Here is a 56,123-nt window from a genome sequence, read left to right on the forward strand (position 1 = left end):
AGATTTGAAAGTGAACAGGAAAGTCAATGAAATCAACGATCTACCAACACCACCTCCGCGCCAGTGCTAGCTTTTCGTACCGTCACTTATTGCACTGAAAACGAGGAGACCCCGGGGAGCTCCGCTCGATCTTGCGGGAGTCGCTGCGTGGCGGATTCACCCGCGCGACCAGGCGAGGATTGCCGATGCATGCCGGGGGATCCTGCAGGGTGGGGATCCGCATTTCGTGTATGAAGCACTGGCCATGCTGGCCCTGCAGCTGGGACGAGCGAGCGGGCGTGCAGCGGCCAGCGATCCGGCGGGCGCCGTCGCCCACGATGCACGCTTTCTGATCTGCGCCGTGGCCGAGGCGATCGGGTACCTCGGTTCAGGCAGGGTGCCGACGCGGCCGAACCCCTCGGAGCCGATTGCTTCGAACCTGCTCCGGGCATTCGGACGCGAGAGCTCGCCGGAGCGAGTCCACGCCATGAACGCGGCGCTCGTGCTGCTCGCCGACCATGAATTGCCGCCGGGCACGCTGGCGGTCCGCGCAGCCGCCTCGGGCGGTGCGAGCCTGTTCGACTGTATCGCGGTGGGCATCTGCGCGAGCGCCGGGACGGAGATTGCCCGTCACTACGAGGTCGTGGACCGGTTCATCACTGCTAGGCCCGCCGCAGCGGCATTGCGCGAGAAGGCCTTGCGCCTCCATGCACACGGGCAGCGCATCCCGGGGTTTACCCATCCCCTCTACCCGCGCGGCGACCCGCGCGCGAGGTGCTTGCTGTCCCTCGCCGCCGAGCTGTCCGGCAACGCGTTCAACATGGATCGGGTGGCCGCCTTCGTGCGATGGGCTCAAGAGGAGCTTGGCGATCACCCGCGGCATGAGTTCGGGGTCGTGTGCCTGGTGCGCGCGCTCGGGCTGCCGGTCTGGTCCGCGGGCGTGATCTTCCTGGTGGCGCGCATGGCCGGGTGGGCGGCGCATGTGCAGGAGCAGCGCGGCGCGACCGGGCTCTGGCGACCGCGCGCCCGGTACGTTCCGACGCCGGAGCGCGGCAGCTAGCCGGGCTCTCCTCAGCCTGCTGCGGGCGAAGCGCGGTCAAGGGCAGGGCCCCGGCGTGCCTGCAGTGGCCCCTACTAGCGGAGCTTCACGTGGACGTTCTTGAGTTGTGTGAACTCCAGCAGCTCTTCCTTGGACTCCTCCCGGCCGACACCGGACTGCTTGTAGCCGCCGAACGGCGCGCCCGGAATGTGGATCGAGCATTCGTTGATCCACAAGTACCCCGCCTGGATGCGCTTGGCCGCACGCAGACCAGTGTTGAGGCTGGTGGTCCAGACCGAGGCCGTCAGCCCCAGCTCGATGGCGTTGACATCTGCGAACAACTGGTCTTCGTCCTCCCAGGAGAACACCGAGAGCACGGGCCCGAAGATCTCCTCCCGAGCGATGCGCATATTGGGACGCACATCGGTGAATATCGTGGGTTCGACGAAGAGGCCGGCCTGCAGATGCGCCTCGCGCGCCGCGCTGCCGCCAGTGAACAGCGTGGCCCCGTCCTCGATGCCCGCCTGTATGTAGTGCAGCGCGCGTTCGTACTGAGCACGGCTGGCCATCGCCCCCATGGTCGTGTCCGAGTGCGTCGCAATGCCCGGCCGATGCTTCTGCGCGAGTTCCCGCGCGACGCTCTGCATGAATTCGTCGTGGATGGACCGGTGCACATACAAGCGGCTGGTGGATCCGCAGGACTGCCCGCACCACGTGAAGTTCATGCCGCGCACGGCGCCCTCTGCCGCGCTGCGCAGATCGGCATCCGGATAGATGACCATCGCGTTCTTGCCGCCGAGTTCAAGAAGCGTGTGCTTCATCGTGTCGGCGGCGGACCTCAGGACCGCTTTGCCCGCGCCGACGCTTCCGATCAACGCAACAGCGGCGACATCCGGATGCGCCGAGAGCGCGGCGCCGGTCTCCCGGCCACCCGTGACGCAGTTCAGCACGCCGGGAGGGAACAGGCCGTCCAGGATCTCCATCAACCGAATGGTCGACAGCGGCGCCTGTTCCGGCGGCTTGATGACGACCGTGTTGCCCGCCGCGAGCGGCGCGGCGATCTTCCCCGCAGCGAACATGAACGGATGGTTGAAGGGAAAGATCCGGGCCACGGGGCCGAGCGGCTCCCTCAGCGTGTAGTTCAGCGCACCGTTCGCGGTCGGGATGGTTTCTCCCTTGATCTCGAGAACCAAGCCCGCGAAATAGTCCAGTTGGGTGGCTGCGATCTCGGCGTCCATCTGCATGGCGCGCACCGGGTTGCCGCAGTTGGCGGCGTCCAGCAGGGCCAGCTCGCGCGCGTGCTGCCGCACGCGGCGTGCAGCTTCCCGCAGCAGCGCGCCGCGCTGGAGCGGGGGCGTGTCGGCCCAGGCCGCAAAGGCGGCCTTCGCCGAGGCGACCGCGGCGCCGACCTCCGCCGCCGCTGCGGCGTTGACCTCGGCCAGGAGCTCGCCCGTCGACGGATTGAAGGTCGGGATGGTCTGCCCCGAGCCCCCTTGCCACTGGCCCGCCCAGAAGAGGCCACTCGACCGGGGCAGGATGCCCTTGACGTAGGGGCTCAGGTCGCCGCTGTCCGGCAGGACGATGGCATCCGTGCTCATACTCCACCTCCTTGCGCATCCTCATGCGACCGTGTCATGCCCGACGCCATGGCGGCGCTGTAGCCCGGCGTCACCCGCACATCGACGACCACGGTCGAGCCTTCTCGCACCGCAGCGACGGCGCGAGCCAGGACCTCGTCGAGCTCGGCGGGGTCAGATGTCGGTCCGAAGCCCTGCAGTCCCAGGCCCTGCGCCAGCTGGGCGAGGTCCGGGTCCGGGTCTCCGATCCGCTGCCCGATCCAGCGGTTCTGCACCGGGCGGTCGCGGTCACGCGCGACGCGCTCCTGGTGCAATTCGTCATTGAAGAACGAGCGGTTGTTGCAGACGATGGTGAGCAGGGGGATGCCGGCGTTCGCTGCCGTCCAGAGCGCCGTCAGACCCATCAGGTAGTCACCATCGCCCGTCATCAGCACGGGCAGGCGATCACTGGCGCGCAGCGCCAGCGCCGCGCCGACCGCCATGCCCGGACCGGATCCGATGCCGGCGCCGCCATCCATGCCCAGGTAGTCCAGCGGATCCCGGAAATGGCCCATCTCTCCGCTCCAGCCCAGCGGCACGCGGATCAGCGTCACGGGCTGACTGCCGGCCGCCCGGCGCAGGGCATCCGCGACCATCGCGATGCTGATGGTGCCGTCCTCCGGCGATGGCGACCTGGTGACCGTGACCGTCACGGCCTCATTGCGGGCCGGTCGGCTCGCGCAAGCGGTACACAGCAGCGGAACAGCGACGTCGGGTTCGACCGGCATGAACACGTCGACCGGCGGCAGGCCCTGGTGGTCCATGCTCCAGCCGCGATGGCTGTAGTGGTCGAGCGAGATCTGGATCACCTTGGCGTCCACGTCCTCGTTGCGCCACGCCTGCTGTAGCGTCCCGCTCAGGTCGTACCAGTCCAGACTCAGGACGACGTCGGCCGCACGCAGCGTGCGGGCCGCGTCCGGCGTCAGGAACACGCCCGGCACCGCCGCGTGCAACGGGTGATCCGTGGGGAACGCAGCGCCGGCCCGCAGATCCGTGAGAACCTGCGCGTTGAGCTTCTCGGCCAGTTCGATGCGTTGACGCCAGGCCTCGCTCGACCTGGAGACCCGACCCATGAGGATGACCGGACGAACCGCAGAGGAAAGGAGGTCCGCTGCCCGTGCCAACGCTTCCTGCGCGGGCGCCGCAGGCGAAGGAACCGGATAGCGGCTGACGTCTGGCAGCGGGGGGATCGCGTCGATCCGCGTTTCCTGGAGGGAGACATCGAAGCACACGTAGGTCGGACCTGCGGGCGCAGTCAGTGCGATCTGTTTGGCCCTTAGCAGCGCTTCGTAAGACGCGCCGACGGAGGCCGGCTGCGCATCCCACTTGCTGAAGTCGCGGATGAGCGCGCCCTGGTCCTGCGCGGTGTGCATCCAGTCGATCCAGGGGCGCCGCTTGGCGGCATCCACCGGGCCGGTGGCGCCCAGGACCACGACCGGCACACGGTCCACCCACGCATTGAAGATCGCCATGGATGCGTGCATCAGACCCACGTTGCTGTGAACGATGGCCGCGAGGGGCTTTCCGGTCACCTTCGCATAGCCATGGGCGATGGCTACCGCATGCTCCTCATGGAGAACCACGAGCATCTGGGGATCGACGTTCCCGAGATGGTTCACCAGGCTGTCGTGCAGTCCCCGGAAGCTAGAACCAGGGTTCAGAAGGACATAGGGGATGTCGAGCGCGCGGATCATCTCCGCGATCGCGTCGCTGGCCCACAAGCTACCGTAGCCATGGCCATGGCTAGGGACAGGCACGTCGCGGCGCAGTGGGGTTGGTCGCCTGGAATTCAATTGAGTGCTCCGTTCATTCGGCTTTGATGCCTGCGCTCTTGATCACGCTCGCCCAGCGCTCGGTGTCCTTCTCGACGAGCTTGGTCATCTCCTGAGGAGTACTGGATCGCGCTTCGATGCCTTGCTCGGCGAGCTTTTCCTTCACCGCGGGTTCCGCCAGGACTCCGATGACATCGGTGCTGATCCGCTTGATGACCGCAGCAGGCGTCCTCGCAGGAGCAGCAAGGCCGAGCCAGATCTCGCTGTCGTAGCGGGGCAGTCCTGCCTCAGCGACAGTGGGCACATCGGGCAGCAGGCTCGCGCGCCGGGCGCCGCCGACGGCCAGCGCGCGCAACTTTCCGCTACGGATGTGCGGCAGCAGCGAGTTGATGGCACCGAACTGCAGATCCACCTGGCCTCCCAGCAGGTCAGTGATCGCCGGCGCCGCGCCTTTGTAGGGGACGTGAATGATGTCGGTGCCCGTCATCGACTTGAAGAGCTCTGCTGACAGGTGCTGCGGGCTGCCCGTGCCCGAAGAAGCATAGGACAGCTTCCCAGGCGCGGACTTTGCAAGGTCGACGAGCTCTTTGACGGTCTTGGCTTTCACGTTGGCGTTCACAACCAGAACAACGGGAACCACGCCGAGCTGAGTGATCTGGGTGAAATCACGCGCGACGGCGTACGGCGTGTTCGGCAGCAGTACCGGATTGATCGACATGGTGTTGTTGTTGGTGATCAGCAGCTTGTAGCCGTCCGCAGTGGCCTTGGCCACATGGTCGGTGCCAATGCTGCCCGCAGCGCCAGCTTTGTTTTCCACGACAACCGGTTGCTGCCAGATCTGGCTGAGCCGCTGACCAATCATTCTGGCAATGACATCGTTGCTGCCCCCCGGCGTGAACGGTACGACCAGGGTGACGGGCTGGCTGGGGTAGTTGTCTTGCGCGATGGCAGGGTGGCCCATGATCGCGGCGAGGATGGACGCAGTCGCGAGGAGTGAGCGACGCGAAGGTATCGATAGTTTCATGGTGTCTCCGGTGGTGGGTAATTCGAGGCTTCCTAAGAAGTCTCGAATCCTAGGAACCACTTTGGATGTCATCAAGCTTGAATGCACTCTCAACCAACGAAAAATGCTGTGGAAAGTGCCTGCATCCACAGGGGCATCAGTGCAATTCCTAGGTTGATTGGAGACTCAATCCGCGTTGTTGAAACCGGCAGCAGCACAGTTACTTGAGCTTTGCCTAGCTGCATCGACGCGGAAGTGTGTATGCGCGGCGCCGGTCCGCAAGGCATACCGAGCAACCCTGGCAGCCTGCTAGCGTTGCGGTACGCGGTACATGGCGTGCTGCGCACCACAACTGCTACCCATGTCTGCATGCGAGAAGCGGCTCTGCATTCATTTCTTCGATACAGAGAATTGATTGCACCGCATTGCCTTGCCTGCAACGGCCCAACAGAATTCACTCGGAACAGGAAGCCACCGTGACAACGAATCGCGGTTACCGGAAACAGCCACAGGAGACAACACTATGAAGATTTCCAAGGTCGCAGCCACTTTTGTCGCGTCGTTTTGTTGCGCCGCCCTACCGGTCCTCGCGCAAGCGCAAGGCCCTCGCGATTTTCCCGATCGACCCATCAGACTGGTCGTGCCTTTCCCTGCCGGAGGTCCCACCGACTTGTTGGCCCGCTTGGTGGGGCAGCGCATGGGTCAGGCGATGCGTCAGACCATCGTTGTGGACAACAAGCCAGGCGCCAACACCATCATCGGCGCGGATGCCGTCGCCAAAGCCCCTGCGGATGGTTATACGCTGCTGATGGCAATCGACAGCACGCTGGTAATGAATCAGTACCTCTATGCGAAGCTGCCCTACGACCCCATCCGAGACTTCGAGCCGATCGGCAAAGTGGCCACCACCCCGTTGGTGATCGTGACCCATCAGACCGGACCGCAGTCGATGCAAGCGCTGGTGGCGCAGGCAAAGGCCGATCCCTCCGCGCTGAGTTATGGTTTTGGCACATTTACCTCGCAGCTCTCTGGAGAGCTGCTTAAACGCACGCTGGGCAAGGAGGTCGTCTCTGTGCCATACAAAGGCAGTGCGGGTACGACGCAGGGTCTGCTGTCCAAGGACGTCACGTTCACCATCGACGGTATCACGGCCGCTATGCCCCATTTTGAAAAGGGCACCTTGCGCCCGTTGGCACGGCTGAGCACCAGGTCCATCCCGTCGCTTCCGAATGTGCCGACATTGGCCGACGTGGGCGTCAAGCTGCCCGATATTGATGTCTGGATGGCATTGCTCGCGCCCAGGGGCACGCCGGCGGACGTGGTGGACAAGCTCAGCCAGGCGTTGTCGCAGGCGCTCGCCGCCAAGGACGTACAGGAAAAGCTCCTGGCCGCGGGCCTGCTGGCCGACGTCAGTTCGCCCCAGGCACTGCGCAGTTTCATTGCCTCAGAGGCCGCGCGCTGGCGTCCCGTCATTGCGGACGCCGGTATCAAGATCGATTGACTTTCTCCACTCCTGAAGGAACCAACCATGAGCACCACTTCTCTTTCTCGCAGCTTTGCTCCGATCGTCCACAGTGCAGCTGAATGGCGCGCGGAGATGGCACGTCTCACCCGGCCGGGGCAGCCCAGCTTCTTCCATATTCGTGCCCAATTGCCGATGCAGGGGCGGACCAACCAGGTGCTGGGCGCCTCGCGCTACATGAACGTCGTGCTCAAGACCTACGCCAGCGGCGGCGAAAACGAGATCCACGCGCACTCCAACGAGGACCATGTGTTCGTCATCCTGCAAGGCCGAGCGACATTCCATGGGCCGAACGGAGAGGCGCGCGAAGTGGGCAGAAACGACTGCGTACTGCTACCTGCGGGAGTTTTCTACTGGTTCCAGGCCAAGGAAGACGACGAACCACTTGTCATTTTGCGCATCGGTGCGCATATCGACCCAGACAGCGATGTGCTCGCTCGCATCGACTTGGAGGGCAAACCCTTCGACGGCTACTCGGAGAAGAACAAGGAAGTGCCAGTGGTGCTTCACGAGGATCGCATCTTCGAATGATCGCGTATTGGTAGTCATCCCCGCTTCGTCGATTTTGCTCAATCCCTCCATGATTCCGCTCTGTCAGCCTCCCGATCCAGTTTTCCGCCGGCCCCAACTGGCCTGTCCGCCAGGTGCGACGGATTGCCATGTGCATGTCTACGGACCCGCCAGCCGCTATCCTGTTGCAGCGACCCGTGCCTTCGACGTGCCCGACGCACTGCCCGCCAAGCTGAGGGAACTGCACGACATCCTTGGAGTCCAGCGCCTGGTCTTGGTGCAGCCCAGCGGCTACGGCACCGACAATCGCCGGCACCTAGAGGCTGTGGCCGAACTTGGACGTCCGGCGCGTGTCATCGCCGCGTTGCGGGCCGAGGTGCCGGATGCCGAGTTGGACCGGATGCATGAGGCCGGAGTGCGTGGCGTGCGTTACAACATTGGCCATGCAGGTGCCGTACCGTTGGCTGAGATGCCAGCGCTGGCGGCACGCATCGCCCGCCTGGGCTGGCATGTGCAACTGCATGTCATGGACGACCAAGGCCGCGTCCCCTTGGTTGACATCGAGGCGACGCTGCGTGAACTCCCTACGGACGTCGTGATTGACCACATGGGCTCGTTGAGGCCAACTGAAGGGCTGGATCAACCCGGGTTCCAAGCATTGCTGAGGCTGGTGAACACCGGGCGGTGCTGGGTCAAGCTCTCGTGCGGTTACCGGATGTCAGCCTTGCCGCCGCCCTACGATGACATGGTGCCCTATGTACAGGCGTTGCTCGCCGCGCGAGCGGATCGCCTGGTATGGGCCAGCGACTGGCCTCACGTGTCCTTCAAGGGGCTGATGCCCAATACCGCTGACCTGCTAGATCAATTGCTAACTTGGGTGCCGGACGAGCGGCTGCGCCACCGGATCCTCGTGCTCAATCCCGAACAACTCTACGGATTCTGAGCGGGCTGTCTGCTCCCTCGACACCGTAGCCATTCCATCCCAAGGAGAACCCATGTCCATGATCCGATTGCTGCGCCGTGCGGCGCTGCTCGCACCGTTCCTGGCCCTCGCCACTTCGGCTGTAGTGGCACAGGATCAGTCTGCCTCCGACTTTCCGTCCAAACCGGTTCGCTTGGTCATCCCGTTCCCCCCGGGCGGGCCCGCCGACGTGCTGGGTCGCGCGATTGCACAGCGCTTGTCGGACAAGTGGGCCCAGCCCGTGGTCGTCGACAACAAGGGCGGCGCCAATACGCTGATTGCCGCGCAGGAAGTTGCCCGAGCAGCACCCGATGGCTATACGTTGTTCATGCCCCTGGATTCGACCTACACCCTGAATCCGGCTCTCTACTCTCGGTTGCCCTACGATCCTGTCAAAGACTTTGCATCCATCTCGATCGTGGCTCGGCAGTCACTGGTCCTCACTGCGACCGACCGCACGCCCTTCAGGACAGTGGCCGACGTGGTGGCTGCGGCGAAGGCCAACCCGGGAGGCATCAACTACGGGTCGAGCACCACGTCCACGCAGCTTTCGGGCGAGCTTTTCATGCGACAGACTGGCACCCGCTTGGTCCACGTACCGTACCGAGGTGCCTCAGAGGTGCTCAAGGGCATGTTATCGGGTGACGTCCAGGTCAGCTTCGACGGAATCGCCTCAAATATCCCGCACTTTCAGTCCGGAAAGATCCGCGCACTCGCAACAACTGGGCCCCTTCGCTCGCCGGCACTGCCCGACGTGCCCACGCTGGCGGAGGCAGGACTCAAGGGCTATGAGGTCGTGATGTGGAACGCCTTGTCGGCACCCGCCGGTACCCCAAGGCGAGTCATCGACAAGATTAACCGAGATGTGGTGGAGGTGCTGCGCCGCAAGGATGTCAAGGAGCAGCTCATGGCGTTCGGGCTTGAGACAGTCGGGACCAGCCCGGAGGAAATGGATGCCACCATTCAACGGGAAACAACACGATACGCTCCTCTGATCAAGGAACTCGGCCTGAAATTGAACTAGGGAAGAGGGGGCCGAAATGGAAACACCCGTTCTCGACTATGGATCGCGCGGGCGAATCGGTCTGCTGCTGCCTTCCGTGAATCAGGCCGCCGAGCCCCAGATTCGGGCGATGCTGCCCAGGGACGTCGGCATCGCCGTCACGCGACTGAAGCTGGTGGACAGTTCCGAGCTGGGCTTGCTCAGCATGACGCACGATGTCGAAGCTGCGGCCGCACTGCTTGCGGACGCGGGCGTCGATCTCGTGGTATTCCATTGCACCGCGGTTTCGACCTACAGCGCGGAGCTGGAGGCGTCAATCCTGGAGCGCATCGGTGTTGCCACGGGACTCCCGGCTACGGCGACATCGCAATCTCTGGTGGCTGCGCTGGATGCCATGCGGGCACGCCGGGTGGTGCTGCTCTCACCCTACACGGAAGAGGTCAACAAGCGAGAGACTGCCTACTTCGTTCGACGGGGGTTCGATGTGTTGGGAAATGTCGGCCTGAATTGCAGTACTGGCCGAGAGATGATGGCCGTTACGCCTGAGGCATGGCAAGCCTTTGCCCTGTCACAGGTCCAAACCGAGGCTGAGGCGTACGTACTTAGCTGCACGACCGTACGGACAGCCGAAGCTATTGAATCTCTGGAGTGCTCCCTTGGAAGCCCTGTCATCACCAGCAATTCGGCAGTTGCCTGGGATTGCATGCGTAGGCTCGGCATAAGCGCGGTTGTGCCCGGCTATGGCCGCCTACTCGGACACGTTGCAGGCCACTGAAGCGGCTGTCGTCTCCTTATTGGCAGATTGCCGCACCATCACATCCGCAACGAGTGGCAGGTCCACGGCTCCCAGAGCTTGACGTAGATCGTGTCGATGTGCGGGCGATGTCCTCGCGGTGCAGCATTAGGCCAGTGTAGTGGGAGAAGCCTCAATTTCAGTTCTGACGTGTCGGTACCTATCAGGTAATCATCGTTGATCTATATCACTGTCCCCAACTGCCGCCTGAACTCCCAGGAGACTTGGTTGCCGTGCACAGACACTGCGAGTTTCTGTCCTAGCCAAGGCTCGATTACCGACCTCCACGGCACCAAACTGAACCCCACGCCGTCATCAAGCATCGCGAAGCGCCCGCTGGCGAGCATGATGCTGCGGCGATAGATGCCAGCAACGCGGTTGCCATCTGTCACCGGGCGATGTTCCCGTCCGGTTTCAGCCGCAATGTCCTGTGCGGCCTTTGCCAACTCGCGTCCGCGTAACGTCGCCAACAGATTGCGCGCCAAAATCACACGCTTCCCGCGTCGCTCTGCCAGCCCCTGTTCGACCAAAAACTCGGCACGCTGTTGCAGTGCATCCTTGACCTCGCTGCCAAAGCCCACGTCGCCCAGCCCATTACCGCCACCGATCAATTGCTGGTCGAGCCAAGTAGCGCCGATCGCGTGGGACTGCTGCTCGATCGGGAGATGCGATTTCAGCTCCACCACCACGCCACCGCCCAGGCGCTGGGCATCGTATTGGCGGCCTCGCTCGACCAGGTCATCAGGTACTCGCCAGGCGCCTTCGACCATGCGCTCCACGATGCCGCCGCGGCGCAGGGCTTCCAGCCGACGGATGTGCGCCGCCACGACCTCGCGCGGGTCACGGTCGGGTGGGGCTTGGCTCTGCGCAAGCGCAAGGTGATGGTCGGTGCGATAGATGCCGCCCACCGCGAGCGAGGCGATTCTCTGGTCGGCGGCGCGCACTTCGGTTGCACCTTTCACCTCCACCACGGCGCCGCTCGGGTACTGCTCCAGTTCCGACTGCGGCGGCAGAGCGATGTAGTGCGCTTTGCCGTCGGTCCCGTCGATGACCAGATAGCCCTTGTCGTACAGCTCGTCTGCCAGCCCTTTGGCGGCCACGCGGCCGACGATGGAACGGCCTCCCTCCCCGGGCTGGAACACGGCCAACTCACGCTGCTTGCCGCTCATGGCGCGCTGCATGGTGCGGATGATGTCACCGCGCTCACCCATGGCCCGTAGTGTCGGCTCGGTCTCGGGATGAATGGCCCACACGCCGGGCTTCTGCTCAGTCGCCAGCCCCATGCGCTGCAAGCGCTGTAGGCGTCCGATCAGCATTTGCCGCTGACGTTGCAACCGGGGATCGGCTAGCGTCTCCGGCAGCACCAGACCGTCCTTGGCCACGCGCTGCAAGGTACGATCCAAACTCGTCCACCGCTCCTGGTCGACTTCGCGTTGCATGGCGTGCTGGATCTCCAACTCGGTGCGCGGCCCCAGCCACTCGGTTGCCAGTTCAGTGGCCCGGTAGCGCATCCCCACAGCGATGTAGTCGCGGGAAATGACGAGGTCTTTGCCGGTGTCGTCCTTGCCGCGCAGGACGACGTGCGTGTGCGGGTTGTCGGTGTTCCAGTGATCCACCGCCACCCAGTCCAGTTGGGTGCCCAGGTCCGACTCCATGCGCGCTATCAAGTGCCGGGTGTAGGTGCGCAGATCGTCGAGCTGTTCGGCGTCCTCGGGCGAGACGATGAAGCGGAATTGGTGGCGATCCTCGCGTCCGCGCTCCTCGAAAGCGGCGGTGTCCGCCGCGCCAGTGGTCGGACCATAGGCGTGGCCCGGCCCGCCTTGGCGATCAACCCCTTCGCGTTCGATGTAGCGCAGGTGCGTAACGGTTGAGCGCGGCCCGACCTTGGCCAGATGGAGCAGTCGCGCCTTGATCGTCACGCGGCGGGCGTTGGGCGTGAGCGAGGCCCCGGCGAACCGGGCCGCGACATGGCCGCGCCCCAGCCGGGAACCGGGTCGCTGACCGGTTTCGCCGACCCGCTTGCCGAGCTTGGCGCCGGCCTTGTTGGTCTGGCGCAGCACCTTGTTGATGAAAGCGTCGCCGCGCTGTTTCGGCGTGCCGGGACGGAGCCGAAAGGGGTCGTCATTGCTGTGGCTCATCGGGCGACTCCATCCAAGACCGGCGCAGTCAAGCGGGCGAAGCACGCGCCTTCTCCAATGCCGATGCGGCATTGCGCACTCTCGCGGCACGCCGCTACCCCTTGGCGCGTGCCGCGCCAACCCCTTGTGCAGACAGGGTTTTCAAGCGGCCGGGTGCCGCGACCTTTTATCTTGCCCTGCATCTTTCCCCGTGCATTCACGCGGTCCACCGGGCCGGTGGGCACGGTGAGGCGATGCACCGGTGGCAGCGACGACTGCCGTCGTGCGGCCGTCATGGCTGCTCCTGCAGCCACAGCGGCTGCGCAATGCCGATCACATCGACGGCGCGCACCGGCCCGAAGTAGCGGCTGTCGAACGACGCCGGATTTGCCGCGCTGAGCAGGAAAACCTCGTCAGCCTGCAGGCGGCGGCATTGCGACCAGTCTTGCAGCGGGCGGCCCATACGGTCAACGCTCAATGCGGTGGCCACGGTGTGCCCGTCGATGCGCACAACCTGGCCGGTGATGCACACGCGTTGTGGTGCCACGGCGCCCACGCGCTTGAGCAGTGGCACGTGCAGCGGCAGGTAGCCGCGCTGCGCGGCCAGTGCAGAGGCTTCGGCAGGCAGGTGGACGAGCACGATGCTTCCGACCTGCAGATCAGCTGGCTGCGGAGTGGGGTCCTGCTCCAGCGGCTTGACGCTGTACCAGCCCATCTGCACGCTGTCTGACGGGTTGTAGACCAAGCTTGGCAAAGGCTTGGCGAAGGAGGCCCAGGCAAGTGCTGCCAATGCGACGGCCGTCGCGCTGCCGAGCGCAAGGATGGAAGCACGCGAGCTGCTCATTGCAATTCCCCCGTGGTCAATGCTGCGGCGTGACGTTCGGCGGTGTAGGCAGGCAATTGAAGCGGTGCAGACGACGGACCAGCAGTCCACGCTGCGAGCCGGTTGCCCAGCGTGCACCAGTACGCGGTGGCGACCGTACAGGCGTCGATGCCCTGGGCCTCGATGGCGTCGATCTGCTGCAGCACGGTGCGCACCTTCAGTTCGCCTTCGGCGTGCAGCAACAGGCGTGCTCCCGGGCGCACGCCGGGCAGGCGCTGCAGGGTGTCCAGCGGAGCGCCGGCCTGCAGCACCATCAACTGCCACAGCGTCGTGCCATGGTCATTGGCTTGCCAGCGCACGCGGCAGAACGTGGCCAACGGTTTGAAGACGGCGCAGCGCCGCCAATGGTCGAGCTGCAGGGTGTGTTCCGGTTGGCCAAAGCGCAGGTAGAGGTTGAACCGCTGGTGGACATAGGCCAGCGAGACGCGGGTCAGCGGCGGGGTGCCGGCCGGGTTGCGCTGCAGCGCAAGAGGCTGCGGCAGCGGCGAATGTGCTGCGCCGTGCGCGACCGTGCCGTCGGGCGTGGATTGCATGTTCATGGGGATGTCTCCGAACGGGATTGAGGGAATTCGCGCTCCAGCAAGGCGCGCAGCAACTCGGCCACGGTGGTGCCTTGGGTGAACGCCGAGACCTTGATGCGCGCGCGCATGGCGGGCGTAACGTCCAGCGTCAGGCGGGCGGTGAAGAGGTCGCCTTTCTGCAGGCTTTCGCCGTCGCCCTGGCGCACCCAGGCCTCGGCCTGTGGGTTGGCGGGCGGACGCGAGCCAATGGCGATGCGTTTGCCACGCTGCGTGCGTTCTTCCGTCATGACGGCCACCGAAGCAGTTCATCGACCAGCGCGGCCACCTCGCGCGCAGCGGCGCTGTCGGGCGCGGTTTCGCAAGCCAGCCGGCCGGCGGCCACGCTGTCGGCGAACACGATGCGTTGGTGCACTTCCGAGCGCAGCGCGGGCAGCGGCTGCTCTGCCAGCGCCTGGCGCGCTTCGCGACCAATGACGGTGGTGCTGACGCGCCGGTTGATGACAAAGGCCGCGCGCAGCGTCGGGCGGAACACTTGGGCTTCTTTGATCAGCGCCACCATCTCGGCGCTGGCCCACAGGTCGTAGGGACTGGGTTGCACCGGGATGATCACGCGGTCGGCCGCCAGCAGCGCGGAGCGCGCCAGCGCCGCGATGCGGGGTGGGCCGTCGATGACGACGTGATCAACCCGGCGGGCGAGCTCAGGGGCTTCCTGGTGCAGGGTTTCGCGGGCCAGGCCGACGACGCTGAAAAGCCGGGGCAGACCCTGCTGGCTGCGGCGCTGGGTCCAGTCCAGTGCCGAGCCTTGCGGATCGGCATCGAGCAGCACGACCTGCTGACCGCGCAGCGCGAGCTCGCCCGCGATGTGGGTGGCCAGCGTGGTCTTACCCACGCCGCCTTTCTGGTTGAGCAGGGCCAGGATCATGGGGTCGCTCCTCCTGCTCGTAGCGTGGCGCATGCGGCGTGCCGACCGTCACTTGTCCACCGAAACGGCGCGCTCCCACTACCAGTTAGATGATTCTGGTTAGAGCAGTTACGGATGGTGCAAAGCCGCGCCGCTATTGGGCTGGCGGCCGATTGGCACGCCTGATGGCACGATAGACACACGCCTGATGGCACGTGGCTGCACACGCCCGATGGCACGAGCCCGTCCACAAGCCATGAACCGCTTATCCCCGTGCCGTGGGCGGCACCGGCCGAAACGTCAGCACTTCGGCGCCCGTGCCCGACATGCGGACGATGCCCAGGCGGTAGCCGGGCATGGACTGCCGCGCCACCAGGGCGCGCAGGTCGCAGGCGAAGTCGTGCGGCTTCGCCGTGCTGCCCGATTTGCGGTGCAGGTGCTTGAAGTCGAACTGCCAGCCAGCGGGCTGGTGCCCGCCGTGCTTGCGCACCAGGCGGTAGAGCCAGCGCTCGATGCCACCGGTGAGGTCGAAGTAGGCCGGGTCGATGGTGAGCACCAGGGTGGCGTCCAGCACGCCCGCGTAGAACCAGTCCGGCAGGATCAGCTCGATGCCCAGCGGCGTGCCGCGAGCGTCGGCCAGTTCCTTCCACTCGTTGATCCACGAAAACCGGTGCAGGCGCCGGCCGGTGGTTTCGCGGATGGACGTGGCCACGGTGGTGGACTGCAGGCGATCCAGCGCGGCCTTGAGGCGCTGGTAGTCGCGCAGCGAGACCCCGCGCCCGATGAAGCGCAGGATTTCGTAGGGCCGGGCGCGCATGAGGCGCGAGGTGGTGATGCCGGCGTCGCGCGCCTCCACAATCTGGCTGGCAGCCCAGATGAGGATGTCGGCGTCCCAGATGGTTGCGATGCCGTGTTCCTGTGTGCCTTCCACGCGGATGGCGACGTTGCCGCTGCGAAAGTCGATGGGCTTGGTGCGACGTGACTTGGCCAGCGAGAAGAAGGGGTAGGCCATCAGGTCCTGGCTGTCGCGCGGTGCCATGTCGCCCGGCAGCGCGCGGAACAGGTCGAGCTGTTCCGCCGGGCGCTGGGGACGTGGCGCTGGCAAGGTCATCAGCCGTTGGCAAGGGAGAGGGCGCGCAGCGCCCCTCAGCGCGCACGGCTGTCGGCCGAGTGGTGCTCGGCGTACTCGGGGTCGGACGTGGCCTCGAAGCTGCGCTGGTCGGCCCAGGTTTCGAGGTCGGTGACGGCGTACATGACGCGCCGGCCGAACTTGCGGAAGCGCGGTCCGCCGCCGATGACGCGTTGCTTTTCCAGCGTGCGCGGCGACAGGCGCAGGTAGTCGGCGGCCTCGTCGTTGGTGAGGTAGCGCGGCGGTTGCGGCTTGGCCGCAGCTTGTGCGGAGGCCTGCGGCGAGTGAGCGGATGCGGCGGCAGGCCGCAAGGGAAAGGGTCGCATGTGAGGCGCCTCCATCGGTCAGGAAGGCCCGCCTGCGGGGTTGCAGGCGGGTGGAGGCAGTCTCAGGAAGCGCGGGCGTTCTGCTCAGGGACGATCTGAAGTGGGGCTGTTTCGTCCCAGGGGCGGAGGGGCGAGCGGATCGAGACCCGCCAGCTCACGGTAGCCGCCATCCAACAGAGAACGGCCACGCTGCACCAGGCGCCGCACGCGGGCACGCAATGCGCTGTCGGCGTGCCAGTCGGATGCGACCTCGGTCGAGCCGAACAGCCCTTCGGCAATCTCGCGCAGCGAGGCGCCTGCCTGGCTGGCGTCCAGTGCCTGCAGGGTCAGCAGCGCCTGCAGGGCACTTTGGCTGGGCCGTGGACAGGTTGCGGCTGAGGGCTCGCAGCGACTGGCGGCGGCCAACTGGTCCAAAGCGTTCGCCAGGTCACGGTAACGTGCACCGGGTTCTCGGCAGGCGCGCATGGCAAAGGCGTGCGGCATGCCATCGTGCAACTCGGGCGACAGCATCAGGCGCACACAACAGCCGGGCCAGCGCGCGGCGAGCACGAGGCCTCGGCCATCGTGCTGCAACTGCTTGCGACCCGGTAGGCGCCAGAGCTCGAAGGGGGAGGTCTCGGGGATTAGGTCATCGTCGGGTATCACGCGAATGGTGCAGGCCCGGGCGTTGAGCCAGTCGGGCAGCGCTTCGCGCGCATCCAGCGCCGGGTCTTCCAGTGTGCGCAAGCCCCAGGTGTTCGCTGTGCCGAAGTCCTGCGTGTGCCAGGCCAGACCGTAGCCGGGATGGCGCCGCAGGTACTCCCAGGCCAGCGCAGGGCCATCGAGATGCAACACGTAGAGGTAGGCCGCGCTGGCGTGCCAGGGCGGCGGCCGGGCGGCCAACTGGCCGTCGTCGAGATGGACCATGTGCGAACTCCCTGTTCTTGTGCAGGAACGTCGCATCGGCCGGCAAGGGCTACGGGTTCATCGGTCAACGATCCGGTCGTGAAGGGCTGCGCGGGGGGGAGCGTCCGATGGTGGCCGGGCTCGTCAACAACGGGCCCAAAGCGACGGCCACGTGGTGGAAGATGGTGGAAGACCATCGCGGCAAAACTGACCATGGCGTGGTGCAGCGTGTTTGTCATGTCCATTTCGGTCTGGATCGTGACCGGGAATGGCATCAGCAGCAGTCGGACCCATGGGGTCTGACGCGCACGGCGATCCTTTGCTCAATCCGTGATCGAACCGTTGGCCTGTGCCAGCCGCAGGGATTCCGACATCGGCCGCACGGCATGGAAGTACAAGTCGCGCCGCACCGGTATCCGCTGAGGGCCGACGATGGTCGCGAGGTCCGACAGCTTGATGCTGCCCATCTCGGGCATGCCGATACCCACGTCGCACAGCCCCCAAGCGGTGTCGCCATCGGCTGGGTCGAGCGCTGCGAGCAGCCAGGTCGCGTGCGCGTCCGGCGTGAAAAGACGGACCACGGGCCACAGGTCGACCTGCGCGTCAGCGGCGCGAGCACGTCCGTTCTCCAGCAACTGCGCGCGCTGCTCGTCGGTCACAAGGGGTTCAGTCGGCATGGTCAGGGTGCGTGGCGCTGTGCGGAAACACGTGTTGCATCAGAAGCACCGAATCGCAAAGCCGCTTTCGTGCCTCCCCGGAAAGACGCAGAGGCGCTTTTGCAGAAAAGCACCCTTGCACGAAAGCTGAAAGTCGGCATGACGTGAATGCTCGATTGAGCCAATGTGGCTTTGAGGCTTTACGTAAATACACGAGTGTTACGCAAAAGCACGAAAACACCCATACGGAGATTCACCAAAGCGGCAGCGCAAATCGCGAATGAGTTAAAGATAACGTGGTTTTAATTGTCTCTCGACAGGACGCTTCTGTCCATGCAGAAGCGTCCTGTCCAAGCTGGCCGTCCGGCCGGCGCCACCACCTTCGATGCCGAACTGGCGCAAGCCTTCGGCGCGGCGGTGCGTGCGCTGCGCTCGGAGCAGGGCATGGCCCAGGAGGCGCTGGCGCACCGCGCGGGCATCGAGCGCTCGCACATGGGCAAGATCGAGCGCGGCGAGCACATCCCCTCGCTGCCGCTCATCTTCAAGATCGCGGCAGCGCTGGAGTGCGGTGCGACCGACCTGATGGCCGCGACCGAAGCCCAACTGGGTTCGACCGCGGCCTGAGACTGCAGGCTCGCCTGCAGCAGCGATCCCGCCAGGGCGGCGGGATCGGACCGGCCGTCAGGCCGTCGGCTTGCTGCGCGACCAGATCAGGTTGTGCGTGCCGTCCTCTTCCTCGATCAGGCGGGCGTAGATGGTGGCCGGAAACGAAGGATCGTCCAGCGTCACCGACAGGTAGGTGCGTTCGGACTGGCTGACCTTCTTCCAGGCGGCGCCGATGTCGTAGCCGGTGCCGGCCTGGATGCGGTAGTCGGGGGCGTTCTCGCTGCCCTTGTCGTTGCGCACGAACTTGACCTTGACGTTGAGCGTGAGGGTGCGAACGGTGCCGATGAAGCCGTCGTTCTGAGCGGTGAAGGTGCCGATGTTGGCCATGATGATTTCCTTTCGGGTTGCCAAGGTCGCGCCCATCGCGTCCTTGTTGTGATCCGTTAGGCGGGGGACAGGCGAGCCGCACCCCACAGCGCAGCGAAGGGGCCGCAACAGCGTGGAGGACCGGCAGGCACGGGAAATTTGCCTCGCGAGGAATCCGCGCAGCGGAGGGGAAATTTCTTGGGCCGTACGGTTGCGGCCATCAAGCCCGAGGCGCAGCCGCGACCCCGCCAGGATTCACAACGAGACAAGGACGCTTGGGACGCGCCTGTCACGAAAGGCCTCGTGGCCGAGCACTTTCACCACGCTTCCGGTAAGACTTCAACGGCCATTACCCTTGCGCCATTGGTCAGAGTCGCAACGACGCGAGAAGCCACTGCAGCATCCACCCGGCGCCTCGCATCGCACGTCGCCTGTCAGGTTCGACCAGTACGGTGCCAATACCCATGCGGTATGTAGCGATCACCCCGGCCAACTGCCCGCCAGCGTGAGGGAGAACGGCATGCCAAGCAACCCAGCGCAGCGAGCAAGGGCGTAGCACCCGGCTCATATGGCGGGTCATGCAGAGCCGGATGCCGGCGCACGAACACTTCCGCCCCCCAGGCAAGCGCAGCGCGCAGGCGTGAAGGATCGAAGCCGAAGGGCCGTGACGGCTACGACGGCACGGGGCGCAGCCCGAGAGCCTGGCGGCGCAGGGCGCCGACACGCCCGGCCCCGGGATTCACTGTCACCAAAGTCACATGAAGAAGCTGCCCTGGTCCGAGTAGCCCTTGGTGTCGATCTTCAGTTGAGCCAGCCAAGGTTGGACCGCCCGTTTGCAGGAAAAGTCCTCACCGCCGTCCTGAACCCACGCGCCCAGGCGGCGCTCCACCCAGGCGTGTGCATGGGCGTCGCCATCGCGCAGACCATTGAAACGGTCGGGCTCAATGCCCTCATGCCGCGGGTCGAGCACCACGTGGATCGACAGCTCGTCGCCGCTGATGGCATCCACACTGGCCACGGCTGCATGGCCGTCCTCCAACTCGAAGCGATAGACGTGCCGCTTGCAGAGCTGACTGTGTGGGTTGCCGCCAGGCCACCAGTTGTCGCTGGGCTCCAGGCCGAACAGTCGTTGTTCCAAGCCTGCATTGATGGCGGCGACCACCAGGTTGCGCCAGCCCATCCATCGCACACCGCGCTTCTTGTTCAGCGGGAAGTTGCGAAATGGCGAGTACGAGTGTTCGAACTCCGGGACAAGGCGCAGATCCGCCGTGGCGTTGTAGCCCAGCTCCTTAAGTCGGCACACCATGCGCGCATTGTTGGGCTTGGGGACCTCAACGGTTACACGACCGTCCAGCGCAGCGCGAAGTGCCGCATGCGTCTTGAACCCGAGCGCCGACGCGAGGGCTTCGCTGAGATGAGCGGAAGGGACACCGCTCACGCGGTGCTGGGCACTGTGCTTGAGATTGCGCAGCGCCGCTTTGGAGACGAAGAATGTCGAATCAGACATGCCAAATTCCTTTGTGCATGGTCGATGACTGCCGATTACGCACCGACCGGAGGAATGGACACGGTCTGCGATCAGAGGAGGGAAGCGAGAAACGTCGTTTAACCCGGCAGCAGGTTCAGCGTGACGCGGCTGTGTTGGCATTCTATGCGCTGACATAGGCTGCGTTGGCAGGAAGCGCCCGCGCAAGCCCTTGCGCGCCGCCACGCCGCCGCCTGACCGAAGGCGGCGGCGTGGCGGTTTTGTGTGAACGCGTTTTGCACGAACGGTCGCGAGCCTGCGCGCATACGAAAAGGCCCCGGGCGCAAAGCGCCGGGGCCATGAGAGGGCCGTGGGTGTTTCCTCTGTCAGTCTGCCGAGCCTGGCGCATCCGCGCCATTCGCCGTTGTCGGCATCTGACGACCGAACACGGCAGGCATCCAGCCACTGCCCTCGGCCAGTCTCTCGGCCTCCTGCGCAATCTCGGCCTTCTTGAGCTTGGACAGGCGCTGCACCTCATTCGGCGCGAACTGCTCCACCGCGTCCAGGATCGCGGCCTTGGGCACGTGCTGGAAATAGCCGTCGGCCGTGGGCTTCCACCAAGCGGCCATGTCCACGCCCAGCGCCTGTGCCAGTTCGGCGCCAGGCTGGCTGGCGGTCGCGCGGGGCGTCACCACGTCCACCGCCGGGGCGGTGCACAGCGCCAGCAGCTGGACCAGTTCTTCTTGAGACTTGTCCAGAAGCACCGTGAACAGTTCACCCGGTTCCTGTGGCAGCTTGTCGGCCCAGGTTTGTCGCAGTTCACGCAACGCGAGCGCCGCAGGCGACTCGGGCCAGTCGGGTGCCAAGTCTTCCAGACGATCGCGCAGACTCAGGCGCACGCCCAAGGGCAGGGCGTTGCGGTAGCCGCCTTGCAGGGCCTGCTGCACCATGGCATGGACCAGCACAGCCAGCGCCACCTGCGGTTGTCGCGCCATTTCGATCTGCAGGGCGGCTGTGCGGTGCGCGCTCAGGCGCTGCGCCAGCCGGTCGGACAGGTGTTCGGCGCCGTGCGGTGCATCACCCGTGGTTGATCCGTCCGAATCGCCGCCTTGGTCACCAGGGGGTTGGCCGTTGGCGGCGCGTTGCCGCGCAGCGTCCAACGCGCGCAGGGCCTTGGCTTCGGCGTCGCGCAACAGTCCCCGGTGGATCAGGGGCTGCCCCTCACGGTCCAGCGTGACGATGACCCCGGCCATGGCGCGGACCTCGGGCGCGTGGTCGCTCAGTTGAGACTGCACAGTTTCCAGCTCGACCACCAGGGCCTCGCGCCGCTCGTGCAGGGTTTCGGCCTTGTCCTCGTCGTCGGCGTCGTAGGCTTCTTCGAGCGCGGCATCGGTGCGGGCGATGCGGCCTTGCAGCACCTCCATGCGCCGAACCTCGCGCGCCGTGGGTTCGCGGCGCGTGCGCGGTGCATTCTGGAATGCCTGCCACTCGGTCGGGCGCAGGTGCGGCACCGCCTCCACCCATGCCCAGCCCTCGGCGCGCACAGGCTCGGCCAGTGACTCCAGCTTGTCGCGCACCAGCCGTTCCAGCAGCGCGGCATCGGTCAGGGTGGTGCCGGTGGCCTCGTCGTCGGCGAACAGGTCGCGGCGGATGCCACCACCGGCAGCGGTGTAGGCGTCCAGGCCGACAAAGCGCACCAGCGCATGGTCGGCGCCGATTTCCCGCTCGGTCAGGCGCTGGCGCAGTGCAGCGGGCGAGCGCTGCCATTCGGGCGCGTCGTAGAACGCAGCTTCCTGGGCGGCATGGTCGTCGGTGACGGCCAGCGCCATCAACTGGTCCAGGCTGACCGTGTCGGCGCGGTAGTCGGCCATCAGGCGGGGCGAGACATTGGCGAGCCTGAGGCGGCGTTGCACCACCAGCGGCGTGACGCCGAAGTCGGCCGCGATGTCTTCCACCGGGCGCCCCTCGGTCACCAGGGCGGCGAAGGCCTCGAACTGGTCGGCCGGGTGCATGGCCTCGCGCTGCACGTTCTCGGTCAGACTGGCGGTGCGCGCGCTGCTGTCGGCCACCAGAAGGCAGGGCGCGTCCCAATCCTTGGCAATGCGGCGCCTCTTGGCCAGCAGCTTGAGGGCCGCAAAGCGACGACCTCCGGCCACCACCTCGTAATGCCCGCCGTCCGCAGCCAGGGTGACAGTGAGGTTCTGCAGCAGACCCACGCGCTCGATGCTGGCGGCCAGCGCTTCGATGGATGGGCCCACCGTCTTGCGCACGTTGCGGCGCGACGGGCGCAGCCGCGACAGCGGCACGAGCAGCATCTGCTGCGAGGGCTGGGCGGGCACCTGCGGTGCGGGGATGGCGTGCAGGGCCAGGGCTTCGGAATCGGTGAGTGCGTTCATGAAGAAACTCCTGTCGGTTGAGATGTGAAACGGGGTGAGTGGTGAGGGGAGGGCGGCGGCAGGGCCATTCCCTGCGGGCCGCCAGGGTTCGGGTTCAGCCCTTGAGCTGGCGCATGCCATCGGCCAGCAGCCACAGGGCGCGGTTCAGGCGCAGGTTCTGGTCGATGCCCTGGACGGGACGGGTGCTCTGGCGGCGGCCGTTGGCGCTGCGGCCGCTCAGGCCGCCCTTGATCAGGTTTTCCTGGGTGCGGTTGAACACGCTCCACAGGTCGCGCCGGTCGTCGTCGTGGCGGCGCGGCATCAGGATTTGCGACTCGGTGACGGGCGCGGCCTTCTCGGTGTCGTCGTACTTGAGTGCCAGCGCGGCGCGCGCGAACACCTCGGATTCGCCAGCGTCCAGCGCCACGGCCTGCATGGCCTCGCGCGACTCCTGCGCCTGCCCGAAGCCTTGCAGCACGGTGTAGGCGCCTTCGATCACCTGGGCGGCCACGTCGCCCTTGTGCGGCACGCGCACGTCGGCCACGGTGTCGCCGCACACCAGCCCGTTCTGGCAGACGAAACGGAACATGCCGGCCAGCATCTGGTAGCTGCTGGTGCCGTCGTGCGAGTTGAGCAGGATGATTTCGTTGGCCTCGCGGCCGTTGATCTGACTGGCGTGGCGCAGCCGGATCAGGTGCTTGGTGAATTCGCGCCGGTCGTCGTGGCGCACGCGGGTCTGGCACACCATGAAGGGCTGGAAGCCCTCGCCGCGCAACTCCTGCAGCACGGTGGCGGTGGGGATGTAGCTGTAGCGCTCGGAGCGGCTGCCGTGCGGCGCCTCGGCAAAGATCGATGGCGCCACGGCGCGGATCTGTTCATCCGACAGCGGGGTTTCGGAACGCAGCACCGGCGAACGCGGTGCGAAGCGGGAAGCAAGTTGCATGGTCATTTCTCCAAATGAAGCTGGCTGTTGAAAACCCCCACCGGATTCCTAGATTCGGAGCCCTCTTCGGGTCTTCCGGTGGGGTCGGCGCAAAGACCTGGGCCGGTCCCGTCGCCACCGTCTTTCCTGAGTTCATCGCCCGCGACCCAAGGAGCGCGCCACCCGGTGCCGTCAAGGAGGCAAGCGCCAGGGCTGGTGCGCCAGTGGCCCCTGGCCGCAGATGGCGCCGACCCCACGCAAGCGCAGCGCGCAGGACCGGCCGCAAGGCCGGGCCGAATGCGTCAGCCGACCGGAGGGAAGGGAACGATGGAAGCCCGCCAGGGACGAGACCGCGGGACTGCAGGGACCGGGGGCTCGGTGCGCAGCACGACAGCGCGGCCGGCCAGACTCACAGGGCCGGCGACGCCCAGTTGCATTGAGTTGTCTACGATGACGGCATGACCGAGAAAGACGAGAACCACCCCGATCCCCTGGAGCAGATGCTGCTGCGCTCGGATGCCTTGCACGAACGGCTGAACGAGCTGCTCGACGACGCCGCGTTCGATGGATCTGCGCGTGGCGAGGCTGCACTGGGCATGTGCGTGGTGGCCATGGAACACGGGACCGCCTTGCGCGCCTTGATGGCACTGGGCATGCCCACCTCGGCGGTCAGTCTGATGCGGCTGCAGTTCGAGGCCCTGACCCGCTCAATGTGGCTCATCTATGCGGCCAGCGATGCCGCCATCGAGAAGCTGTCGGCCCCGCTCACGCTCGAAGCCGAGCAGGCCGCCAAGAACCTGCCCAGTGCAAAGGAGATGATCGATCAGATCGGCAAGCGGGTGGGGCAGGGCGTGCCGGCTGCCGCCCACGGGATGCTGATCCAGTTCAAGGACGTGTCCTGGAACGCCATGAACTCCTTCGTGCACGGCGGCATCCACCCGCTGCGGCGCAGCGCCGACGGCTTCCCCGTGCACCTGGCCCTGCAGGTGCTGCGCAACTCCAACGGTCTGAGCACCATGACCGGTATGACGATGGCCGTGCTCACCGGCGACGAATCCATCGCCACGCCGATGAGCAAGATCCAACCAGCGTTCGCCGACTGCCTGCCGGATCTGCTGAAACCCTGAAAGCCAGGGCGGCAACGACGCCCTGGCTGCGGGATCAGACGACGATGCGCCCGGCCAGCCGCGCGCCCCGCGCGTAGGCGCTCAGACGCTTTTCGGCGCGAAAGTGCAGGTCGCGCTCAACCGGCAACCCGAGCCGACCACGTACCGTCGTCAGTTCCTGAAGACTGACCCAGCCCAGCTCGGGCGCACCCAGGCCCAGGTCGCACAGACCGAAAGCATGGTCATGGTCGTCCGGGTCGATCTCGGTCAGCAGCCAGGTTGCGCCGGCGTCAGGTGTAAACAGCTTGACCACGGGCGCCGGGTCGAAGTCAGGGTTCTGCAGCGTTTGGCGGCCGTTGGCTAGCAGCAGCAAGCGCTGCTCGTCGGTGATGAGTGCATTCATGATGAACTCCAGAAGGAATGCCGGGCGGGATTGCCCGCAGCCTCCGGGTCACGGCGCAGCGCAGCGGTCAAGGTTCGAAGACGGCCGCCGAGGCCGCCAGCGCATCGCAGATGCGCGCCGACCTTGACGGCGAGAACGGCGTGGCACGCTGGGTGCAACAGCAAGCCAGCCCCACTGCTCAAATGTTCCGATTGGGCGGAGCGCGTTCAGGAAACCTGCGACTCCTGGTGACGGAACAACGGTGGTGGCACATACCGGCCGAGAGCATCCTCAACCATGCCACCGTCTGATTTCGTCGCGAGCGCTTCCACTTTCACGGCAATGCGCGACTCCAACGACATTCGCGGCGCCACCACCAGAATGACGGAGCCTTCGCAAACCACTTCGTGGTCGTCGGATGCCTGAACACAGAACTTCGCGCTTCGCTCCCCCAGCCGTTCAACCCATCCCTGCAGCTTCAGGGTTGATCCGGGCGGGATCGGCCCCTTGTGCTCCAGCTCGATCGTCCGGCCCACCACGACCTCCGAGACGGCATCCACGTGCCGCTGCATCTCACGGATGCAAATGGACTCGACCACGGCGACCAGATACCCGGTCGCCAGGCATTCGATCAGCCTCTGCGCATAGTCGCTCCCATGCGGGAGCCTGGAAAAGAGCGCCCGGGCTGTCTGTTCGGGCGGCACGTTGTAGGTTTCTTCAAAGGAGATTTCACTGATGCCTTGGTGGTTCATGGAATTGGGAAATGGGTTGACGACGTGCGTTCGCTCTTCGAAACCCCGCGTCAAAGCGGAAGGGCGGGAACAGCGTTCGATCCTCGTTCGGATGCATCGCGTCTTCAACCCAGCCAGGCGTTCTCCAGCGTAGCTGGCTCAATGCGGATGTCCGCGTGGGGCCGACGGAGGAAGCCCCACCGTCTCAGGCTTCGAAGCCATGAAGTGCTCGTGCCACTGTTCGGTGGCACGCTGTTGGGCAGGAAACGAAAAACCGGGAACCGTTGTTGCCCCCGGTTGTGTGGGATCAGATCAGCCCGCGTTCGGCGAAGGACAGGATCGTCGGCCCGGCCACGATCAGGTGATCGATGACCCGCACGTCCACCAGCGACAGCGCGCTCTTGAGGGTTTGGGTCAGATGTTCATCGGCACGCGAGGGCTCGGCCACGCCCGACGGGTGGTTGTGGACCAGGACGATGGCCGCCGTGTTGTGTGCCATGGCTTCCTTGACCACCTCGCGCGGATAGACCGATGTCTGGGTCACGGTGCCGCGGAACATCTCGACGTACTCGATGACCCGGTGTTGGGCGTCCAGGTGGATCACCGCGAACACCTCGTGCTCCAGCGTGCCCAGCTTGATGCGTAGGAAGTCGCGCACAGCCTGCGGCGACGACAGCATCTCGGTACAGCGCAACTGGCTTGCCAGCACCCGCAGCGCGGCCTGCAGCACCTCAGCCGGTTCGGCCGGCCGGTAGCTGCCCGCGACATCGCGAACGAGCAGGGAGGAATCGGTGAAAGAAGTGAACGACAGGGAAGACAGCTGCGACATGATCGGCTCCGGTTTGGAATCGGGCGGGATTGCCCGGAACCGGCCACCCACGCCGCAGCGCAAGCGGTCAGGGGTCGGAGGCGCAGCCAGAGACGGCCGCCAGGACGCCAGCGTGCAAGGCACGCGCAGCCCTTGACGGCGAGAACGGCGTGGTAGGTTGAAAGGGCACAGCAAGACCGCCACTCCACGCACGCCACCACAGCCCTGGCAAGCGGAGCGCGCAGCGGCAACGCCGCGGAGACGTCAGGGATCAAAGCCGGATGGCCGGGATTCGGCACGAAGCCCGGGGCGCAGCCCACGAGCCCGGCGGCGGGACGCCGAGACGTCAGTGAACTTGCATCTTTTCTGAACAGTAAATATTGCTATTTTCTGGAAAATTCGATAGAGTGCGGAAATTCACTGTGCAGTAAACCGCCCAAAAGCATGCTTGAGCTGACCATGACCGAACACCAGTTGGTCTCGCGCCTCGTGGATGCGTTGCGCGAGCTACCCGACGTCCATGCGGATGTGGTGCGTGGGGAGCTTTCAGGCGGACGATCTGATCGGGGCCTGGATGCTGCGGTCGATCTGCACGTGGCTGGGAAGTCGCTGGCCGTGCTGGTCGAAGCCAAGAAGGCGGTCTACCCCCGCGATGTGCGCCAAGTGATCTGGCAGATCCGGGATGCCAGCCGCGCGTGGGCAGGCAACCATCCAGGCGAGGTCGTGTCAATGATTGCGGCGGAGTCGATCTCGCCCGGCGCCAAGGAACTCCTCAAGAGCGAGGGCGTGGGCTACTACGACAGTGGTGGAAGCCTCTATCTGCCCGCGCCAGGCATCTATCTCTACATCGACAAGCCTCCACCCAAGACGCTGGTCAAGTCGATCCGCTCTCTGTTTTCTGGCCGACGCGCCCAGGTGTTGCATGCGCTGCTCGTTCATCGCCAGACGTGGTTCGGCGTCACCGAGCTGGCACAGTTGGCGCAGGTGTCGCCAGCCACTACATCGCAAGTGCTGACTGAGTTGGAGCGCTTCGATTGGCTCGAAGCGAGAGGGCAGGGCCCCAGTAAGGAGCGCCACCTTCGCGAACCTGCGGCTTTGCTTGATGCCTGGGCCAAGCAGGTGAAGGGCGATCAAGCGTATTCGCTGAGCAGGTACTACGTGCCTGCGACCAAGCCGGACGCATTGCCGCTGCGTGTTGTCGAAGCCTTGGAAGGGCGAGGCGTCGAGTACGCGATCAGCCACGAGGCTGCGGCCCAGCGGCTCGCCCCTTTCCTGTCCAGCGTGTCCCAGGTGCGCCTGCGGCTGTTGCCCGGGCAGGCCGTTGACTCCGCCCTGAGCGACCTGGGAGCGCGCTTGGTTACCGAAGGGGCCAATCTTGCCGTGATCGAGACCAAGTCGGCAGGTGAACTGCTGTTCCGCGAGCGTGTGGAAGGATTGTGGCTGGCCAGCCCGATCCAGATATACCTCGACCTACTGTGGGGCGAAGGCCGTTCGAAAGAGATGGCCGAGCACTTCCGCAAAGAAAGGATCGGCTTCTGATGGCAAAACCCGCAACGCTCGACGGCTACAGCGACGAGTACACGCTCGATTGCGAACGCGTCCTCGTGACGCTGCTGCGCGGGTTGGGGCCATGGAAGGATTCGGTCTATCTGGTCGGCGGCCTGACCCCGAGGTATCTGGTCGCCGCCCGACCGCCCGCGGTCCCAGCGCATGCGGGCACCCTCGATGTCGACATCGTGATCGACCTGCAGATCTTGGCCGACACCGAGGCGTATCACACGCTGGAGGACAACCTCAAAAAAATGGGCTTCGAGCGCGCCGAAAACGAGGCCGGAAAGAAGCTCTCATGGCGTTGGCAAGCTCGCACCGAACACGGTGCGCTGATGGTGTTGGAGTTGCTCGCAGATGCGCCTGATATGGCCGGTGGCAAGGTGCAGCCGTTGCCGACCGAGGGCACGATCTCCGCGCTGAATATCCCGCACTCGTCCATCGTTTTTGACCTCCATCAGGTCACCGAGATCCAGGCCGAACTGCTGGGCGGCAACGGCGTCGCGACCGAGAAGGTCAAGCACGCCAACCTTGTGAGTTTCACCTGCCTGAAGGCGTTTGCTTTCGATCAGCGTTTCGAGCGCAAGGATGCGCACGACCTGATCTACTGCATCGAGCACGCCCCCGAGGGATCGACTGCCGTCGCCGACGCGTTCCGCAAGGAGCTGGCTGGCAAGCACGGCGCAGTGATCCAGGCCTCGCTGGCAATCTTGCGCAACCGATTCGCCCAGGACGAAAAGACGGAGGGGTATCGCAAGGATGGCCCGGTGTCGGTCGCCAAGTTCGAACTTGGCGAGAGCGACGAACCCTCGCAGCGCGAGGCGAGGGCGTTGCGCCAGCGCCAAGCCAGCGACGTAATCGAGCAGCTCCTTGGGCGAGTTGAAAACCCGAAGGAGAGCACTACATGAGCTTTCCCGCCGATATCAAAGGGTGCATGAAGGACTGCATCTTGTCGTTGTTCTGGCCGCGCAAGGACATCGTTGGTTTCTTTGAGAAGCACGGATGTACGAAGGCCGAATTGAGTGGCTTGCAGATCGAAGGCGAGGGTGGCCTCAAGCGACACGAGATCATCGATGTGCTCTTTGGCAAGCTGGACGCGCGACATGACAGCGGACTTGGCCCGCTTCGCGCCATGCTGCAGTCGCTGTTGGCGTGGTCCCACTTCGATCCGTACTACTTCGACAAGTTGCGCAAGCTGGATCGCGCAGTAGCGACCAGAAATCTCGAGCATCTGAAGCAGCTTCAGGAAATCCGCGATGCCAAGATTAAGTCGGATCGCGAGCGGCGAGTCATCCACGAAGCCGCGCGGCAGAAGCCGACGGTGACCTTGGAAGTCCTGCGCGCCGAGTACCTGGACCTATTGGCCAACAAGACACCGCGACAGCAACGCGGCTACGCTTTGGAACGCATCTTGGCTGAACTTGCCAGGCTCTCGCGCCTAGAGACGACGGAAGCATTTCGCGTTCAAGGGGAGCAAATCGATGGTGCTGTGAAGTTCGATGGAGAGCACTACCTGATTGAGGCGAAATGGCAGGAAAAGTCGGCAAGCAATGAACCTGTCTACCAGTTCGCGGGCAAGGTTGCGGGCAAGCTCTACGGACGCGGCCTATTCATCTCGGTCAACAGCTTCAGCGCCGATGTGGTCCGCAGCCTGGTTATGGGCAAGGATATTCAGACGCTTTTCGTTGACGGTGAAGACCTGATCCTCGTGCTTGAGGGGCACCTGAACTTTCGCGAGATGATCGACCGCAAAGTGAAGGCAGCGCAAACGAAGGGGCTCATCTACGTGCACCCCATCTCCGGTGCGGAGAAGAAGATCTAAACCCATGAACAACGAGAGATGCCTATGCGACTTAGCCGGATCGTCATCAAGAATTTCCGCAACTTCAAGTTGTTGGATGTTCGCTTAGGCGAACATGCCGTCGTCCTCGGAGAGAACAAAGTCGGCAAGACCAACCTGCTGTTTGCGCTGCGACTGATCCTCGATCCCTCACTTCCCGACTCGTTGCGTAAGCTGCGCCTTGATGACTTTTGGGATGGGCTGGTGCGGCCACTGAAGGCGGAGGACGTGATTGAGGTGTCGGTCGAGTTTCGAGATTTCGATGACGATGAAAATCTGTTGGCGGTGCTGGCGGATCACCTTGTACGGCCGGACCCGATGGTGGCGCGAATCACGTATCGTTATCAACCCGTGCCTGGTATTGAACGTGCCCCGCGTAGCGAGGCAGACTACGAATTCATTCTGTTCGGCGGAGATCGCCCCGACAACGCGGTTGGCTACGACCTGAGGCGTTGGATGCCGCTGGATCTATTTCCGGCGTTGCGTGATGCCGAATCGGACCTCGCGCGCTGGGCGCGCTCTCCGCTGCGTCCTCTGCTGGACCGTGCTGCAAAGACGGTGGATGTGAAAGCGCTCAGCACGATCGCCGGCGAAGTTCACAAGACTACCTCCAAAATTGCTGCACTACCGGAACTCGCAGGGGTTGTGGACCAGGTCAACAATCAACTCACGGCCATGGTGGGGGATAAGCATGCTGTCGAAACGGCACTAGGTTTCGCGCCTACAGAGCCGGACCGTTTGCTCCGCGCGCTTCAAATGATGATCGATGGCGGCAAGCGCGGTGTGGCAGAGGCCAGCCTCGGATCTGCCAATGTGCTTTACCTCGCACTGAAGCATCTGGAGCATCAATACCTGGTGGACGAGGGGGAGCGTCAACACACGTTTCTGGCGATAGAGGAGCCCGAGGCCCACCTGCATCCTCATCTGCAGCGGCTTATCTATCGAAACTACTTGCAAACGCGTGACGACGCGCAAGCTGGACCCGGGCCGCGCAGCATTTTCCTCACCACGCATTCGCCGAATGTGGCCAGTGTGGCTCCGCTCGCCAATGTTGTTGTCCTGCGTCAGGTTGCTGGCGAAGGGCATACCGTCGGGCGCTCTCTAAAGGGCATCAAACTCGATGCCACCGACCGCGAAGATCTAGAGCGCTACATTGATGTGACACGTGGAGAGCTGTTTTTCTCAAAGGGCGTCATTCTCGTGGAGGGCGACGCGGAGAAGTTTCTTCTGCCGACGCTGGCCAAGCTGTATGACGAGACCCTGGATTTCGATGCGATGGGCATCACCGTCTGCTCCATCGCTGGCACCAACTTCGCTCCATATGTCAAATTGTTGGGGCCGAAGGGGCTCGATATCCCATTTGTGGTGCTGACCGATTTCGATCCGAAGAAGGAAGAAGTAAGTCAGGAGGATGCCGATCCGGATGACGGAGGTGTGACAGATAGCTATGGCAAGAATCGCGTCGTCAATCAGATCATGGAACACATATTGGATGAGGACGTTTGGGAGAAAAGCGACTTTGCGCAGGTGATGGTGCTCGCTCCAAAGCACGGTGTGTTCTTGAACGAATTCACGTTTGAGATCGACGTTTTCCGGGCAGGGGCAGAGGATCATTTCCTGACAGCCATCAAGGACCTCACCACCAACAAGAAGATGCATGCGCGCTTCGCCCGCCTCGCGACCGATGCTGATTCGCTCGATCCCTCGCAATTTCTCAAGGACATCGACTCCATCGGCAAGGGTCGAGTGGCGCAAAGGCTGGCGTCCGTACTGATAAAGGAGGGGGTGGATGTATGTCCTGAGTACATCGAATCTGCGCTGGACTATCTGAAGGCCAAGCTGGGATGACCTCCACTGCGCCCCCGCATCTCAAAGCCGCAGAAGATTTGCGCGGGAACGACGATCAATGGCGCGCGTACCAATCAACAGGGAACTGCGTGATCTTGGCCGGGCCCGGCAGCGGCAAGACCAAGACGATCACCGTCAAGATTGCCCGGCTGCTTGCTGAGGATGTACACCGTCCACGGCGACTGGCGTGCATCACTTACAGCAATGCTTGCGTTGGCGAACTGCGATCAAGGCTAAGCAAGCTCGGGGTGTACGACGGCGATCGTCTCTTGCTCTCCACTGTGCACTCCTTTTGCCTGACAGAGCTGGTGTTGCCCTACGCCGCACTGGCAGGTCTCGACGTGCCGGATCCGCTCGTCGTGGCTTCACCGGCGCAGGCGCGAAAGCTCTTTGCCGATGCCTATCGCGAGCAGTTGGGGGGCAATGCGCCGAGTTGGTTTCGCATGGCTTGCGACAAGCTGCGGCGTACCGTCCCGGACAAGAGTAGTGACGAGTGGCGTGCATGGTCCGCCCGTGAGACAGCGGTGGTGGAGGCCTACGAAACATTGCTTCTGAAAAATGGCCTGATCGACTTCGACGGCCTGGTCCTTGCCGGACTGCAACTTGTCGAGAAGCATGAGTGGGTTAGACGTGCCATTCAGGCCAAGTATCCGGTGATCGTGATCGATGAATATCAGGATCTTGGCCTTCCACTGCATCGCATCGTGTTGGCATTGCTTCGGGCGGGCAACCGGATCGTTGCCGTGGGGGACCCAGACCAGTCCATCTATGGGTTCACTGGTGCCAAGCCGAGCCTGTTGCGAGCATTGGCCCGCCTCCCACAGATGGAGCACATCAGACTCAAGTTGAATTATCGGTGCGCCGACCGCATCATCGCTGCTTCCATGGCGCTTTTGCCGGAACCCGCTGAGTTTCGTTCTCATGATGGGCGGACGGGCGAAATCCTTATCCACCGTTTGGAATGCAATATCCGCGAACAGGCGGACTATGCGCTGGGGACGCTGGTGCCGGCGCTCCTCGCGGCAAATCCGTCTTGGACTCACGGGGACATAGCGCTGCTGTACCGCACGCTCAACGAGGGGACACCGATTGCTCAGGCAGCGGATGCCCTCGGCTTGCGGTACTTCCGGCTTGACAATGGATCGCCGATGAAGCGTACCCGTCTGACCGAGTGGCTCACCGATGCTGCGCGGTGGTGTGCCGGTGGCTGGCAGACAGGGTCAGTGCCTCTTTCGCAGCTGCTCAAAGCCTGGCGACGGTTGCGCCGCTCTGTCACGCGTGAATCCGAACTGCTGGCCGCACGCAAGCAGTTGATCTCGGCCTTGTTCTCACTGCGGGACGGTGCGCAGCCTCTGCATCGATGGCTCTCGGTATTGCGTCGCGAAGCGTTGGATGAACTGCTTCGAGAGGAGCCTGGTCTCGCCGATGAGGGAGACAATCTGAACGACCTGATGGAGGCTGCTGCTGGCGGACTCTTGCAAACATTCACGGTAGAGATCTTCGGGAATCAGGGCAAGAGTCCGGACCAGATCAATCTGATGACACTGCACAGCTCGAAGGGGCTGGAGTTCCAGGCCGTCATCATGGTTGGGCTGGAGAACGGTGTATTCCCCAGCGGCTACGACAAGACCGATGAGCAGTTGGAAGAAGCAGCTCGACTTTTCTACGTCGGCGTGACGCGCGCAAGAACTCAGATCCATCTGACATACGACGCCGACGAGTCACCGCTGATTACGTCCATTCGGGAGGCGAACTAGATGTGCGGGTTGCCAGGAACTTCCCATGCGCTGCCAACCGATCGCGAATGGTTCTTCAACGGCCCGGCAATAGCCGGGTCAATCGATCACAAGGCGGTGCGCTGATGGTGGACTACTTTAGCGACCGGGAGAACGGTCCAAAGGCTCGAACCGAGCAGTCGATCTCACCTGCGGTTTGGGCCGGCTTGGTCGCCTCGGTGCAGGGGTTGATCAACAGCGGTGCCTTCGGATTTCGGTTCCCCGAACGGTGCCCAGATGGGCAAGCTATTTGCGGGTGCGATTCCGACTCACTGGCTGCGGCTGTGGTCGCGGAGATGCCAGGCCTGGCATGGCCGCTGGAAACCACTCGTGACGTGGCCGAGGGATTTTTCTCTCAACGAGAGCCCTTTGCGCCGGACACGTTGTTGGTTCTTGACTTCATTGAGTTCGTTTATTCAGCCTTGGCGAAGCCAATTCCCGGCAAGTACCACGATTTCTTCAGTCACCATCACCTGACTTTCGACCAGCAAGCCGGACAAGACGAGTTTCGGGCGACCATCAATCGCATTTTCGCGCGCAACGGCCTGGCCTTTGAGATGCTTGGGACAGGACGCATTGTTCGAGTTCTGCCACTGGTTCTGGGTGACGAACTGAGACGAACAGCGTTCGACACCGGAGACCGTACTCTCGACAACATGCTGGACGAGTGCCGCGTGAAATTTTCAGATCGGAATCCTCTCGTTCGACGCGAGGCGCTGGAGCGTTTGTGGGACGCGTGGGAACGGCTCAAATCTGTTGCCGATCCTGGCGACAAGAAGCGGTCGGTCCAGATCATTCTGGACGCTGCAGCATCGGAATCGACTTTGCGGACTAGGTTGGAAACGGAAGCACTGGAGCTGACCTCCATCGGCAACAGCTATCTGATTCGCCACTCAGAGGTTTCACAAGTGCCTGTTATCGATGTGGACCATATCGATTACCTCTTTCATCGTCTGTTCGCGATGATCCAGTTGATGCTGAGGAAAAAGGAGCGAGCATGAGTGGTCGTAGTCCACACCGTGATGCGATGCGCATACTCTTCATTTTGAACGCGGGCGGCGTGCCGCTGAGCGATCCAGACGATGTGACGGTCGCCAAAATCTTTAGAGGCGAAGCGCGATTGCATGCTTTCGATTTTTGGATGCGCAATCCAGACTACCTGGCAAGTGAGTTGTTGGACTCTTTTGTAGCAACCGGCAATGCTGATCACCGTCTCGCAGCTGAGGCGATATTCGAAAGCGATGAGCCGGATCTACGGCGCATCCCGATGATTCGCTACCTGTTTGGGGCGTATGAACGACTCGATGATGCGCTGTCATTACTACGGTCGCGCGACCTCGTGCGGATCACGGGGACCAAGGGAAAAGTAAAGGTTCACGAAACAGACTTCATCCTCACGGTCCAGGGCGCTGGAGTGTGTTCGAAGGCCGTGGTACAGGAGCCTGTTCTCGGGTGGTATGCAGATCGGGCAGCATTGGTCGCTGACATTGCGGGCACCCGTGGTGGTGGTGCCCTCAAGGAAAAGCAATACGAGCAAGCGACTTACGCCGAGACTCAACTTGGCGGAATCATTCCACCAATCGGACCGCAGGTGCAGAAGAGACTTGCTCAGCTCAAGCAAGCTGCCTAAAGGAGGGGACATGGCAAAAGAGAGCATGGAATGGCTAGAGGCCATCGCAAACAAGGCAAATGTCGACGTAGCTCGGGTTGAGCAGGTCTTGACAGCGCGACATATAGTGCCAACGCCGGTACTACCGGCTCCGCGAAGGCTGAAGCTCCTGAGCATTTCCTTCGGTGGCGTGAAACGCGAGGTAGTGGACGAAGGCCCTTATACGTTCGAATGGAACGATCTCAGCGAAGGGTTGTGGGGGATGATGACTGATCGCAATCTGCGCGGAAAGTCGTCAATCATCGAGGTCGTGCGCTGGCTAATCAGAGGAAGACCTTCGCCGAATCTGCAGGATGACGTGAGGGCCTGGATACATACCGCCTGTCTGCGCCTCGATCTAGATGGTCTTGAGTATGAGATTCAGGTGGATTTTCGGGACGGGGCCAAGGGAACGCTGAGCCGACGAACATCGCCAACAGCCAACGCCACGGTTATCGCCACGTTCAGCAGCGAGAAGCAGTTCGAGATGGTGATGTCCGACTTTTTTCTGCGAGCGTTCTCTATGGAGAGCATCGCAACCTGGCGAGAAAGTGACTCGGAAGACAAAAGCGGCCAAACCGTCGTTCACGGCTGGCCAGCTCTGTCCGGCGCGATGTTCATCGGTACCAACTATGACGTCGTGCTGGGCGATCTTCCCTTCACCACGGGAACGCAGGCGCGGCTCATGCAGATGTATCTCGGCGTGCCTTGGGTGTCCACCCACGCTTCGGCACTTGCCGCACAGAAATTGGTCGAGTCTGGCAATGACCTGGAGGCACGTCGGCGAGGTCAGTCAGCGCGCGCGAAACAGGCGCGTGTCGGAGAGATTGAGACACAGCTCGCCGAGAAGCGAGCAAGCCTGGCTGCGCTTCCTTCGGACGAGGCTATTCAAGCCGAACTCTCGCTACTCAGTGGCAAGTATGCGGAAACAAAGCGCCGTGAAAAGGCGATGCAGGAACGGGCCGATCGGGAAGCGGCTGCAGAGCAGCAAGCAAATGCAGCCTATCTGCAGGATCGCAGGGAGCTTCAGGCACACAAGGACTCCGCAGCTGCTGGATCAATCTTCCGCATGCTTGACCCGACATGTTGTCCGCGTTGCGATCATGAAATCGACAAGGAGAGAAAGAAGAAGGAGGCACTGAGCCATTCGTGTTCAGTGTGTGGTGAGAGCATCGGGAGCAGCGAAGACGCCGACCTTCTGAAAGCGGGGCTTGAGTCAAGCGTTAAGGCATCGAAGGCGGCCTTCGACAAGGCTGAGAAGAATAGAAAGCTGGCTGAGGAGAGCCTTTTGACATTGCAGACGGACTTGGAAGGCATCCAATCCAAGACTCAAGAGTTGACGGAGCAGTTGGGGACGTTCGATTCACGGAAGCTGCTGTTGAACGAAATTGCAATGCTTGAAGGGCGTCTGGAAGAAGCCAGGTTCGATCCTGGCATCAGTGAAGTGGCGGATGATGAGCCAACAGTACTGAAGGCAATCGTCAGTGAGACTGAGTCGAGATCCAAAGCAGTTCGCGACGAATTCCTTGAAGAGGTGTCAACCAGCCTCCTGCACTATGCCCAGAGCTTTGGAATGCACAGCCTGTCGAAGGCGCAGCTTCGTGGAAATGCGAATCTCTTGCTCGTAAAAGGAGGCGCCGACACTTCTTTCAGCAAGGTGACGAAGGGTGAACGTCTACGTCTCAAGGTCGCTACGGTGCTTGCCATGATTCAGGTGGGTGAGCGCCGCAGTATTGGAAGACATCCCGGTCTGATCATGATTGATTCACCCGCAGCCCAGGAAGTTGCTCCAGAAGATCTCCGCGGTCTACTTTCAGGCCTGACGGTGGTGCGAGAAGAACTCCCACACCTTCAGATCTTCGTCGCAGGAATTACTTCCGCGGCGATGGGCGAATTCATCCCTCCCAATCGCCGCAAAGAAGCCTCTGATGGAGGCTATCTGTGGTGAGCAACCTTGCAGGAGCTCTGTTCCACCCGCTGGAGAGAGCTCTGCAGACATTGTTGGTACAAGGCAAAACGCCGCGCGTAGAAGACCTTGGTGGGGTGGATGCAATTGCCAAAGCCGCCCCGTCGCTGATGACGTCGCCGTTGGCGGGCGAGATTCTTTCGGCGCTACTCCGCATGCCGAGCGAAGCGCTTGGAGATGATACGCATGCATGGATGGACGCCATTGGGTGTCTGGTACGCGGGGCGACCAGCGACGTCGTACTGATTGAGATGGTCGATGCCACTGTTTCTCATGGAGAGTTGCCGGAGATTGCTGTTGAAGATGTTTTCATGGCCTTTCTGCACAAGGCGGCCGACTTGTCAGGGCGCGTCTCGGGCTACGCTCGTGCGATCGCTCTCGAAGGTGCCTTCCGCTTGGCAGCATCCACTCGCCGGTTGCAGTTTCGTCTCCTTGACGTCTTGCTTGGTATCAAGGCGTCCGACGAGCCGACTTTTCTCCGCTACGCAGCGAAGATTATGGGCGTCGCGCATTCGCACTGGCGGGAGGTAGAACTGCTCTGCATCCTGAAAGGTCTTGCAGAGTGTGAGGAGGCCGCATATGACGCAAGCTTTGAAATGGGGATGGCAGGGTTGACCTCCGCGCTCGACGAATCTCGTCGCGATGTAGCGGATTCCCTATTCAAAGATGCGCTATTCTGGTTCAAGAAGGCCGAGGCAACGCGAGAGACAGCACCAGAGGCAGTGCTGTATGGTGAATGCCTTACGCTGCTGACGGATTTCGAAGCGCACAGGAGCAAGCTCGAACTGAATCGACGCAGCGCCTCAGTTCACAAGGCCGCCTTTGAATTGCTCGCCTGGCATACGGATGCCAGTGCGCCGGCTTGGCTGGGTGCACGGCACCTGCAAGCTGCTTGTTGGAATGATCTCGCAAACACTTTGGCGTCCCTTGCCGAAAGTCTTGACGAAGTTAGCTGGTGGGAACCCAAGGTCGTGATCGAGAGCCAAGTTCTGGCCGCGTACAGTGCGGGACGAACGATCCTCAAGCGAAATCGCGACGGTTACCTTGAGACTTTGGTCAGGCCCAGAATCGAGTCCTCTATCAGCGGACGCGAAGGGCAAGCTCATCTTTTGAAGCGCTGGCTGGTGCAGAATCGCGGGCACGAATTGGTTCCGGAGGCCAATGCCGTCCTAGAGGGCATAGAACGCGCTATGCCGAAGCGCGCCGAAGTCTCGCGAAACCCCATTGAGGCAGCCGCCGTTTGGGCGCCGGTTGCTGCCGTACTCTCACAAGCCCGCTGCAGTGAAGACACTGAACGGAGAGTAAGGGAAGTCATTTCCAATGCATTCGCTTCGAGCATCGAGAATCTGAGCGGGGCGGAGATTGATATCTTTGACCATTGTCGATCGGCAGTTGAGAACCATCCAGATCACAGCAAAAATATTCGTGGCGCCAAATTGTTCGACACCGTACTGCTATGGACGGTGAGGTTTCTGAAGAACCGTCTTGAAGTGACCAGAAAGGATGATCCTTCAGTTGCCTACCTCTTTGAAAACGAAGACGGCACGGTTCCGCCAGAAAGTGCCCTGCAGGAGGACTATTTTCGTTGGTTGTCTACCCAAGCTGCCGTCGGAGAAATCGAGGCAACGAATCTTGGCGGTGGCCGGGCGGATGTGGCGCTCAAGACGACTGGTGAGCGGATCGTAATTGAGGTCAAGCGTGAAACGCAGGACGCATCGTTCGACTTCTTGGCGAAGAGCTACGCCGGGCAAACCACCGATTATCAGAACGTCAGTATCCGATTGGGGTTCCTGCTGGTACTTGACCTGACCGAGGCGAAGCGCCAGGGCACCCCGCATATTCGATCCCTTGTAGAGTGCCGCTCCGTGCTCAGAAAAGACGAGGCGGAACCGCGGCATGTTGTCGTCGTGAAGGTGCCAGGGCGGAGATACTTGCCCAGTGCGATCAGCGCGAGTGCAAGGGGCGCGACGGATCCTGCCACGCCACGAAAGCGTGCAAGGAATCAGAAATGAGCCTGTGTATAGGAGACTTCGGCTTAACGCTCGCGTTGTCGACGAGCAGGTCCTGGAGATTACAAAGGCGGATTTCCGTGGATCAGATCTAAAGGCATTTCGCCGCTAGCCAAGCTGGCCATGACGGTCCAGCATTCGCATCAAAATGCGTAAGCGTCCGGGCACCCCACCCTGATCTACCGCTGGAAGTCGCAGAGGTGGAGTGACCCCTACGTTTTGGAGCCGCAGCAAGCTTCGTCGCCACCGGCCTGGATTGGAGGGCACGGCACCGAACCGAACGAGCAGAACACACAACAATGGCCCGGTTTTGGGCGCAAGACCGTGTGGCAACTTTCGCACTCGTAGAACCATTGGCACGCGTCCGTCGGCATTGTTTCGTTCTTGGCATGCCCACACTCAGGGCACGTCAGAACAGAGTCCAAGATCAAATCCATTACGGCTTTGCCGGGGCAACAGATGACGGGAATCCAGCTTCCGTGGTGGCCTTGGTCAGCACGTCCACCTTGACCTTGGTGTCATCAAAGACCACCGTGGTCTCTCGTTTGGCCAGGTTGGATTTGACGCCAATGACTCCGTCGATCTGGGTCAGTGCCTTCTTCACCGTGATGGGGCAAGTGGCACAACTCATGCCGGGCACCGACAGAGTGACGCTTTGTTGGGCAGCCCAGCCGGGCGTCAGCAGCAAGAGTGCTGCAGTGGTCATGATCAACCGCTTCATGTCGGAGCCTTTCATCAGTAGAACCAGTGGGCGAACAGGGGGAACACCAGCGCGGCCACCAGCAACAGGGTCACCAGGGCAAACAGCACCTTGTAGGAGAGGCTGACCATCGGCCGCTGACATACCTGTCCCGCTTCACAGGCCACAACCGGGCGCCATATCCGGCGCGCCGCAAAGATCAAGGCGATAGTGGCTGCACCAATGAACAGTGGTTGGTACGGCTCCAGCAGCGTCAACGTGCTGATCCATGCTCCAGAGATGCCCAGCATGATCAGCACCAGAGGGCCAAGGCAGCAGGCGGACGCAAGGAGCGCGGACAGGCCACCCGCGATCAAGGCCTTTCCACCGCCAGTGGCACGGGCAGAAATGTCTGTAGATTTTGTTGACATGGCTTAAGCTTAGTCCCGTACATTGGTACGGAGTCAAGCACCATGAGCCTTCCTCTTCCGCATGCCCACCCCGGCTTGACCATTGGTGATCTGGCCAAGGCGGCCGGTGTCAATGTAGAGACCATACGGTTCTACCAACGCAAGGAGCTGATGCCCGAGCCAGAACGGCCCCAGGGCAGCATTCGGCGATATGACCAGAATGACCTATCGCGATTGCATTTCATCAAGACTGCGAAGCGGCTGGGGTTCAGCCTGGATGAGACCGCGCAGTTGCTGCAACTCGACGATGGTGCGAGCTGCGCTCAAGCCCGTACACACGCAGAGTCCAAGCTCGCCGAAGTTCAACTCAAGCTTGCAGACCTGCACCGAATGGAAGCCGTACTCTCTGAACTGATCGATCTCTGCAGTTCTGGGAGAGGCAAAGTCCGTTGCCCGCTGATTGCGGCAATGGAGAGGCAGTCGCCTCCGCTACAGATTTGAAGCAGTGGTGGACTGCCAGCGATGTGGCAAAAGATCATGGATGCGGCTGGCGCGCTGCATGGGCAGACGTGCCATCACATCGCGCAGGTAGGCGTAGGGGTCATGCCCGTTCATGCGCGCTGACTGGATCAAGCTCATGACGGCGGCGGCGCGTTGGCCCGCGCGCAGGCTGCCAGCGAAGAGCCAGTTGTTGCGACCAATGGCAATGGGCCGGATCTGGTTCTCGATCCAGTTGTTGTCCAAAGGCAGTTGCCCATCGTCGACGAACCGGGTCAACGCCACCCAGCGCCGCAGGCTGTAGTCCAGCGCCTTGGCGCTCGCTGAACCTTCGGGCACCTTCTGGCGTTGCAGCAGCATCCACTGGTGCAAGGCATCGAGCAGCGGCTTCGTTTGTTGTTGCCGGATGGCCCGGCGCTGATCGGCGCTGAGCTCCTTGACCTCGCGCTCGATTTCGTAGACCCGACCGAACTGCTGCAGCGCGAACTCGGCGATCTGGCTCTGGTTAGCTGCATGCAGATCGAAGAACTTGCGCCGCGCGTGCGCCAGGCAACCGACCTCGGTCACGCCGCTGGCGATCAAGGCTTTGTAGCCGCTGAAGTCGTCACAGGTGAGGCTGCCTCTCCAGTCGCCCAGGAAGCGCCGGGCATGTTCGCCCGAGCGTGATTCGCAGAAGTCGTAGACGATCACCTTGGTGTTCTCGAAGGCACCCGTGGCATAGGCCCAGAGGTAGGCCCGGTGCGTCTTTCCGTTGCCCGGCTTGAGCATGGACACCGGCGTCTCATCGGCATGCAGCACGCGGTGCTGNGTCTTTCCGTTGCCCGGCTTGAGCATGGACACCGGCGTCTCATCGGCATGCAGCACGCGGTGCTGCAGCAGCTCGTTTCTCATGGCATCCACCAGTGGCTGCARCTGCACGCCRCACGCGCCCACCCACTGAGCGAGCGTGGAACGCGGGATCGCGAGACCAGCTCGACCAAAGATCGCTTCCTGGCGGTACAGCGGAAGGTGATCGGCGTACTTGGCCACCAGCACCTGCGCCAGCAGCCCGGTGGTGGGGATGCCCTTGTCGATGATGTGCGGATCGACGGGGACTTGGGTGAGCGTCTCGCACTTCGCACAAGCCCACTTGCCCCGGATGTGGCGCTCGACGCTGAAGACGCCAGGCACATAGTCCAGCTTCTCGGCCACGTCCTCGCCCACGCGCTTCATCTGGCAACCGCAGGCACAGGTGGTCGAGTCGGGCTCGTGGCGGATCTCGCGCCGCGGCAGGTTGGCTGGCAGCGGCGCGCGCTTGGGAACCTTCTTCTCTTCAACNGCAGGCACAGGTGGTCGAGTCGGGCTCGTGGCGGATCTCGCGCCGCGGCAGGTTGGCTGGCAGCGGCGCGCGCTTGGGAACCTTCTTCTCTTCAACCTTGGCGGGCGCCTGCGCTTCTTGCAGCGCATCGATCTCGGTGGCCACGGCTGCCAGGTCGGCCTCGATCTCGTCTTCGAGCAGGCTCTTCTGTTCGGGGTTGAAGCGTTCGGATTGAGCTGCGAACTTCATGCGCTTCAAGAGCGCGTTCTCGTGCGTGAGTTTGTCCAGCAACGCGCTCTGGTGGCGCAGCTGCGTCATGAGGCGCGTGGTCAGCTCACGCAGCTCTTCTGCGCTCAGGCTCTGCAGGGATTGAGGNTCCAGCAACGCGCTCTGGTGGCGCAGCTGCGTCATGAGGCGCGTGGTCAGCTCACGCAGCTCTTCTGCGCTCAGGCTCTGCAGGGATTGAGGCTCGACCACCATGGGCATCCACTGTGCCAGCACTGGCACACGCGCACCATTGGCGCATGCCCCAATTGGCAAGCACCGGTCTGCGCTTCAGAGTCAGACCACGGTGATGACACCACCGTTGCCAAGGCGCTGCCAGGGCAGGCCCAGCACCAGCGCATCGAACTGGGCTCGGGTGAGCGAGGCGGTGCTTGCCGCATCACGCGGCCAGACGAACTTGCCGCTGTTGAGGCGACGCGCTGCCAGCCACACACCGATGCCGTCGTGCACCAGCACCTTCATGCGGTTGGCGCGTCGATTGGCGAACAGGTAGGCGTGGTGCGGGCGCGCTGCGCCGAAGACCGACACCACGCGAGCCAGCGCCGTCTCGGTGCCCGATCTCATGTCCAGCGGCTCAGTGGCCAGCCACAGCGCATCAACCCGGATCACTTGAGCAGCTCTCGCATCCACACGGCGCACTGGTCGGCCGCATCCAATGGCCAGGTCACCGAGACGGTGGTGGCGCCACGGCGCAGCTCGATGCGGATGTCTGGTGCAAGTGCAGGCCCTGGTGAACATGCCGCTGGCGGCAGCGGCACTGGAACGAATGCGGGGGCCTGGAGTGCAGGCAGCGCGCCACCCGCTTCGCGGCGCCACTTGTGAACGACGTTGGCGTTGATGCCGTACGACAAGGCAATGCTGGCCACCGATGCACCCGGCTCGGCGCACTGAGCAATGATCTGCTGCTTGAGCTCGGCGCTGTGCCGCCGGCGGGTCTTCTTCTTGGCTTCATTCATGGTGTCCACCTAAATCTTTGGTGGACACCATCGTTGCCGCTTAGACCAATCCCTTCAAGGGTGGGATGACCGTGCGCTTACCAAAATGCAGTTCGCGTGCGTGAAATTGTCCCGCTGGCCGCGAAGCTCGTAGGCCCATTTTGCGCCGTGGAAGAGATTGTTGCGCAGCCGCCAGATGATCATAAGCAGACTCAACACCCGGTCGCGTGGGTCGTCATTCGTGCCCTCGATGACAGCTTGCACGAGATCAGGGTGGTCTGAAGGGCGAAGATTGAGGAAAGGGAAGTGATGGGTCAATGCCCCATTGGAGAAGTAGCGGGTCCGAAAGTAGGCAAGTTCCGCGTTGTAGATATCTGCCCCAAGCGAACCGTCCGCTGCCCAGCGATCGACCTGCTCCCGGATACGGTCGGCACGAGCGAAATTGCCCATGATCTGTGCCTCGAAAAGACTCCAGAGAAAAGCGAAGTCAAAGATGACGCGTCGGTCTGGATCAGGAAGATCCCGAAAGCCGGGCGCGCGCGCTTCCAGCCATAGCTCGCTTGCTGTCTGTCCGTTGTCGGCCATGGCTCAGTCCTCAGGTTCTTCGTTACGCGGATCGAGCTCCGAAAAGTCGCTCAGCATGTCACAGTTGAGGCAGTGGTACATCTGCGAAGCCTCCTGAAAATGCATACCGCAAAAGCACCCGCAGAAGGGACAGCATTCGTTGATTTCAAGGTCTCCCCATTCCCATACGCCGAGGTACTCGGGGACTGCGTCACGGTCATAGCCGACGATCTGGAATGCGTCAGCGTTCTTGGCGACAAACCCATTGCGGCCAGCGCGCATGAGAATAAGCAGGATGTCCGCCGGCTCGATAGAGAACCACTCTCCCCGTACACGGGTCGCCTCAAAGTGTTGTTGTAGGTGCCGCTCAAGCTGGAACGAGTCGACAGCGACGATCCAACCGAGCAGACGAAGTTCCAGGGGATTGCCGGTCTGAAGGTTGCGTTTGCGCACCTCAATATTCTTTGCGACCCCAATCTTGATCGGTGAGCATCCATTTTCCTCCTCGCCAATGAAGTAGACCGGCACGTCGTGCTCCCTGCGGTGTTAGCGGAGCCGGTCGAGCAGCATCTCGACCATCTCTTGGCTTGAGTTCGCGACGATGTCGAGGGGGCGATTTTCCTGCCGCATGAGTGCAATTAGGAGGCAGGCTGTGACAAGCCAAAAGGATGAGCTTGCGGACAGACTGTAGCCGCTGATCATCGCCGCCAGCCGCTCAGCGATCGGTGGGTATTGTCGGTTGCCCCAATGTGCGTGTGTCGGTGTCATCGCATGGATGATCAATGCGGCGAACGCTATTCCGGTCGCACGCTTTTGCTGAACTTGAGCGAAGTTGTGGCCATGCGCTCTGGCGTAGTCCGCGAGGCCGCTCATCATGAAGTCGCGAGCCCAAATATCGCATGCGATCTCCTCTTCGGCCAACGTCGATGGTGCATTGTCGTCAACGCAATACATGACGTGTCTGAACTCGTGCAAGAACGCGAAGGCCAGAGCGAACGCTACCAGGTCGAAGGCGGCTTTGTGCTGATCGTCGCCCAAGCCGTCACGATCAGCGGTCGGCGTAGGGATGTCCGCTGGCCAACGAATGTCGCCCGTCTGCTCGGCAGCGATAAGCGATTGAGCGCTGGCGATACGCTGCTTGTAGTCAAATTCGTACTGCCCGCGGGCGTCATCGATGTTGAGTGCCTGGTCGAGTGGCACCCCGGTTAAGGTCGCAATTACCAACGCAGGAGAATAGACCTCGATTGCGCGCCATGCACTGAAGCCGAGCAGCCAGAAGGAGTCGATCGTTTTCGTGTCGAACTCGATGCGTGTGGCATCGGCATTCATCGTAACGCCTTTGGTGCTCGGCGCGACTTCGACAGCATGGCCGTACTGGCGCCATAGACCGCTGATCTCGTCGGCATGCTCTGGTACAGCCCCGCGTAGTAGATAAAGGACGATTGTGCGGTCCGATGGCGTGGTCGTCATAGTCGGAGCCTCGTCTATGGTCAGCGGTGAGTTTCGAGGCGTGGCTGGTGGGCTGGTCATGATTTCTCGATTTCGCTTCGCGCGCTGCTCGGGCTGCCGCCCCTCACTTGATAGCTCCCGAAAATATGCGCGGGATCGAAGTTTGGGCCGCGTTCGAGGGAGAGCGCATAAAGCTCGAACTGCCGTTGGGTGATCGGCGCGATCAATCGCTGTTCATCGGCCACGGCCATAGACAACCCTCATGATCGTGCAGCGCTCAGGTACGCGGGCGTGATCGCATCGTCATGACTGATCCGCCGCGACTGCATTGGCGAGGATGTCGTTGGTCTCCCATTCGTCACCGTGCCGGGTCGTCACGAACTCTCGATCCCAGACGCCCCAGTTCGGCGGCAGCGGAGTCCGTGCCAAGGGATTGTGGACATAGGTGATAGGCCGGACCTGGCGTGACAGGTTGCCGATGCCGATCCGCGACCAGATCACACCCGAGATGTTTGCGAAGCGCTCGTCGAGAAATGCCGTGCGCGTGATCGGATCGCGCTCACGCTGGATGAAGGGCGCGGCGTGAAAGCCCTCTTCGAGGACGGCGCCGGTCTCTCGGTCGATGGTGACGTATGCGTCCCCGATCGGAAACAGCGTCGTCATGATGAGGGGCAATGGCCGCTCGGCAACGTAGACACCGAAGCGGCTGGCGCTGATCGCGATGATGCGGGTGTCGTCCGGCGCGATCACGCCTTGTTCGATGTAGCGGCCGATCTTCCGTGCCTTGGTCCAGAACGCGCCGGAAGTTCGAAGCTGTGCCTGCCGGATCGGTGCGGCGACGAGACCTCCGCCTTCGTTAATCGGAACGGGCCGCACGATCTGGTCTGGGCCTGGAGTGCCTTCGTCCGGGGTGATGGCCTCGATCCAAATACGGTAGCCGTCTTCGAGGACGCACAGGTCGGGCTGCCCGCCGTCGCGTTGGCGCTCAAGCACTGGAAGTAAGGTGCGTCCCGCTTCGAGCAGCGTGCAACCCAGGTACATCTCCCAGAAGCGGCCATCGACGTCGCGCGCAAAGCCATGGCGGAAATCGGAATCGGCATAGGGCTCGTAGCGCAACCACATCTCCTGCAGCCTGGCGCGGATCCCCTGCTCGAAGGGAGACTCGGCGGCCTTCAGGTTCTCGAACCCGAGATCGAGATTGGCACCATCAACGTCGAAAAGGTCGCTCATAGTCTGCGCGCCTCATTCTCCACTTGATATCTGCTCTCCTTCTGGGGGCCGTGGGGACTTGATGCCCACGGCCGCAGGCTTCTAATGCTTATAGCCGTGCTGCTTGGCGACATACAGGCAGCCATAGGTGGCGTGCAGAATGCCGTAATGAGGGATGATGGCATTGACGATTTATTGCGAGCGGTATGCATCTGAATGGCACAGGTCTGGCGTCCTGCATACTGGCGAAAGGGCCGCTCGTCCGGTCATGACAAATTTCCCTTTTGGCTGAACAACGGGGGGAGCTTCGCCGCATTGCTGACCAGTAATTGGTAGTCCGGCGGCGCCTGCCTAGATGCGTCCAGTGCGAGGCGCAAGTCCTGGATGGCATACGAGGCAAGACATTCGCGCACTCGCAGGCGCATGGCCCGGGCGCCGGGAAAGTATTCATGCGCGATCATCTCTTGCTGTGCGATGGACAGGGCAGGGTGGGCAACGACCACGAGCTCCAGCATGCGCAACCACTCCGCGTCACCATCTTGCGGATTCATGTTCGGGGTATCCACGAGTTCGGCTGACGCCATGCGACCCAGTGTGAAGTCGCGATAGCTCAGACGCTGTGCGCACCAGGCGCGCACATGCCAGCGCCGGGGTGCGCGCACGAATGCGTGGGGAAAGATGATCCGTTCCGAGCCTGCTGGCGAGGACATGGACCTGTAGATGATTTGGACGCCGGTCTGCTGCTTGACGGCGCGGAACAGGGTCGAAAACACCTGTGGAGCTACCGCTGAGAGATCGATCCGGGCATCCTCCACGAATCCCCCGACCAACCGGTCCTGGTGATGGCTCACGATCCGCAGGTACTCGTCGGGCGAGCGTCTTGCGGACCGTGGATCAGCGAATTCGAGTGGGGCATGAGCCGACGCGCGTCGGGCGCGGCGTCCCATCCGTTTGACCAGTTCGCCCATAAGGCGGCTCGCCCACACGGCTTTGACGTCCAACAACTGTCGAATGCGCTCGTTGTCGATCGCGCCTTCCCAGGTCAGTACGGTTTCGAGATTGCTCAGGTGGGACACGGAGCCGATAAGTCGAATTGCGATGACCGAAGCATACTGCAATTTAGCTTGCAAGCTAAATTAGCTTGATGTATAAATTTGTCATGAACCTGTTCGATCGCCTGCCCAATGGACTGTTCGGTCCGCTCACAGGGCGCTACAACCGCCGAGCCTGGGAGTTGCTGGTCCGGTTGTCGGAGCGCTTCTTCGGCGCGGACTGCGTGCCACCGTATGCCGAAGGCTATCTGCACGAGCAGGTGACGAAGGAGATAGAACGCTTCCTGCTTGACGATCAATGGGAGGAGGAGAGTGCGGATGCTGCGGCGACACCGATCAACGTGCAGGCCAACCAATGGCTGGCGAGGCTGGCTGAGACCGGTTGGCTGATCGAGGACCGCGTTGGACTACGGGTCTTTGTCAGCATGCGCCCGGTGGTGGCCCGATTTTTCGATGCCTTGGAGCAGTTCGCGCTCGACGGCCCTCAACTGGTCGGCGGCAGCATTCAGATGATCTACAACCAGCTGAAGGCAGCTCAGTCCAATCCAAGGGAACAAGCGGCCGGCTTTCAGACGGCCGCCCAGTCTTGCTCGCGACTGATCAATAGTCTGAACGCCACCACCTTGAGGGTGAGGGACCTCATTCGAGATCTCACGCAGGAGCAGGCCACGCCTGTCTTTGTGAAGCGCTTCTTCAGTGAGCACATCGAAGAACTCTATGTTCGTGACTTCCGCCAGATGCGAACGGAGAATCATCCGCTGATGCTGCGTTTCGAAATTATCGAGCTCGTTGATACGGTCGCGACCACGGCGCCGTCTCGTGAACAGCTGTTGGCCGGCTACCGTGCACTACCCGGTGCTCGCCATGAAGCGGTTGAGGACATGTTGGCTCGCGACGTTTCGAGATTCCAGCGTCTACTGGACGTTGAGAAATTCCTGGAGCGGATGGACCGCGTCATCGATTCGGCGACACAGCGGGCGCTGGCCTATCTTGGCTATCGCCTCAAGGCGTCGGAGCGGCTCGAGGACGTTTTGGCGGATGCTGTCGCCAGTGCCTGCCGTTTGGCTGATCAGGGCCAGGTCATTTCCGGCAGGCTGCTCTCCCCGTCGCCGGTGGTGGCGGACTACCGCCTCCGGATGCCCAACCTGCCGGTGGCCAAACCAGACCGGCGCGCGATGGTCAAGCGCGAGATGACGTCGCGCGAGCGGGCTGAGCTGATGCTTCGTCGGGCCATGGTGCGTCACCGGGACACCACTCCCGCGGCGATCAGGCGTTATGTGCAGGCGCATGTGCCCGTGGGCGCGGAGATCGAGGGAGCCCATCTTCCCGTACACGGGGTGGATGACGCAGTGGCGGTCCTGGTGTTGATGCGGCTAGCCGCCATCGGTCGCGTTAACCCGAAGGCGCTGCGCGCCAATCCGCTGCTGCGGAACCTCGATTTCGAAGCAGTCATGGATGAAGGTGGACGGGTGAACACAGAACTATTCGAACTACCAGGATTCAAGGTGAGAAGGAGGTCCACCAATGCCGCGTGATTGGAATGCCCTTGCAGCAAACTCCGATGGACTGTACGAGTCGAGCGACTTTAAGCACGCCATGTACCAACTGGTCGTCCAGCAGTGCATCTATCTGCGGCAGCGCGACCAGGCTGTCGCCTATCGCCTAATCTCGGCGCACCGCGATGCCTTTGCCGAGGCAGTCGCGTTGATGGGGTTGCGCCTGGGCTTCGTCGATCGGCACGAGCTCTGCTATGTGACACAGGATGGCGGCACGCAGAGCCCGATGGACCTGCAGGAGACGCTCTTTCTCCTGACGTTGCGACACGTCTACCACACCCGTGCAAGCGCCGGCGACCTCACGCCGGATGGTGATGCGTTGATCGATATTGCGGAGTTCGAGGAAAGCTACAAGAGCTTGTGCCACCGGGATTTCGACGGCCGCGTGGACACCCTGCGCACCCTGTTGAAGATGTCGGCGCGGCACGGCGTCGCGAGGGCCGTGGATGCGCCCGAAGGGGATCCGCAACCTTTTGCCATCATGATATGGCCGGGCATCGTCGAAGTACTGAGTGAGTACGCGTTGAATCGGTTCGGTGCCGACCTGAAGGCTCGTGCGGTCAATGCCGAAGCGGCGCCGGCGGCGCAGGAGTCCACCTCATGAAGACCCTGATCGCCGTGCACGTCGTGCAGTTCTCATTGTGGGATTACGAGACATTCCAGATCAGTCCGGGCGGGACCGGATTCATCGGGCCCAACGGTGCTGGGAAGACAAGCCTGGTCGATGCCGTCCAGATCGCGATGGTCGGCGGGCACGGCCAGCATCTGCACTTCAATGCGCAATCGGTGCACAAGGACTCTCGGTCGATCCGGGCTTATGCGCTCGGCACGATGCGCTCTGGAGAAGGCGAGCAAGGTGTGGTGTCGCGCAAGCGGGACGCGGCGCTGTCGTACATTTCGCTGGTTTTCCGCGGCCAGGAGCCGGGCGATGTGCTCAGTGCCGGCATATGCATACATGCGACAACGGTTGATCAGCGGGTGATGGGTTTGTACGTCTTGCCCGGCGTGGAGCTGAAATTAGAGCACCACCTGGAAGACCTGGGCGATCGAGGCAAAGCCCCGATTGATTGGGAACTTTTCGCCGAATTCGGGCGCTCGCATGTTCGCTATGCCGGACGCACTCCCACGATCACGACGCGTCCTGAAACCTACATGCAGGAGTTGCTGCATAACGTCCAACAGGGGGTCGATGTACGCAAGTTCCTGCGCGCCTTTGGCCACAGCATCAATCTCAAGGCTGTCAGCAGCGTGGGAGACTTCCTGCGCGGATACCTTGTCGAAGCCACACCGATCGACAAGCGGGGGACCCTCCAACACATCAAGACACTTCGCAGCCTGGGTCGGCAGATCGAAGACGTGACAGCGCAAGTGGCACGGCTCGAAGTGATCGAGAAGCGCTACGCGAAAGTGGCCGGCCTGCACCGCCAGACAGCCGTCGCCCGAGCGGTCGGTCTGCAGGTTCGACTGGAGGCCGCCGACGAGAGCGCCGCCAATCTGGACGAGGAAATCACCGAGCTTGAAAGGCAACTGGCCAAGGCCCGCCAGGACCTGCCGCACCTGGCGCAAAGACACCAGACGTTGCACGCGGCGTATGAGAGCTTGCTTGCTCGGCTGGGCGCCGATCCCGAGGCCCAACAACCCGCACAACTGGAGCAGTTGCGCAAGGCACATGGCGCGACCGTCCAACAGGCGCGCAAGGAAGTGGAGCGCTTGGCGCTGCAGCTACGTGAAGCGATGCTGGAAACAGCGGTGGCTTTGGAGGCGCGGCACGCGCAGAAGGCGAGCGCGGTGGAAGAGGAGATGAAGCGCTGGGAAGGCTGGGCCAAGGCAGGACACATCGCGAACCAGGAGCAGTTGAAGACTGCGCTTGACATTCTGACGGCGTGCGAGACGCAGTTAAGCGGCGAACGCTCCCTGGCCCGTCAAGAGGAGCAGGACGCGAAGGCTGCGGCGCAGTCCGCCAAGGCAAAGCTGCAGGCCGTCAACCAGGGCAAGAGGATCACCGATGGCGATGTGGCAACGGCCGCAGCCTTATTTGAGCAGGCCGGGATCGCCTATGAACCCGTGGCCAGCTTGGTGCAGGTGACCGATCCACGTTGGCGGGGCCCCATCGAGACATTCCTCGGACCCCATCGGCTGGCACTTGTCGTGGAGGCAGGGAGGGAGGATGAGGCAGTCGATCTGATCCGGCGGCAGCGGGTCAACAACGTCACGGTGGTGCAACCAGAGCACTTGCGTGCGGACATCGACCGTGCAGCGGCACCAGACAGCGTCGCGGCGCTGCTGGACAGCACCAATGCAGTCGCCTTGGCTTATCTGCGCAGAATTCTGGGCCGCATGAAGCGAGTGGACTCCACCGAGCAACTACGGCATGAATCGCGCGCCATGACGGTCGACTACATGCTCAGCGCCAATGGTGGAACCAAGCGCATTCGTCCCCTCGATGAGCAATCCTGGATGCTCGGTGTGAAATTGACTAACGAGGACCGGGTCGCCGCCGTCAATGAGAGCCGCAACGCAGCTAACGCGGAGCGCAGCGCCAGTCTGTACCTCGCCCAAGTCGAAGGGGCATATGCCAAGGTTCAGTCCGCCGTGCTGCAGGTCACTCAGGTGTCGTATGCGGCAGCTTTGGCGCAACATGCGTCCGCAATGCGGGACCTGCAAGCGACGACCGACCCGGCGGCAGTGCCAGTGTCCGAGCGGCTTAAGGCTCTGCGCTCCGATGTCGAGGAGGCGCGTGGGCAATCGGTCGAGGCCGGAAATGCGCTGCATGACCACAAGCTTGCCATCAACGGCAAGGAGACGAGGCTGTCCATCTTGTCTCCACAGCTGAGCCGAGCGCGGGATGACCTTGCGAAACTGGAGGCATCGCACGCGCAAGCCATCCGCGATCCGGACTGCGACCACGACATCCTGCCCCAGGAGTACGACCGGCTGCAGGCGGCGATTCTGTCGGCTGGGCTCGAGCAGGCGCTAGTGGAGCTAGAGCAGCGTGCTCGCCAGTTGGATTCCAACATCCAGACAGCGCTCGGGGTAGCCCGTGACGGCTTCGTCGATTTCATCAATGAATACTCAATCGGCTTAGTGGACGAGCGCAGCGACTGGCGCAAAGCCCATGCCTGGATCGGACGGCACATCAGGAAGCTGAATGATTCGACGCTGAAGGATTACCGCAAGCAGGCAGATGATGCACGTGAGGCGGCTGAACAATCGTTCCAGTCGGACGTCAAATTCAAGATGCGCGAGGCCATCCAGCGGGTCAGGCAGGAGATTCGCGACTTGAACGCGATCCTGCAAACCTGCCCCGCCTTCACCAATGGAGAGAAATACCAATTCTTGGCAAAGCCCTCGCCAGCGCACCGCGATCTGTACGAACTCATCGTCGCAGCACCCGATGCAGGCGGTGAAGATCTGTTTGGACAGCAGGGCGTTCAAAACAACCTCATGGCTCTGCTGGAGGACAGCGAAAGCGGCAAGGACCGAGGCAACAATCCGCTGGAGGACTACCGTTTGCTGTTCAATTTTGACCTGCAGATCATCCAAGACGGCAAGGTCGTAGACCTATTGAGCAAGCGAATGGGCGTGGCTTCCAACGGAGAGCACCGTGTGCCCTTCTACGTCATTGCAGGCGCTGCGTTAGCGACGGCCTACCGTATTCGGCCGGGAGCCTCGCACGTCGGTGCGGGCTTGATGATCCTCGACGAGGCCTTCTACGGTATGGATGCCCAGAACACCTATGTGACCGCAACCTTCTTGAAGAGCCTGGGGCTACAGCTGATGATGGCGGGCCCCGATAGCGATGTCGGCAAGCTCGTTCCCCTGATGGATAACTATTACGATTTGGCTAGGTATGGCGCGGACGTGTTTGCCGAACATGTGGTCGTAAAAGAAGCGGCGCACGCGTTGTTTTCGAGCGATATCCCGATGCTCCATCCGGAACTGATCGATGTTGCGGAATCGCAGCTGCTTGCCGCAGCAGGGGGCGGGTGAAGGCGCATGACGGAGGATGACGACAAGAAGGCCGGGCATGGTGCGGCGCTGGCGCGCAAGGCGCTGGAGCGGCTGCTGGCACGAGCGGAGAACGCCGCCTCAAAGGGGCCGGCGCAGACGGACCGCGCCGGTAGGTCCGTGACGCTCCCCCTGTCCGAGAAATCCTTTCCCGAGTACCTGCGCCTACATCGTCATGCCGATAAGGCCGTGTGCAACGCCAACCTCCAACTGGCCGAGCGGGATGGTGCGATCAGTATTGAATGGGACAGCCGGGCGGGTGAGCGAGCGCATGTCCAGCGCATCGTGTTGTGCGACGGGGCTAGATTAGCCGAGCACCTGGGTATCGAGCCGCGCTGGGACGTGGTGGCGCAGGCTGAGCGCCAGTTCGAACTTCACGTCACCGAGCACCCGGTACTAACGCATGTGCTCGAAGCCTGGCGCAAGGGCAATTTGGTTCGCGGAACTCGGCCTGGCGATGTGGCTTCATGGCTCGACGCCATCCGGGTGATGGAGTCTTGCGCGCCTAGGGGCGGCGATGACATCGCCATTCGAAGGCTGAGCGCTAGTCTGTTTCGCGACAGCAAGCGCATTGAGGCAATCTGGCCCGCGCTCGACGCCCTGGTGCAGGGCGACGCCACCATGGTGCAAAGCGAAATGGAGGATCTGTTCTCCGAACTTGGACTGGTCAAGTTTCCGCCGACTCTGCTTGTCGCCGGTAACGCAGCAGTGATGTACGGAAATGAAACCGTTAGGGCATCGCGGCCATATGTCGGCTTTGCGCCTTCAGTCCTTCGCTCGGTACAAATCGATCCAGGTTTCGGCCAGCGGCTGTTGACAGTCGAGAATCTGACCACGTTCCACGAAATGGCCGGGCAACGGCCGGACGATGCCATCGTCATCTACACGGGCGGCATGCCGAGTCCATCGTGGAAGCGAGCCTATGCCGTGTTTCTGAAGGCGCTTGCGCCGACCGCGACCCTCCATCACTGGGGCGACATCGACTTGGGCGGATTCCGCATTGCGTCGCACATCGCTAAGTGCTGCGAACAAGAAGGGCGTTCGCTCCGTTTGCATGGCATGCGCGCTGATGCCGTGCTACCTGGCACCGTTACCCAGCGTGAATTGGCACCCTCTGCACGGCGCGAGATTCTCAGGGTCTGTGAACGCTGGGGGTGGGGTGAAGAAGCTGCAGCGCTCGGGGCGCTCGCGGTCGAGCAGGAAGCGATGGAGCCATGCTGGCCCGAGTGATCACGGCAGCGGCGCAAGTACCTGTCGATCTATTGAGACTGTCCGAAGGTTTGCAGCTCGCGTGCGTGGGATCCTGCCACTCCGACACGCTCATGACCGTGGCCGTTGGCAACAACCCGTCAACCATGAACGTCTCAGATCAGCCCCAGAAACGGTCATGAAGCCGGTGAGCCCGAAAGGTTGCTCCTGGCCGATGGAGCGGAAGTTGATAGCCATGGCTGCGTGCCATCACCGGACAAACAGAAGCCCGCTTGAGCGGGCTTCTGTTGCTTATCTGCTACGCGCTGCGTAGCGGATCGATGTTTTTGGCGTCCGATTGGCGTCTGTCGTCGTAAGTTGTTGATTCTCTTTGTATTAATTCGATCTTGTAGTGATCAGAGACTTCGCCATATCCGACAGAATCACCTTGCGGTGCAGCAAGTCATCAGGCTGCACTGAGGTCGACGCCCGTACGCTGCAATTGGGCCCGTCGATTGAGCTCCTGGCATTTCGCCGTAGGAGTATTCCTCCAGGTGCTGAACTGAAGCTCATGGGGAATGGCACATCTCTTTCGAAAGCACTGAAGGCGATGCCAAGTGACACTGCATGGGCTTACCGTACTTCCGGCTCGACAGGGGCGTTGCGAGTTCAGGCAGGCCGGCCCTCTGACGTGGATGACATCGTGCAGCAACAGTTCTTGATGGATATTCGAAAGCGACTTGAGCAGGAAGGTATTCCGAGATCATCGGCCCAGGCATTGACGGGTGCCGCGGGTGAACTCATTGACAACATTGGCCAGCACGCAGGCACTCGATGTGAGGCGTTGGCGGCCTTTGACATCACCCCCGGAAATCTTTGGCTGGCTGTTGGTGATTCGGGTGTTGGCGCGCTGGCGACGTACCGCGCCATGCCAGAGGTGCAGTCGGCCCGTCAAGCATTGGAGGTGGCCGTCGTTGAGCATCGTTCTTCTACTGGCGATCCGGCCCGCGGTCTTGGCTTTCGGCAGGTGCTTGGTGCATTGCGCTCCATGGATGCAGCGCTCAGGGTTAGAAGCGGTGACGCGAGCCTTGAAATCGAGGGCATTGGTGGTTCAGGGAACTGGGTGTCACGGGAACAGCAACAGCTGTGCGGCTTCGTTGTCAGTGCTCATGTCCGATGGGGTGCTCAGCGGTCTTAGATCGAGGGGTCGCTGAGCTGGAATCGAAATCACTGATCGACAGGTGTGATATCGGCGTTGCGCAGCCATGGCCAGGCTTTTGAATAGCCCACCAATCGGGGCTGCTGCATCGCCCCCACGTGGTGCATACCGCAAGGGGCCTGTGGGATTCGGGACAGCGACATGGCGATGCATGGCTCGAAAATAGGGCGTCGCGTCGAGCCAGACGACTTGGTCAAACACGGCTTCAAGTCGCTTGGCGATTTGCATCGAACCACGCAGCACGAGTGACAATGGCCGCTCAACCCGTTGGGCCAGTGTGGTGAGGCGATCGACATAGCGTTCGCTATCGTCGACGAGCTTCGCGCCAGTGAGAAATTCGAAGGCTATTGACGTGACTTCAGGATGATCGATGATGAACTGCGTCCATCGGTCGAAGTCGTGGCTTGTTCTGCCATTGACATGCAGCGCGGTGGGAAGTCCTGCTTCGTTCATTACGTACCACATCCAAGCGATGCGCTTCATCGCATGGAGGTTGTCATGCCGTGGAGCATCTGCGTACAAGCTGAAGTTGGGTGACGTGGCGAAGACGACGCCGGCCTCCCGCAAGCTCTTGAACACCTCACGATGCTTCGGGAGCCGCCATGCACGCTCTACGTAACGATCGTCCTCAATACCCGTGACGATCCAACCTCTTTGGGGTAGCACGCCGTGGTCGCGCACCAGTTCATCTCGCGTCTTCGCGCGCTGCTGGAGCCCCCGACCGGTAATGGCCCTGGACAGTGGGATGGCAGCGTAGTCGGGT

The 56,123-nt window shown here is 62.5% G+C and carries 55 protein-coding genes and 2 pseudogenes (1 of these 57 running past the window's edge); 23 read left to right on the plus strand and 34 right to left on the minus strand.

Translation table 11 applies throughout. From position 1 onward, the window contains the following. The first annotated feature begins 244 nt into the window (after positions 1 to 244). Entirely contained in the window at positions 245 to 1,039 is a 795-nt protein-coding gene (locus ASE11_RS02735; protein WP_056265702.1) for a citrate/2-methylcitrate synthase, read from the plus strand. Between the two features lie 74 nt (positions 1,040 to 1,113). Here ASE11_RS02735 and ASE11_RS02740 read toward each other — a convergent pair whose 3' ends face one another. From ASE11_RS02740 to ASE11_RS02750, 3 genes are all read right to left on the minus strand, one after another. Next, a complete protein-coding gene (locus ASE11_RS02740; protein WP_056265705.1) occupies positions 1,114 to 2,616 on the minus strand; it encodes an aldehyde dehydrogenase family protein in 1,503 nt (500 codons plus the stop codon). Continuing rightward, positions 2,613 to 4,328 carry a thiamine pyrophosphate-binding protein gene (locus tag ASE11_RS02745; RefSeq protein ID WP_414842423.1) on the minus strand — a complete coding sequence of 572 codons (1,716 nt, stop codon included), beginning with the start codon at positions 4,326 to 4,328 and terminating at the stop codon, positions 2,613 to 2,615. Before ASE11_RS02745 ends, ASE11_RS02740 begins: the two co-directional genes overlap by 4 nt. Before the next feature lie 112 nt (positions 4,329 to 4,440). Beyond that, positions 4,441 to 5,430, minus strand: coding sequence for a Bug family tripartite tricarboxylate transporter substrate binding protein (locus ASE11_RS02750; protein ID WP_056265708.1), 990 nt, complete (start codon positions 5,428 to 5,430; stop codon positions 4,441 to 4,443). Between the two features lie 502 nt (positions 5,431 to 5,932). On the opposite strand from ASE11_RS02750, the gene ASE11_RS02755 reads away from it, so the two are divergent. From ASE11_RS02755 to ASE11_RS02775, 5 genes are read left to right on the plus strand one after another with little or no spacing between them, the layout of a single operon-like run. Continuing rightward, a complete protein-coding gene (locus tag ASE11_RS02755) occupies positions 5,933 to 6,910 on the plus strand; it encodes a Bug family tripartite tricarboxylate transporter substrate binding protein (RefSeq protein ID WP_056265712.1) in 978 nt (325 codons plus the stop codon). Between the two features lie 27 nt (positions 6,911 to 6,937). Continuing rightward, entirely contained in the window at positions 6,938 to 7,462 is a 525-nt protein-coding gene (locus tag ASE11_RS02760; protein ID WP_056265717.1) for a cupin domain-containing protein, read from the plus strand. A gap of 49 nt (positions 7,463 to 7,511) precedes the next feature. Continuing rightward, positions 7,512 to 8,384: an amidohydrolase family protein gene (locus tag ASE11_RS02765; RefSeq protein ID WP_235501174.1), complete on the plus strand. Its 873-nt coding sequence runs from the start codon at positions 7,512 to 7,514 to the stop codon at positions 8,382 to 8,384. A gap of 52 nt (positions 8,385 to 8,436) precedes the next feature. Next, positions 8,437 to 9,426: a Bug family tripartite tricarboxylate transporter substrate binding protein gene (locus ASE11_RS02770; RefSeq protein ID WP_056265723.1), complete on the plus strand. Its 990-nt coding sequence runs from the start codon at positions 8,437 to 8,439 to the stop codon at positions 9,424 to 9,426. Between the two features lie 16 nt (positions 9,427 to 9,442). Then, positions 9,443 to 10,180: an aspartate/glutamate racemase family protein gene (locus ASE11_RS02775; protein ID WP_056265726.1), complete on the plus strand. Its 738-nt coding sequence runs from the start codon at positions 9,443 to 9,445 to the stop codon at positions 10,178 to 10,180. Between the two features lie 200 nt (positions 10,181 to 10,380). Here the strand turns inward: ASE11_RS02775 and ASE11_RS02780 are convergent, their stop codons facing one another. The 9 genes from ASE11_RS02780 to ASE11_RS02820 all read right to left on the minus strand — a co-directional run bounded on the left by ASE11_RS02780 (position 10,381) and on the right by ASE11_RS02820 (position 17,637). Further along, entirely contained in the window at positions 10,381 to 12,336 is a 1,956-nt protein-coding gene (locus tag ASE11_RS02780; RefSeq protein WP_056265729.1) for a relaxase/mobilization nuclease and DUF3363 domain-containing protein, read from the minus strand. 271 nt (positions 12,337 to 12,607) lie between these two features. Then, positions 12,608 to 13,159 carry a S26 family signal peptidase gene (locus ASE11_RS02785; RefSeq protein WP_056265732.1) on the minus strand — a complete coding sequence of 184 codons (552 nt, stop codon included), beginning with the start codon at positions 13,157 to 13,159 and terminating at the stop codon, positions 12,608 to 12,610. Further along, a complete protein-coding gene (locus ASE11_RS02790) occupies positions 13,156 to 13,737 on the minus strand; it encodes a DUF2840 domain-containing protein (protein WP_235501175.1) in 582 nt (193 codons plus the stop codon). The genes ASE11_RS02785 and ASE11_RS02790 overlap by 4 nt, the downstream gene beginning before the upstream one ends. Next, positions 13,734 to 14,006: a hypothetical protein gene (locus ASE11_RS02795; RefSeq protein ID WP_056265735.1), complete on the minus strand. Its 273-nt coding sequence runs from the start codon at positions 14,004 to 14,006 to the stop codon at positions 13,734 to 13,736. Before ASE11_RS02795 ends, ASE11_RS02790 begins: the two co-directional genes overlap by 4 nt. After that, entirely contained in the window at positions 14,003 to 14,641 is a 639-nt protein-coding gene (gene parA, locus ASE11_RS02800) for a ParA family partition ATPase (RefSeq protein WP_056265738.1), read from the minus strand. Before parA ends, ASE11_RS02795 begins: the two co-directional genes overlap by 4 nt. A 244-nt stretch (positions 14,642 to 14,885) precedes the next feature. Next, complete coding sequence (locus ASE11_RS02805) at positions 14,886 to 15,731, minus strand: replication initiator protein A (protein WP_056265743.1); 846 nt, start codon at positions 15,729 to 15,731, stop codon at positions 14,886 to 14,888. A gap of 35 nt (positions 15,732 to 15,766) precedes the next feature. Next, positions 15,767 to 16,075, minus strand: coding sequence for a helix-turn-helix domain-containing protein (locus tag ASE11_RS02810; protein WP_056266240.1), 309 nt, complete (start codon positions 16,073 to 16,075; stop codon positions 15,767 to 15,769). An 84-nt stretch (positions 16,076 to 16,159) separates the two neighbouring features. After that, positions 16,160 to 16,981: a DUF2285 domain-containing protein gene (locus tag ASE11_RS02815; RefSeq protein ID WP_056265746.1), complete on the minus strand. Its 822-nt coding sequence runs from the start codon at positions 16,979 to 16,981 to the stop codon at positions 16,160 to 16,162. A gap of 302 nt (positions 16,982 to 17,283) precedes the next feature. After that, positions 17,284 to 17,637, minus strand: coding sequence for a DUF2958 domain-containing protein (locus ASE11_RS02820; RefSeq protein ID WP_056265749.1), 354 nt, complete (start codon positions 17,635 to 17,637; stop codon positions 17,284 to 17,286). A gap of 312 nt (positions 17,638 to 17,949) precedes the next feature. Between ASE11_RS02820 and ASE11_RS02825 the strand changes: the two genes are divergently transcribed. Beyond that, the gene (locus ASE11_RS02825) at positions 17,950 to 18,240 is read left to right on the plus strand and encodes a helix-turn-helix transcriptional regulator (RefSeq protein WP_056265752.1); all 291 of its coding nucleotides are present in this window, start codon (positions 17,950 to 17,952) and stop codon (positions 18,238 to 18,240) included. A 57-nt stretch (positions 18,241 to 18,297) separates the two neighbouring features. Here ASE11_RS02825 and ASE11_RS02830 read toward each other — a convergent pair whose 3' ends face one another. The 4 genes from ASE11_RS02830 to ASE11_RS02845 all read right to left on the minus strand — a co-directional run bounded on the left by ASE11_RS02830 (position 18,298) and on the right by ASE11_RS02845 (position 23,371). Then, positions 18,298 to 18,609: a DUF736 domain-containing protein gene (locus ASE11_RS02830; protein ID WP_056265757.1), complete on the minus strand. Its 312-nt coding sequence runs from the start codon at positions 18,607 to 18,609 to the stop codon at positions 18,298 to 18,300. Positions 18,610 to 19,342: 733 nt separating this feature from the next. Next, entirely contained in the window at positions 19,343 to 20,095 is a 753-nt protein-coding gene (locus ASE11_RS02835) for a hypothetical protein (RefSeq protein ID WP_056265760.1), read from the minus strand. Between the two features lie 344 nt (positions 20,096 to 20,439). Continuing rightward, positions 20,440 to 22,449: a ParB/RepB/Spo0J family partition protein gene (locus tag ASE11_RS02840; RefSeq protein ID WP_056265763.1), complete on the minus strand. Its 2,010-nt coding sequence runs from the start codon at positions 22,447 to 22,449 to the stop codon at positions 20,440 to 20,442. 94 nt (positions 22,450 to 22,543) lie between these two features. Continuing rightward, positions 22,544 to 23,371 (minus strand): DUF932 domain-containing protein, encoded by an 828-nt coding sequence (locus tag ASE11_RS02845; RefSeq protein WP_056266243.1) that lies wholly within the window; start codon positions 23,369 to 23,371, stop codon positions 22,544 to 22,546. Between the two features lie 437 nt (positions 23,372 to 23,808). Here ASE11_RS02845 and ASE11_RS02850 point away from each other — a divergent pair, with 437 nt between their 5' ends. Beyond that, a complete protein-coding gene (locus ASE11_RS02850; RefSeq protein ID WP_056265767.1) occupies positions 23,809 to 24,477 on the plus strand; it encodes a DUF6988 family protein in 669 nt (222 codons plus the stop codon). A gap of 34 nt (positions 24,478 to 24,511) precedes the next feature. On the opposite strand, the gene ASE11_RS02855 is transcribed toward ASE11_RS02850, so the two are convergent. The 3 genes from ASE11_RS02855 to radC form a co-directional block, all read right to left on the minus strand. Continuing rightward, positions 24,512 to 24,862: a DUF2958 domain-containing protein gene (locus tag ASE11_RS02855; RefSeq protein ID WP_056265772.1), complete on the minus strand. Its 351-nt coding sequence runs from the start codon at positions 24,860 to 24,862 to the stop codon at positions 24,512 to 24,514. A gap of 203 nt (positions 24,863 to 25,065) precedes the next feature. Next, the gene (locus ASE11_RS02860; RefSeq protein WP_082585478.1) at positions 25,066 to 25,590 is read right to left on the minus strand and encodes a thioesterase family protein; all 525 of its coding nucleotides are present in this window, start codon (positions 25,588 to 25,590) and stop codon (positions 25,066 to 25,068) included. Positions 25,591 to 25,876: 286 nt separating this feature from the next. Beyond that, complete coding sequence (radC, locus tag ASE11_RS02865) at positions 25,877 to 26,398, minus strand: RadC family protein (protein ID WP_056265777.1); 522 nt, start codon at positions 26,396 to 26,398, stop codon at positions 25,877 to 25,879. A 423-nt stretch (positions 26,399 to 26,821) separates the two neighbouring features. Between radC and ASE11_RS02870 the strand changes: the two genes are divergently transcribed. The 9 genes from ASE11_RS02870 (at position 26,822) to ASE11_RS02910 (ending at position 39,014) form a co-directional block, all read left to right on the plus strand. Next, on the plus strand, positions 26,822 to 27,916 hold the full coding sequence (locus tag ASE11_RS02870) for a helix-turn-helix domain-containing protein (protein WP_235501176.1): 1,095 nt from the start codon (positions 26,822 to 26,824) through the stop codon (positions 27,914 to 27,916). After that, a complete protein-coding gene (locus tag ASE11_RS02875; protein WP_056265780.1) occupies positions 27,916 to 28,833 on the plus strand; it encodes a nucleotidyl transferase AbiEii/AbiGii toxin family protein in 918 nt (305 codons plus the stop codon). Before ASE11_RS02870 ends, ASE11_RS02875 begins: the two co-directional genes overlap by 1 nt. Then, on the plus strand, positions 28,830 to 29,747 hold the full coding sequence (locus ASE11_RS02880) for a restriction endonuclease (protein ID WP_056265783.1): 918 nt from the start codon (positions 28,830 to 28,832) through the stop codon (positions 29,745 to 29,747). The genes ASE11_RS02875 and ASE11_RS02880 overlap by 4 nt, the downstream gene beginning before the upstream one ends. A gap of 18 nt (positions 29,748 to 29,765) precedes the next feature. Beyond that, a complete protein-coding gene (locus ASE11_RS02885) occupies positions 29,766 to 31,613 on the plus strand; it encodes an ATP-dependent nuclease (RefSeq protein WP_235501177.1) in 1,848 nt (615 codons plus the stop codon). Continuing rightward, positions 31,610 to 33,370 (plus strand): ATP-dependent helicase, encoded by a 1,761-nt coding sequence (locus ASE11_RS02890; protein WP_056265786.1) that lies wholly within the window; start codon positions 31,610 to 31,612, stop codon positions 33,368 to 33,370. The genes ASE11_RS02885 and ASE11_RS02890 overlap by 4 nt, the downstream gene beginning before the upstream one ends. Positions 33,371 to 33,474: 104 nt before the next feature. Continuing rightward, complete coding sequence (locus ASE11_RS02895; protein WP_056265788.1) at positions 33,475 to 34,389, plus strand: AbiJ-NTD4 domain-containing protein; 915 nt, start codon at positions 33,475 to 33,477, stop codon at positions 34,387 to 34,389. Beyond that, complete coding sequence (locus ASE11_RS02900; RefSeq protein WP_056265791.1) at positions 34,386 to 35,018, plus strand: hypothetical protein; 633 nt, start codon at positions 34,386 to 34,388, stop codon at positions 35,016 to 35,018. Before ASE11_RS02895 ends, ASE11_RS02900 begins: the two co-directional genes overlap by 4 nt. Positions 35,019 to 35,028: 10 nt before the next feature. After that, a complete protein-coding gene (locus ASE11_RS02905; RefSeq protein ID WP_056265794.1) occupies positions 35,029 to 36,984 on the plus strand; it encodes a hypothetical protein in 1,956 nt (651 codons plus the stop codon). Continuing rightward, complete coding sequence (locus tag ASE11_RS02910; RefSeq protein ID WP_056266253.1) at positions 36,981 to 39,014, plus strand: hypothetical protein; 2,034 nt, start codon at positions 36,981 to 36,983, stop codon at positions 39,012 to 39,014. The genes ASE11_RS02905 and ASE11_RS02910 overlap by 4 nt, the downstream gene beginning before the upstream one ends. 209 nt (positions 39,015 to 39,223) lie before the next feature. Here the strand turns inward: ASE11_RS02910 and ASE11_RS26400 are convergent, their stop codons facing one another. From ASE11_RS26400 to merT, 3 genes are read right to left on the minus strand one after another with little or no spacing between them, the layout of a single operon-like run. Continuing rightward, positions 39,224 to 39,448: a GDCCVxC domain-containing (seleno)protein gene (locus tag ASE11_RS26400; protein ID WP_082585479.1), complete on the minus strand. Its 225-nt coding sequence runs from the start codon at positions 39,446 to 39,448 to the stop codon at positions 39,224 to 39,226. After that, the gene (gene merP, locus ASE11_RS02915) at positions 39,448 to 39,732 is read right to left on the minus strand and encodes a mercury resistance system periplasmic binding protein MerP (RefSeq protein WP_056265797.1); all 285 of its coding nucleotides are present in this window, start codon (positions 39,730 to 39,732) and stop codon (positions 39,448 to 39,450) included. Before merP ends, ASE11_RS26400 begins: the two co-directional genes overlap by 1 nt. A gap of 14 nt (positions 39,733 to 39,746) precedes the next feature. Then, positions 39,747 to 40,121, minus strand: a complete 375-nt coding sequence (gene merT, locus ASE11_RS02920) for a mercuric ion transporter MerT (protein WP_056265800.1) — start codon at positions 40,119 to 40,121, stop codon at positions 39,747 to 39,749. Positions 40,122 to 40,163: 42 nt separating this feature from the next. On the opposite strand from merT, the gene merR reads away from it, so the two are divergent. Beyond that, entirely contained in the window at positions 40,164 to 40,601 is a 438-nt protein-coding gene (gene merR, locus ASE11_RS02925; protein ID WP_056265803.1) for an Hg(II)-responsive transcriptional regulator, read from the plus strand. Here the strand turns inward: merR and tnpC (ASE11_RS26405) are convergent. The 11 genes and pseudogenes from tnpC (ASE11_RS26405) to ASE11_RS02965 all read right to left on the minus strand — a co-directional run. Then, positions 40,590 to 41,405 (minus strand): IS66 family transposase (tnpC, locus tag ASE11_RS26405; RefSeq protein ID WP_235501179.1); only part of this gene is annotated, 816 nt, incomplete at its 5' end. The genes merR and tnpC (ASE11_RS26405) overlap by 12 nt on opposite strands. Before the next feature lies 1 nt (position 41,406). After that, positions 41,407 to 41,915: pseudogene (tnpC, locus tag ASE11_RS26410) on the minus strand (IS66 family transposase); the annotation flags it as partial. Between the two features lies 1 nt (position 41,916). Next, positions 41,917 to 42,270, minus strand: a pseudogene (locus tag ASE11_RS26415) (transposase domain-containing protein); the annotation flags it as partial. A 186-nt stretch (positions 42,271 to 42,456) separates the two neighbouring features. After that, complete coding sequence (gene tnpB / locus ASE11_RS02935) at positions 42,457 to 42,789, minus strand: IS66 family insertion sequence element accessory protein TnpB (RefSeq protein WP_056265807.1); 333 nt, start codon at positions 42,787 to 42,789, stop codon at positions 42,457 to 42,459. Next, the gene (gene tnpA / locus ASE11_RS02940) at positions 42,786 to 43,136 is read right to left on the minus strand and encodes an IS66-like element accessory protein TnpA (protein ID WP_056265811.1); all 351 of its coding nucleotides are present in this window, start codon (positions 43,134 to 43,136) and stop codon (positions 42,786 to 42,788) included. Before tnpA ends, tnpB begins: the two co-directional genes overlap by 4 nt. Before the next feature lie 54 nt (positions 43,137 to 43,190). After that, entirely contained in the window at positions 43,191 to 43,700 is a 510-nt protein-coding gene (locus tag ASE11_RS02945) for a hypothetical protein (protein ID WP_056265814.1), read from the minus strand. 3 nt (positions 43,701 to 43,703) lie between these two features. Beyond that, positions 43,704 to 44,207 (minus strand): GIY-YIG nuclease family protein, encoded by a 504-nt coding sequence (locus ASE11_RS02950; protein ID WP_056265817.1) that lies wholly within the window; start codon positions 44,205 to 44,207, stop codon positions 43,704 to 43,706. An 18-nt stretch (positions 44,208 to 44,225) separates the two neighbouring features. Further along, entirely contained in the window at positions 44,226 to 45,149 is a 924-nt protein-coding gene (locus ASE11_RS02955) for a phage exclusion protein Lit family protein (protein WP_056265821.1), read from the minus strand. Between the two features lie 56 nt (positions 45,150 to 45,205). Then, complete coding sequence (locus ASE11_RS25680; protein ID WP_156406210.1) at positions 45,206 to 45,379, minus strand: hypothetical protein; 174 nt, start codon at positions 45,377 to 45,379, stop codon at positions 45,206 to 45,208. A gap of 52 nt (positions 45,380 to 45,431) precedes the next feature. Next, positions 45,432 to 46,358: a hypothetical protein gene (locus ASE11_RS02960; protein ID WP_056265824.1), complete on the minus strand. Its 927-nt coding sequence runs from the start codon at positions 46,356 to 46,358 to the stop codon at positions 45,432 to 45,434. Between the two features lie 245 nt (positions 46,359 to 46,603). Then, positions 46,604 to 47,413, minus strand: a complete 810-nt coding sequence (locus ASE11_RS02965) for a WYL domain-containing protein (protein WP_162258017.1) — start codon at positions 47,411 to 47,413, stop codon at positions 46,604 to 46,606. Between the two features lie 83 nt (positions 47,414 to 47,496). Here ASE11_RS02965 and ASE11_RS02970 point away from each other — a divergent pair, with 83 nt between their 5' ends. From ASE11_RS02970 to ASE11_RS25685, 5 genes are all read left to right on the plus strand, one after another. Then, the gene (locus ASE11_RS02970; RefSeq protein WP_156406212.1) at positions 47,497 to 48,924 is read left to right on the plus strand and encodes a Wadjet anti-phage system protein JetA family protein; all 1,428 of its coding nucleotides are present in this window, start codon (positions 47,497 to 47,499) and stop codon (positions 48,922 to 48,924) included. A 61-nt stretch (positions 48,925 to 48,985) separates the two neighbouring features. Further along, positions 48,986 to 49,549, plus strand: a complete 564-nt coding sequence (locus tag ASE11_RS02975; RefSeq protein ID WP_162258018.1) for a DUF4194 domain-containing protein — start codon at positions 48,986 to 48,988, stop codon at positions 49,547 to 49,549. Next, positions 49,546 to 52,935 (plus strand): SbcC/MukB-like Walker B domain-containing protein, encoded by a 3,390-nt coding sequence (locus tag ASE11_RS02980; protein WP_056265838.1) that lies wholly within the window; start codon positions 49,546 to 49,548, stop codon positions 52,933 to 52,935. The genes ASE11_RS02975 and ASE11_RS02980 overlap by 4 nt, the downstream gene beginning before the upstream one ends. A 6-nt stretch (positions 52,936 to 52,941) precedes the next feature. Continuing rightward, positions 52,942 to 54,183 (plus strand): Wadjet anti-phage system protein JetD domain-containing protein, encoded by a 1,242-nt coding sequence (locus tag ASE11_RS02985; protein WP_056265841.1) that lies wholly within the window; start codon positions 52,942 to 52,944, stop codon positions 54,181 to 54,183. A 649-nt stretch (positions 54,184 to 54,832) separates the two neighbouring features. Continuing rightward, positions 54,833 to 55,339: a hypothetical protein gene (locus tag ASE11_RS25685; protein WP_156406213.1), complete on the plus strand. Its 507-nt coding sequence runs from the start codon at positions 54,833 to 54,835 to the stop codon at positions 55,337 to 55,339. Here ASE11_RS25685 and ASE11_RS02990 read toward each other — a convergent pair. Continuing rightward, a protein-coding gene (locus ASE11_RS02990; RefSeq protein WP_082585481.1) for a DUF4417 domain-containing protein crosses the window boundary here: on the minus strand, positions 55,268 to 56,123 show its 3' portion. 347 nt of this gene lie beyond the right edge of the window; 856 of the gene's 1,203 nt are visible here — the last part of the coding sequence; the start codon falls outside the window, past its right edge; the stop codon is at positions 55,268 to 55,270. The two genes, ASE11_RS25685 and ASE11_RS02990, sit on opposite strands and share 72 nt — an antisense overlap.

Source organism: Hydrogenophaga sp. Root209 (genome assembly GCF_001428625.1).
Taxonomy (GTDB): domain Bacteria; phylum Pseudomonadota; class Gammaproteobacteria; order Burkholderiales; family Burkholderiaceae_C; genus Hydrogenophaga.

Bases quoted from the DNA above. Each gene is read 5' to 3' on its own strand.
- ASE11_RS02985 (WP_056265841.1), top strand. From the start codon at position 52,942: ATGACGGAGGATGACGACAAGAAGGCCGGGCATGGTGCGGCGCTGGCG.
- ASE11_RS02795 (WP_056265735.1), bottom strand. From the start codon at position 14,006: ATGACGGAAGAACGCACGCAGCGTGGCAAACGCATCGCCATTGGCTCG.
- ASE11_RS02810 (WP_056266240.1), bottom strand. From the start codon at position 16,075: ATGCGACCCTTTCCCTTGCGGCCTGCCGCCGCATCCGCTCACTCGCCG.
- ASE11_RS02760 (WP_056265717.1), top strand. From the start codon at position 6,938: ATGAGCACCACTTCTCTTTCTCGCAGCTTTGCTCCGATCGTCCACAGT.
- ASE11_RS02785 (WP_056265732.1), bottom strand. From the start codon at position 13,159: ATGAGCAGCTCGCGTGCTTCCATCCTTGCGCTCGGCAGCGCGACGGCC.
- ASE11_RS02880 (WP_056265783.1), top strand. From the start codon at position 28,830: ATGAGCTTTCCCGCCGATATCAAAGGGTGCATGAAGGACTGCATCTTG.
- ASE11_RS02850 (WP_056265767.1), top strand. From the start codon at position 23,809: ATGACCGAGAAAGACGAGAACCACCCCGATCCCCTGGAGCAGATGCTG.
- ASE11_RS02970 (WP_156406212.1), top strand. From the start codon at position 47,497: ATGAACCTGTTCGATCGCCTGCCCAATGGACTGTTCGGTCCGCTCACA.
- radC (WP_056265777.1), bottom strand. From the start codon at position 26,398: ATGTCGCAGCTGTCTTCCCTGTCGTTCACTTCTTTCACCGATTCCTCC.
- ASE11_RS02745 (WP_414842423.1), bottom strand. From the start codon at position 4,328: ATGATCCGCGCGCTCGACATCCCCTATGTCCTTCTGAACCCTGGTTCT.
- ASE11_RS02820 (WP_056265749.1), bottom strand. From the start codon at position 17,637: ATGCCGACTGAACCCCTTGTGACCGACGAGCAGCGCGCGCAGTTGCTG.
- ASE11_RS02980 (WP_056265838.1), top strand. From the start codon at position 49,546: ATGAAGACCCTGATCGCCGTGCACGTCGTGCAGTTCTCATTGTGGGAT.
- ASE11_RS02890 (WP_056265786.1), top strand. From the start codon at position 31,610: ATGACCTCCACTGCGCCCCCGCATCTCAAAGCCGCAGAAGATTTGCGC.
- ASE11_RS02770 (WP_056265723.1), top strand. From the start codon at position 8,437: ATGTCCATGATCCGATTGCTGCGCCGTGCGGCGCTGCTCGCACCGTTC.
- merP (WP_056265797.1), bottom strand. From the start codon at position 39,732: ATGAAGCGGTTGATCATGACCACTGCAGCACTCTTGCTGCTGACGCCC.
- ASE11_RS02765 (WP_235501174.1), top strand. From the start codon at position 7,512: ATGATTCCGCTCTGTCAGCCTCCCGATCCAGTTTTCCGCCGGCCCCAA.
- ASE11_RS02900 (WP_056265791.1), top strand. From the start codon at position 34,386: ATGAGTGGTCGTAGTCCACACCGTGATGCGATGCGCATACTCTTCATT.
- tnpA (WP_056265811.1), bottom strand. From the start codon at position 43,136: ATGAATGAAGCCAAGAAGAAGACCCGCCGGCGGCACAGCGCCGAGCTC.
- ASE11_RS02835 (WP_056265760.1), bottom strand. From the start codon at position 20,095: ATGTCTGATTCGACATTCTTCGTCTCCAAAGCGGCGCTGCGCAATCTC.
- ASE11_RS02775 (WP_056265726.1), top strand. From the start codon at position 9,443: ATGGAAACACCCGTTCTCGACTATGGATCGCGCGGGCGAATCGGTCTG.
- ASE11_RS02870 (WP_235501176.1), top strand. From the start codon at position 26,822: ATGCTTGAGCTGACCATGACCGAACACCAGTTGGTCTCGCGCCTCGTG.
- ASE11_RS02805 (WP_056265743.1), bottom strand. From the start codon at position 15,731: ATGACCTTGCCAGCGCCACGTCCCCAGCGCCCGGCGGAACAGCTCGAC.
- ASE11_RS02750 (WP_056265708.1), bottom strand. From the start codon at position 5,430: ATGAAACTATCGATACCTTCGCGTCGCTCACTCCTCGCGACTGCGTCC.
- ASE11_RS02840 (WP_056265763.1), bottom strand. From the start codon at position 22,449: ATGAACGCACTCACCGATTCCGAAGCCCTGGCCCTGCACGCCATCCCC.
- ASE11_RS02740 (WP_056265705.1), bottom strand. From the start codon at position 2,616: ATGAGCACGGATGCCATCGTCCTGCCGGACAGCGGCGACCTGAGCCCC.
- ASE11_RS02895 (WP_056265788.1), top strand. From the start codon at position 33,475: ATGGTGGACTACTTTAGCGACCGGGAGAACGGTCCAAAGGCTCGAACC.
- parA (WP_056265738.1), bottom strand. From the start codon at position 14,641: ATGATCCTGGCCCTGCTCAACCAGAAAGGCGGCGTGGGTAAGACCACG.
- ASE11_RS02755 (WP_056265712.1), top strand. From the start codon at position 5,933: ATGAAGATTTCCAAGGTCGCAGCCACTTTTGTCGCGTCGTTTTGTTGC.
- ASE11_RS02790 (WP_235501175.1), bottom strand. From the start codon at position 13,737: ATGAACATGCAATCCACGCCCGACGGCACGGTCGCGCACGGCGCAGCA.
- ASE11_RS02860 (WP_082585478.1), bottom strand. From the start codon at position 25,590: ATGAACCACCAAGGCATCAGTGAAATCTCCTTTGAAGAAACCTACAAC.
- ASE11_RS02955 (WP_056265821.1), bottom strand. From the start codon at position 45,149: ATGACGACCACGCCATCGGACCGCACAATCGTCCTTTATCTACTACGC.
- ASE11_RS25680 (WP_156406210.1), bottom strand. From the start codon at position 45,379: ATGGCCGTGGCCGATGAACAGCGATTGATCGCGCCGATCACCCAACGG.
- ASE11_RS26400 (WP_082585479.1), bottom strand. From the start codon at position 39,448: ATGGATTTGATCTTGGACTCTGTTCTGACGTGCCCTGAGTGTGGGCAT.
- ASE11_RS02945 (WP_056265814.1), bottom strand. From the start codon at position 43,700: ATGGCCGACAACGGACAGACAGCAAGCGAGCTATGGCTGGAAGCGCGC.
- ASE11_RS02960 (WP_056265824.1), bottom strand. From the start codon at position 46,358: ATGAGCGACCTTTTCGACGTTGATGGTGCCAATCTCGATCTCGGGTTC.
- ASE11_RS02905 (WP_056265794.1), top strand. From the start codon at position 35,029: ATGGCAAAAGAGAGCATGGAATGGCTAGAGGCCATCGCAAACAAGGCA.
- ASE11_RS02780 (WP_056265729.1), bottom strand. From the start codon at position 12,336: ATGAGCCACAGCAATGACGACCCCTTTCGGCTCCGTCCCGGCACGCCG.
- ASE11_RS02830 (WP_056265757.1), bottom strand. From the start codon at position 18,609: ATGGCCAACATCGGCACCTTCACCGCTCAGAACGACGGCTTCATCGGC.
- merT (WP_056265800.1), bottom strand. From the start codon at position 40,121: ATGTCAACAAAATCTACAGACATTTCTGCCCGTGCCACTGGCGGTGGA.
- ASE11_RS02875 (WP_056265780.1), top strand. From the start codon at position 27,916: ATGGCAAAACCCGCAACGCTCGACGGCTACAGCGACGAGTACACGCTC.
- ASE11_RS02885 (WP_235501177.1), top strand. From the start codon at position 29,766: ATGCCTATGCGACTTAGCCGGATCGTCATCAAGAATTTCCGCAACTTC.
- ASE11_RS02735 (WP_056265702.1), top strand. From the start codon at position 245: ATGCTGGCCCTGCAGCTGGGACGAGCGAGCGGGCGTGCAGCGGCCAGC.
- ASE11_RS02825 (WP_056265752.1), top strand. From the start codon at position 17,950: ATGCAGAAGCGTCCTGTCCAAGCTGGCCGTCCGGCCGGCGCCACCACC.
- merR (WP_056265803.1), top strand. From the start codon at position 40,164: ATGAGCCTTCCTCTTCCGCATGCCCACCCCGGCTTGACCATTGGTGAT.
- ASE11_RS02975 (WP_162258018.1), top strand. From the start codon at position 48,986: ATGTACCAACTGGTCGTCCAGCAGTGCATCTATCTGCGGCAGCGCGAC.
- ASE11_RS02845 (WP_056266243.1), bottom strand. From the start codon at position 23,371: ATGCAACTTGCTTCCCGCTTCGCACCGCGTTCGCCGGTGCTGCGTTCC.
- ASE11_RS02815 (WP_056265746.1), bottom strand. From the start codon at position 16,981: ATGGTCCATCTCGACGACGGCCAGTTGGCCGCCCGGCCGCCGCCCTGG.